A 57,671-nucleotide genomic window follows, 5' to 3' on the forward strand; every position below is an offset into this window, starting at 1 on the left:
GGTCGGGTGACAAAAAACCACCCGGCTTGGTGGCTGAAAAGAGGGACTTGGCGGAGACCATGGCCCGGTGCACAGTCAGGCCGTGAAAATTTGTTCATTTGCGTTTCCGGTCCTATTGGCCACGGCCGCGTGGGCTCAGGATGCTCCGACCGGCCAGGAGTGGCAGCAGGAGCAGAATCTCTCGTTCAACAAGGAGAAGCCGCGGGCGACATTCATGTCTTTCCCCAATGTGGAGTCCGCAAAGGCGGTGCTGCGGGAGAAGTCCCCGTATTTCCAGTCGCTCGATGGAAGCTGGAAATTCAACTGGGTTGGTAATCCGTCGGAACGTCCCGCGGACTTTCACAAGCCGGAATATGATGTCTCCAAGTGGAAGGAAATCGCCGTCCCTTCGAGCTGGCAGTTGGAAGGCTACGACACGCCGATTTATTCCAACCAGGCTTACACGTTCAAACGCGATTGGCCGCGGGTGATGGGGGAGCCGCCGAAGGATTGGCCCGCCTACAAGGATCGCAATCCGGTGGGCAGCTATCGACGCACCTTCACCGTACCAAAGGACTGGGACGGCAAGGAGGTGTTCGTGAACTTCGACGGGGTGGACTCGTTTTTCTACCTGTGGATCAACGGCAAGTACATCGGCTTCAGCAAGGACAGCCGCACGCCCGCCGATTTCAACATCACCAAGGCGCTGAAGCCGGGCGAGAACGTGATCGCCGCGGAGGTCTATCGATATTCGGATGGCAGCTATCTGGAGTGCCAGGACATGTGGCGTCTGAGCGGGATCTTCCGCAGCGTCTATCTGCACGCGACGCCGAAGGTGCAGATCCGCGATGTCTTCGCGCTGCCGGATCTGGATGCGGGCTACAAGGATGGAAGTCTTTCGGTGAAGGCCACCGTTCGCAATCTGGGCGATGCCATCAAGCTGGGGCCTGCCTTGTCTGTGGCGCTCTTTGACGCCGCAGGCAAGCCGGTGGCGGGAGGGGATGCCGAACCGACAGGCGACCTCGCGCCTGGCACGGAGCGAGTCATCTCCTTCAATCTCAAGGTTCCGGATCCAAGGAAATGGACCGCGGAGACTCCCAATCTCTACACGGTTGTCGTGAGCAGCGGTGAGGAGGCGGTTTCCTTCCGCACCGGCTTCCGCAAGGTGGAAATCAAGGATGGTGTCTATCTTATCAACGGCCAGCCGGTGAAGCTGAAGGGCACCAACCGTCACGAGATGAATCCGGACACCGGCCATGCGGTCACCCGTGAGCAGATGCTCCAGGACATCATCCGGCTGAAGGAGGCGAACATCAACCATGTCCGCACCTGCCACTATCCGGATGATCCGTATTGGTACGAGCTCTGCGACATCCACGGGATCTACCTGATGGACGAGGCGAACATCGAGTCGCACGGCTACTACTATGGCGAGCTTTCATTGTCCCATCCGCCGGAATGGAAACCGGCCCACGTGCAGCGCGTGGTGAACATGGTGGAGCGCGACAAGAACCACGCGTCCGTGGTCTTCTGGTCGCTCGGCAATGAAGCCGGTCCGGGCAAGAATTTCCAGGCCGCGCATGAGGCGCTCAAGGCCATCGATACGTCCCGTCCCGATCACTACGAACGCAACAGCTCGATCGCGGACGTGGACAGCACGATGTATCCGGGCGTGGACTGGGTGCAGGGGCTGGCAGCGCAGAAGGGCCGCAAGAAGCCGTTCTACATCTGCGAATATGCGCACACGATGAACAACGCGATGGGCAACCTGGCCGACTACTGGGAGGCCATCGAGTCCAGCGACAACATCATCGGTGCCTCCATTTGGGAATGGCAGGACCAGTCCATCTACGCGAAGGAAGTGGACGGCAAGGTGGTGGTCGATCTGAACCGCGGCAAGCCGGAAGCCGGTGTGAAGAAGGTTGAGGCCTACGGAGGCAACTTTGGCGACAAGCCGAACGACGGTCTCTTCATCCTGAAGGGAGTGGTGTTCGCCAACCGCGATCCGAAGCCTGCCTTCTGGGAAGTGAAGCGCGTCTATCAGGATATTACGGCATCCGCGGTGGAGGGAGATGCGGGCAAGGTGGAGATCTTCAACAAGTACTTCTTCCGCGATCTCTCGGGCTTCGAGGTCCGCTGGTCGCTCAGCGAGGATGGCAAGGTCATCGATGGTGGCACGCTGCCGCCTGTCGAGGCCGGTCCGCGTCAGAAGGTTCGCGTGAATATTCCCTTCAAGAAGATCGAGCGCGTGGCGTGGGCGGATTACCAGCTCCGCGTTTCCTTCCATCTGAAGGAAGACGCAGCCTGGCAGAAGAAGGGTTACGAAGTGGCCGCGAGCCAGATCTCCTCCAAAACACCAGCGAAGCCGGCGCTGCCCCCGCTCAAGGCGGAGGGCAAGGTTTCCGCCGCGGAGAAGGATGGCCGCATCGTTGTGACCGGAGCGGATTTCACGGCGGCTTTCGACAAGGCTACGGGTGGTCTCGCGTCGTTGGTTTACAATGGCAGGGAAGTGCTCGTTGGCGGATCGAAACTGAATGCTTTCCGCGCTTTCACGGACAACGACAAATGGACCGTGAACGCGTGGTTCAGCAACGGTCTGCACACGCTCGCGGACAAGGCGGCGGAGGTGAAAGTCGATGATGGGGTGAAGGACGCCGTCCGCATCACCGCCAGGGTGAACTCCCAAGGGAAGACCTCCGACCGCGTGCCGGAGCAGAACAGCGGCTATCACAAGCTGGTCACGGGCCGTGCGCTCGCAGAGAACGATTTCCATTTTGACAGCGTCTATGCATGGACGGTGTTTGCGGATGGGACGATCGCATTGGATGTCGCGGGCAGCGGCGTGGGGCCGGTGATCGTGTTGCCGCGCATCGGACAGCAGTTCGAAATCTCCCCGTCATTGGGCAGGTTCACCTGGTATGGCCGGGGTGCGGATGAGAACTATCCGGACCGCAAGGCGGGCTCCGACATCGGTCTCTATTCCAAGGCGGTGAAGGATCTGTTCGTGCCCTATCCGAAGCCGATGGACATGGCCAATCACGAGGATGTCCGCTGGTGCTCGCTCACCGATGATGCCGGGAACGGCTTCGTTGCCGTGACCCGCGGAGAACGGATGTCCGCCACCGCTCTGCCATGGACCGCCATGGAGTTGATGACCGCCCATCATCCGCAGGATCTCCCCGAGTCGAAGCGGACGCTGCTCTCGCTTGACGAGCGCGTGCTGGGGCTCGGTGGCGCGAGCTGCGGGCCGCCGCCGATGGAGCGGGACATCGTGCGTTCCGGTCCCTACAGTTTCGGATTTGTTTTCAGACCGCTGAAGGCCGGTCAGGATGCGACCGAAGTTGCCCGCGTGGCAGTGCCGGTCACGGCTCCGGTCACGATCGAGCGCAACCGCCGCGGCATGATCGAACTCAGTTCCGAAACGCCCGACGCCCGCATCCGCTACCGGGTGAATGGTGGCGAATGGCGGAACTGGGCCGCTCCCTTCGCGCTCAAGACCGCGGGCACCGTCGAAGCGGTTGCGACCGCCGAGGGCACGATCGGCTCCGCCACCACGTCCCGCGCGTTTCCTTTCGCGCTTCCCAGGGACACATGGAAGATCGTGCGTGCGGACAGTGCGGAGAAAGGCGAGGGCGAGGCCAGCCAGGCGATCGATGGCAAGCCGGACACCTATTGGCATACACAGTGGCAGGGCAATGCACCGCGCCCGCCTCACGAGCTGGTCGTGGATCTGGGAGTGAAGGCGGAGTTGGCCGGTATCACCGTGCTGCCACGTCAGGAAAACGAGAACGGTCGCATCGGTGAGTTCGAGGTTTACACCAGCCTGGATGGCAAGGAGTGGGGAGAGCCTGCGGCGAAAGGAAAGTTCAGCGGCGGCTCTGCTCTTGAGCGGGTGAACTTCGACAAGCCCCGCGAAGTGCAGTTCATCCGCTTGGTCGCTCTGACGGAGGTGAGGGGCAATCCTTGGTCCGCCATTGCAGAGTTCGATGTGGTGGCGCTCCGTTCGCTGGAGGCTCCCAAGGCGCGTGATGCATGGTCGATCGCCAAAGCCAGCAGCGAGCAGCAGGGCGAAGGAGAAGCCGAGCATCTCATCGATGGCAAGCCGGATACCTTCTGGCACACCCAGTACGGACTCTTCCTCGCGAAGCATCCGCATGAGGTCGTGGTCGATCTCAGCAAGCCGGAGAAACTCGCCGCCATGACCGTGCTGCCGCGCAAGGACAACCGCAACGGTCGCATCAAGGGCTACAGCGTCCAGATGAGTGCCGATGGTCAGACCTGGAGCAAGGCCGTGGCGGAGGGGGAACTGGCCGATGACGAAAAGCTGCACGAGATCCGCTTCGCCACTCCGGTCGAGGGACGTTACGTCAAGTTCACCGCGTTGAGCGCCCACGATGGCGGGGATTTTGCAACCGCCGCTGAGTTCGATTTCATTCCGGCGAAGTAAACCGCCGGAAACAAAAATGGAGGCGGGATCACTTCCCGCCTCCGGTTGTTAAAGTTCAGGCACCGCTTCCGATGCCGGTGTGAGTTGGATTTATTGAAGGCGCTTCTGCAGCCCGGCGATAGCTTTCAACCATTCGTCGAGGGTGCCTGCTTCTTCCCAGAGTTCCTTGAGTTCGGAATCACCCGAGACTTTTTTCACTGCTTTGGTTGCGAGCGCTTTGAGGTCCGCGGAAGGTTCCGTGTCGATTTTTTCCACGTAGGCGGTGACACCGTCGGGAAGTTCTTCATCGGGTTCTCCGTTCAACGCCGCCACGACACCGGCCGCTGCGATCACGATCGAACCATCCGGTGCCTCCAGGTAATCCTTGGACTCGATGCAGCCCGAGAAGATGTCCTTCAGAAGAGTCGTATCGTCCGCGTCGTCCAGATCCCAGATCCAGTCCATCGCGTCGTCATTTTCAAAACAGCCGGTGCCCCATGCGCCCATGCGCGATTTCTAAAACCATGGGGCAGCGCGGTGTCTAGTCCTTAGAGAAAGAAAATTGAAATTCCCGGAAACAGACGGCGGTTCTCGTTATTTCGCGAGGCGTTCTTCGTTGGCCTTTTTCCATTCCTCGCCCAGCTCCTGGAGGCTGGTCCTGGTGCGTTCCTTCCAGAAGTTCTCGGTGTATTTTCCTTCGCGGCAGACTTCGTTCAACTTGGCGAGCAGGTCCTTGTCCTTCGTGCGGATGACCCAGTCGATGAAGTTCGCGGAAATGCGGTAGCTGGCATCGTATTTCGCCGAGCCCAGGTTGCCGCGGGTGATTTCCGCGCCTTTGGTCTGCGGCTCATAGAGGAACCAGCGAATGTAGTCCGGGATACCTTCGGTGATCCAGCCCGGGGTGGGGTTCTTGCCGCGGCCGTAGCCTTGGACGATGTGGACCATCTCGTGGACGACGCAGCCGCGCGCTTCGCCCTTGAGGTTATTGCGGAACCAAGGGGCGTTGAGGGATATTTCCGTGCCCGCCGCCCAGGCGGGTGTCCCCTTCATATCATCCCGGAAGCGGAAGGAGACGGTCGTGGCGGCGTTGTAGCCGTTGCTGGGAAGCATCGTGTTGAGCTTCGGATACCATTCCTTGACGACTGCGGCGAACTCGGTGTTCTGCCACTCCTTGAGATCCGGTGCGGTACCGCTGTCAAAGATGTAGGTGTATTTCCCTTCGTGGATGATGGTCTTGGATTCCGGCTTAGCCGCCGGAGCGGGTGGGTCCGGCTCGGCGTGGAGCGTGGAGGTCGCCAGGACGGACAGCACGGAGGCGAGGGTGATGGATTTGGGTAACATGATGAAATGCAATGATCTAGGGTTGGGGTCTGAGGTGGGAAGCCACCCAGAGCAGGAACGAAACCAGCAGCGGGATGCCTGAAACGATCAGGAACCAGACCAGCGTCGCAATCGGCCAGTAGATCCAGTCGTCCAGTCCCCGGACCAGTGGAATCCGGAGGTGTGCGTGGTGGTGGAATGCCATCCACATCACCACTCCCGCGGCTGCCAGCCCGGGCAGGGAGCTGAGCGCACAGGCCTTCCACAGCGGGAACCGAGGCCGTTTGGGCGGCACGGGGAGGGGAGCCAGCGTTGAATCGGTCTGATCGCTCATCGGCCTTTTACGGGCAAGACCTCCTCCTACGTCGGCCAGGGGCGGCTCATTTCATGGGGGGAGGACTTGATTTTCAAAGGACAAGCGGTCTCTTCCGGAGCGGACCGGCACAGGCTTTGACAAACGCCTGCCCCTCTGGCATCCCCTCCGCCGCCATGTCCGAGTTGCCGAAAGCCTATGAACCCCAAGCGGTGGAAGAAAAATGGTACGCCGCCTGGGTCGACGGGAAATGCTTTGAAGCCGATGCCTCCTCCGAAAAGGACGGCTACTCCATCGTCATTCCCCCGCCGAACGTCACCGGCATCCTCCATCTCGGCCACGTCCTGAACAACACGCTGCAGGACGTGCTGGCCCGCCGTGCCCGCCAGCAGGGGAAGGAAGTGCTGTGGTTGCCCGGCACCGACCACGCCGGCATCGCCACCCAGTCGAAGGTGGAGCGCGAGCTGAAGAAGAACGAAGGCGTGGGCCGCCGCGATCTCGGTCGCGACAAGTTCCTCGAGCGCGTCTGGGACTGGAAGGACCAGTACGGCGGCATCATCATCAAGCAGTTGAAGCGTCTCGGCTGCTCCTGTGACTGGAGCCGCGAGCGCTTCACCATGGACGAGTCCTACACGAAGTGGGTGAGCCATGTGTTCGTGGAGCTCTTCAAGGAAGGCCTCATCTACCGCGGCAAGCGTATCGTGAACTGGTGCCCGGTGTCGCTGACCGCCCTTTCCGATGAAGAGGTGATCATGACCCCGCAGCGCTCGAAGCTCTACTTCATGAAGTATGAGCTGGCGGATGCTCCGGGCGAGTTCCTCGAGATTTCCACCACCCGCCCGGAAACCCTGATGGGTGACGTGGCCGTGGCCGTGAATCCGAAGGATGAGCGCTTCGCGAAATACATCGGCCGCAAGGTGTTCCGTCCGTTCCCGCATGCGGAGATTCCGGTGATCGCGGACGATCACGTGGACATCGAGTTCGGCACCGGCGCGCTGAAAATCACTCCCGCCCACGACAAGGCGGACTTCGAGATCGGCATCCGTCACAACCTGCCGATCATCGACGTGCTCACTCCCGACGCGCACATCAACTGCCCGGAGGTGCCGGACCTCCACGGTCTCGACCGTTTCGTGGCCCGCAAGAAGGCTGCGGTGAAGTTGGAAGAACTTGGCCTCCTCATCAAGGTGGAGGAGTATGAGAACAACGTCGGCTTCTCCGAGCGTGCCGGTGTGCCGATCGAGCCGCGCATCTCGATGCAGTGGTTCCTCAAGTATCCCTGCGTGAAGGAAGCCGCGGATGCCGTGGCCAATGGCGATATCAAGTTCCGTCCGGAGCGCTGGTCGAAGACCTACGCCCACTGGATGGAGAATCTCCAGGACTGGTGCATCAGCCGCCAGCTCTGGTGGGGCCACCAGATTCCGGTGTGGTATCGCAAGGACAAGCTTGAAGCCCTCAAGGGCGCTGAGTCGCTCGACATGGCGGACTTCCAGTCCGGTGACATCCATGTGGGCATCGACGCGCCTGCCGATGCGGAGAACTGGGAGCGCGACGAGGACGTGATGGACACCTGGTTTTCGTCATGGCTGTGGCCCTTCGCGACCATGGCGGACGTGGGCGAACAGACGCCGACCTTGAAGAAGTTCTATCCGACCGACGATCTCGTGACCGGTCCGGACATCATCTTCTTCTGGGTGGCGCGCATGATCATGGCCGGCTTCCGCTTTGCCGGAGAACTGCCGTTCAAGAACGTCTACTTCACCGCGATCATCCGCGACCTGCAGGGCCGCAAGATGTCGAAGTCGCTGGGCAACTCGCCCGATCCCATCGACCTGATGGAGAAATACGGCGCGGACGGCCTGCGCTTCGGCCTGCTGCGCATCGCGCCGGTGGGCAGCGACATCCGTTTCGATGAAGCGCACGTCGAGGAAGGCCGCAACTTCGCCAACAAGCTCTACAACGCCTGCCGCTTCCGCCAGATGGCCGGAGACGACAGCGAGTGGGAGGAACTGGAACTGCGTCCGCACCACGTGGACATCATGGCAAAGCTCGATGAACTCACCGTCGACCTCGAACGTGCCTATGGCGAATACCGCTTCGGTGAAGTGGCGCACCTGCTCTACGAATTCCTCTGGAACGAGTTCTGCGACAAGTTCCTGGAAGCCGTGAAGGGTGACCTGCGCGAGACCGCCACCGCGGACGCCCGCAATGCCACGCTCGCCACCTTCGATGCGGTGATGAGCCGCTATCTTCAGCTCATCCATCCCTACATGCCACACGTGACCGAGGAGCTTTCGCTCCGCATGGGCTTCGTGGAGGAAGGCGAGTTCCTGATGCAGAAGGAACTGCCGGAAGAGCCGTTGCTGGATGGTCTGGAGCAGGAAGGTATCGACAACGCCAAGGCCGTGGCCGGTGCGGTGTACGAAGCCGCCGGTCGCCTCCGCAACCTGAAGGCCGAATACAAGCTCGCATCCCGCAAGGACGTGACTTTCGTGGTGAAGCCTTCGGTTGATTGGCTCGCTGAGGAAACCGACATTCTCGCGCTGCTGGCGGGCTCGAAGGAAGTGCGCATCGATTCCACCTACGAGGCACCGAAGGGCACTCCGGTTGCCCTGACTCCGGTGGGCGAGATCTATCTTCCACTTGAAGGTTTGATCGATGTCGAATCGGAGCGCTTGCGCATTTCCAAGGAAATCGAATCGACGACCAAGGAAGTCGCAAAATGTGAAGGAAAGCTCGGCAATGCCAGCTTCGTGGATCGCGCGCCTCCGGAAGTCGTTGAACAGGAAAAGGCCCGTCTTGCGGAGTGGAAGGCGAAGCTCGCCCAGCTCCAGGAGATGCTCGCCGCTCTTGCCTGATCGCTTGTCACACGCCGTCAGACTGTCAGTCTGGCGGTGCGCTGTTGCTACATGTCGAATCTTCAAACCATCCCGGGCATTGGTAAATCTTCGGTCGAGCTTCTCGAGGCCGCCGGATTTCTCGATGAGGCATCGCTCGCGAAGGCGGGTCTGGATCAACTGGTGGCGGAACTGGAGCGGGCGAACTCGATCCTGAAGATCGCCAAGCGCGCACCGCGCAGGGCCGAGGTGGAGAAATGGCTTTCCGCCGCGCGCGAGCGGGTGGGAATTGAGGAACCGGAGGAAACCGACGAACCTGTCGCGCCATTGGTGGCGGTGAACTACGAGGAGAATCCCGAGGTCGCGGTCATGCTCGCCAAGGCTCCCGCCGCCCAACCGCTGCCACCGAAGCTGCTCATCGAAAGCCAGCTTGCCGTTTCCGATATTCCGCCTGCCGTATTGCTCAACCGCGTGGTGGGTGACTTGGATGTGCGGGTCAGCGAAACCGCCGCCTCCAAACCAACGAAACTGCCGGTTTCCGGGGCCTCCGCCGTGCAACTCGGTGATGCTCCGGCACCCAGGCGTGATATTGATGCCTCGCGCATCCGCTCGATTGCGGACGTGGCCCCGATGGCATCGAAACCGGGCACCTCGTCCGCCACCTCTGGAAATGGCGATGACCGTGTCGCACTAATCCGAGCCCCCCGTGAAGGCACCAACAAGGGCCGTAATCCGGAATCCCGTTTTTATATCCGCGGAGTACTCCACACGCACCCGTTCCAAGTCATGTTCGGTGCCTTCGTCACGCTGGTGATGATGGTGGTGCTGCCGCTGGCCATCGTGGCGGCTGGATTGCTATTGCTCAGTGATATGCGGCCGGAAAGCTTTGGTTGGGTGCCGAAGTGGTTCCTCGCATTCCCCATCGCCCTGCCGGTCACCGGCTTGGCCTACCTGATCTGGGGCGTGGGAGCTGGCAAGCGCCGCATCTGTGGCCAGCGCCTGTTCGTTCCGAAGAACTGCCGGAAGAATGCCAAGGCGCATCATGTGAAGGGCATCGGCTACATCATCCCGACCGCGCTCCACATGCTGGTGTTCCGCTGGTTCCGCTGCACCTATTGCGGCACGCCGGTCCGTTTGAAGGAATAGTCACACAGGCACGGGTTGGGGATTGTTGGGAAATTGCCAGTGTTTTCTGGGCAGATCTGAGAGATCCGGATGGCTGGAGGCGTTGGGAATGAGAGCTATCTTTTGTTCCGATGCTGAAGCGTATTTCCCTTTTCCTGCTCTTCCTGGTTCCGGCTCTCCACGCGGAGCGGCCGAACATCATCCTGATTGAGTCCGATGACCAGAGGCCCGATGCCATCGCCGCCCTCGGCAACCCCACGGTGAAGACCCCGGGACTGGACCGGCTCGTTGGCAGTGGAATGGCCTTCACCAATGCCCGCAATCAAGGCTCCTACAATGCCGCGGTCTGTGTGGCCAGCCGCTCGATGCTCCAATCCGGGCAATCGCTCTGGCACTACGATGACAATCTCCAAGGGCGGGTGACGCTCGGCGAACTGCTTCAGAAGGCCGGGTATCACACCTATGGTACCGGCAAGTGGCACAACGGAAACGAATCACTGAAGCGCTCCTTCACCGCTGCGGACAACATCACTCCCGGCTTCCTGCCGAAAGGGCATGACAGTGCCTTCGCCACCCTCACGGTGCATGATGGCAAGATCGCGAAGGGGGCGAACGTCCCGCCGCGTCTGTCCACCGATCTCATCGGCTCCACGGCGCTCGATTTCCTCAAGGGCTATGATGGCGGCAAGCCGTTCTTCCTCTACGTCGGCTTCAATGCGCCTCACGACCCCTACACCGCGGACAAGGAATACGAGAAGCTCTACCGCGATGCGTCCGGCAAATCGACCGTGCCACCTCCTCCGGCCTTCCGACCGAACCATGGCTTCGATCCCGGTGTGCTGAAGATCCGCGACGAGGTGCTGCTGCCACGTCCGCTCGATCCCGCCGCACTGGCGGATCAGAACGCGATCTATGATGCGATGATCAGCCACCTGGATAGCTGGGTGGGCAAGCTGCAGGATGAACTCAAGACCCGCGGCCTCGACAAGAACACGCTGGTCGTTTTCACCAGCGATCACGGTCTCGCACGCGGCAGCCATGGCTTGCTCGGCAAGCAGAACGTCTATGAACACACGTTGAAGATTCCTTTCGTCATCAGTGGGCCTGGCGTTGCGGCGGGAAAGCGGACCGACAATGCTGTGTATAACTTCGAGCTCTATCGTACTATTGCCGACTACGCGGGTGCGAAGGCTCCGGATCAGGCGGAAGGTTTTTCCATCCGGCCGATCCTGGAAGGCAGGGAGTTCAAGGGGCGTGATGCCACCTATCATGGTTACACCAGCCTCATGCGTGCGGTGGTGGTGGATGGCTGGAAGCTCATCGAGTATCGCGTGAGGGGTGAGAGGCATACGCAGCTCTTCCATATTGCGGAGGATCGAACGGAAGAGAAGGACCTCTCTGCCAATCCCGCGCAGGCGGACCGGCTGAAATCACTGCGTGAACGCATGATCGTGGAGCGTGATCGCTACGGGGATGAGGACGGGGATTTCTGGAATGGCATCGGCTTTGGTAAGCCACTGGCCAAGACCTCCAATCCACACGGCAAACCCAAGCCGAAGGATCATACACAGGAGGAGGAGCGATAGTCGGATTGAGCGATCGTAGTCGAAAGCTCCGCTTTCGATCCGTGGGCGGCTGGAGTGGCAGGATGAAAGTCGAGGGACGGGCGACATCGCCCCCGAAGAGGGAAAGCGGAGCTTCCCCCTACAATGTAGTCGAAAGCTCCGCTTTTGATCCGCGGGCGGCTGGAGTGGCAGGATGAATCGGGGGGCGGACGACACGCCCCCCGGAAGAGCGAAGTGGAGCCCGAGGTCTACTTCGGATTCGCTTTCAGATAGGCGGCCATATCCTTCGTCACGATCAACTGCCCGTGCATGACGGCCCAGTGACCTGGGAAGGTGCAGACGAACTCGTAGGTGCCTTCCTCCGCCGGTGCGGTGAACTGGATCGTCTCCTTCTTGCCGGCTTCGATCAACTTGGTAGCGGCGAGAATCCGCGGATCCTTGTCCGGCACATAGGCGCGGCCTTGGGAATCGAGCTTCCCGGGCGGCTGGGCTTGGACGGATTCCGCGACTTCCTTGTAGGTGCCAGGCTTCACGAACACGATGTTGTGCGGCATGGCATCCGGGTTTTCCAAGGTCAGTGATACCGGTTTGCCCGCTTCCAGTACCAGCTTGGTGACATCGAAGCGCAACTGCTCCGGCACGGTCTTCACAACCACCATCCGGATCGAGAGGTTATCGAGACGAGCGGAGACTTTGGCCGCATCCGCCGCTGACAGCGAGCCTGCGAGGTCGCGTGCGATTTTCAGCGTGGAAATGAACTCCGGAGAGGTGCGGTCGCTTGCCTCCGTGCGTGCCGCCCAGGCAGTCACCGCATCGAGCATTTTCGCGGTCTTGTCCGCGGACCATGCGTTGCGCGGCAGGCGGTTGACGCCCTTGAGGGCCATCGGGATCTCCTCCCCGCGGACAATCATTTCCGCCAGACCATTGAAGACCTGGCCGGGCTCCTTCTTCATGGATACCAGCGCTTCGATGGCGGAGTCACGGATCGATCCCATCGGATCCAGCGGCACTGCGACGCGCAGTGACGGCTTCGGCGCCGGGATGTGGTTCTTCTGGAACAGCGGCTTGCGCTTCGCGTCGAGGATCGTGAGTGTGAACTTGTCGAGTCGATCCTCATAGCCGGTGCGGTTCCACACGGTGACGGCGTTGATCGCCTGAGGGGTTTTCAGGTCAAGCTCCCACCATGGACGTTTCGAGTTTTCCTCGGTGTGGGACTGGGTGCCGGATTCGAAGTCACCATTGGTATTGCCATCGATCGCATGATCGGCGGTGCCGCCGAACGCGGTGGTTGATTGGGTGGCGCTACCGCTGCCCGCGATGTTCTTGTCCCCGGAAAACACCTGCACTTCGGCGAGGGTGAGGGTGCCTTTGGGCAGCTCGATGCGGACGTAGCGTGCGGCTCCGGGGCCGTTCGCATCCAATGCGGCCTTGATCGGCGCCGGCAGCGTTCCCAGCAGCGGCATTACCTTGTCGAAGGCGGAAGCGCGCAGTGTGGCATCCGGCAGCAATTGAAGCGCTCCGAGGAAATCCACCAGCGAGCCAACCGATTTGGTGGCGAGGTTCCACTGCGGTTCGATCGAGCCATCGACGCGGATCAACGCGGCGGTGGCGAAGCGGCGCAGGGTCTCGGCGGATTGTCCGCCTGCGAGTTGCTCCAGTTCGGCGCGTGTGGACTTCAGATCAGCCGGGGATTCCGAGAGCAGCAGGCGGGCAAGTTCCTCCGCAGCTTTGCCGCCGGTTTTCGCCATGGGTATCAAGGTCTCCAAAAGCACCTGGACCGGCTTCTGGCTCTTGAGCTTCGCCAGATCGTCCAGTGCGGTTTTGCGCTGCTCGGAGGAAATCTCCGGCCGGGTGAGCATCGCATTCAGGGCGAAGGTGGACTTCGGCAGCTTGGCGAGTTCCGCGCCGTTCAAGGAACCGACGATATACTCGGAGCCCTCCGGATTGCCGCTGGCGATGGTCTTCCCATCCATGATGGCCTGCTTCCACCATGGCGCGAGCTGGCGCATGGTTTCCTTCAAGCAGTAATCGAGGTAGTAATCCGTGGGCTGCTTCAGCGCGAGCAGGGCGATGTCCGCGGCTTCCCATTCACGGAAGAAACTGGCGACACGGACGGCCTCCAGGCGCACGCGCGGAGCTTCATCCGCCGCGGCTTTTTTCAAGAGGACGAGGGCGTTCGGTACGCGGTCCCGCCAGTAGCCGAGCACGCGCACACCCTGCGCACGGGCGCGTGGTTCCTTGGAAGAGAGGACGCGGTTGAGAAGGCCGAGGTCGACCGTGTCATGCCACTGGTGGACCCAGAGGGCCTCCAGCAGGTTGTGTTCGAACTTCGGATCCTTTTCATCCAGTGTTTCGATCCACTGCTTCACACCGGCGATGACCTGCTTGGAGTCGTGCTTGCCGAGCTCGATCTTCGCACGCTGGCGGACATTGTCTTCCGGCTCCTTCAGCAGCTCGAGCAACGCGGCGACCGGCTGGCCGTCGATCTTCTTGGGCTCCAGCAGCGGGCGGCCTTCGTAGGTGATGCGGTAGAGGCGGCCATGCTGGTGGTCGCGGTTCGGATCGCGGAGGTGGTGCTGGAGATGGCCGATCAGCATCTGCGACCAGTCCATGAAATACAGCGAACCATCCGGTGCCACGGTGATGCCGGAGGGACGGAAATTCGGGTTCTTCTGGATGTCCGTTGAGACGAGGTGTTCAAGTGTCTCGCCTTTGATGCCGGATCCTTCCTCGGTGATCTTCGCACGGAAGATGCCCTGGATGCTGATCACGTTCGTGTTCAGGAACTGTCCCTGCCAGTCATCGGGGAAGTGGCGGCTGCTGAGGATCGTGGTGCCCGGGCAGGGGCGCGACGGACGGTCCCAGAACGGCTGCATCTGCGGATGCGCGCCTTCATCGAGGAAGCCGCTCATCGCGGGCCCGAAGTAGTTCACATTGCCGGTGGCGTCCGTGATGAGGTCGTTGCCCCAGTAGTCGAACACGCGGCCGTGGGGATTCGCGAACCCATAGGGGGCGTGGCGGATGAATTTGCCGGTATTCGGCTCATAGCGGTAGATGCAGCCGTTCTGGTTGCGGACCACTCCATCGCGGGTTTCCACGTTGGTGCGATGGAAGACGCCGTCGCTGAGATAGACGGCACCTCCCGGTTCGAGGCACATCGAGTTGGTTTCGTGGTGGGAATCGGCGGCATCGAGGCCGGTGAGCACGCGTTCCTTCCAATCGGCCTTGCCGTCGCCATCGGTGTCACGGATGTACCAGAGATCCGGCGATTGCATGACCAGCACGCCGTCCTTGTAGAACTGGAAGCCGGTCGGGCAGTTCAGACCGTCCGCGAAGGTGGTCACCTTGGCAGCCTTGCCGGTCTTGGGGTCGAGATCGAAGACCAGCAGCTTGTCGAACTCCTTGGTGGTCGGACTGGTTTCGGGATAATTCTTCCAAGCGGAGATCCACAGGCGACCCTTCGTGTCGAAGGCCATCTGCACCGGGTTGACCAGATCGGGAAAGGTTTTCTCCGAGGCCACCAGCTCGACTTTGCAGCCTGCGGGCAGCTTGAGGTATTTGATGGCTTCCTCCGGATCGGTATAGGGGACGGGTTCCTTGCGGTTCGGCGGGGTGGCTTCCACAGGAGGGAGATTGTCGTCCTTCACCACGAGGTCGCCGCCCTTGGCGACGGCCCATACGCGCTGGTCGCGGTTGGCGGTCTTCACATCGCGCTGCGCCATTTCCTGATTCAGGATGCGGGCGTTGGTGATGCCTTCATAGGAGATCAGCGAGCGGCCGCCGTAGATGTTGTACTGGTCGACGGTGCGGTAGCGGTGGTGCCACTGTTCGTTCTTGTCGACCACGGCTTGACGGATGCGCGCCAGCTTCGGATCGTCCATGGGGCCGGCTTCGCGACCGAACAAGGCCTTGAACTGAATGGGGGCGAGCTGCTTGTCGCCCTCATCGGTGAGATGGATACCGTTGATGGTGAGCGGAGTCTTGGTCTTGGCGTAGAGATCACGCGAGGCGTCGTAAAGGTTCACGAACGGCACCTTGGCGGCCTTTGCCACTTCCGCCATCGCCTGCGTGTAGAGGGCGAGGTTGCGGTTGTTCTTTGCGGGATCGGTTCCGACAATGGCTTCCTGGGCGATCGGGGAAACGAGCACCACCCGGCAATGGCCCTTGCCGTTGTAGTTGGCGGTGAGCTGGGTATCGAGGTAGGACGCCAGCGCGACCTTGAACTTCTGGAGGCCTTCCTCGCCCTTGAAGGACTCGTTGAATCCCCAGTAGGCGATGATCACATCCGCGCCGAAATCAGCACCGGCCTTGTAGGTGACCTTGGTATTGTCGGGCGGTGTGAAGTCGCCCTTTTTCATGGAGAGGAAGAAGCTGGTTGGTGGCACGTCCTCCGAACGCGGGTGGACGTTGATCTCGTCCCCGTTGAAGCCGAGGTTGCGAATCGTCAAGTCCATGTCGGGGTAAGCCCGGTGGATCAGGGCTTCCAACCAAGCCTGGTGCTGCTGGCGATCGGCGAGTCCGCTGCCGACAATGGCGATGTGATCGCCTTTGTGGAGTTGAAGTGGAGCCTCTTGCGCCCTTGCGACCATGCAAATGGATGGGGCGAGGGCGATTCCAAGGAGAGAATGGGATCGAAAGGTCATGACCGGAATAGAAGGAAGGTGCCGGTGGTCAATTTTCGACAAAATGAAACAAACCGGAAACCGATGGATAATACCGGTCTTAACCCGACCATTCTTGCAGGGATTGGGGGAAATCTGTGAATTAGCCCGAATTTGACCGATTATTCCTTCGCCCGGCTGTCCATGACGATCGTGACCGGGCCGTCGTTGACCAACGCCACTTTCATGTCGGCGCCGAAGATGCCCCGTCCCACGGGTTTGCCGATATGCCCTTCCACCAAGGAGCAAAAGCCCTCGTAGAGCGGCTCGGAAATCTCCGGTCGCGCAGCCCGGATGAAGGAAGGGCGGTTGCCCTTCTTCGTGGAGGCGTGGAGGGTGAACTGGCTGACGACGATCAGATTTCCTCCGCAGTCGATCACCGAGCGGTTCATTTTTCCTTCCTCGTCGCCGAAGATCCGCATGGCCGTGATCTTCGCCGCCAGCCACACGGCGTCCTCTTCGCCATCGCCATCCTCGATTCCCAGCAGCACCAGCAGGCCGGGGCCACAGTGGGAAACGAGGTGACCGTCGACGCGGACGGAAGCTTCGAGGACACGTTGGACGACGGCGCGCATGGTCGTTAGATTGCCTCGCGGTCTCGCGGAAGAAAAGCGAAGCCGTGGATCATTTCCCGACCGACCATGACCATGGGCATCCTCTACCCCGAACCTCTTGTCCAAGGCCGTGTGATTGGCGTGACGGCGACCTCCAGCGGAGTGGAGGCGCCGTCCCACATCCAGCGGCTGGAGTTGATCGAAGCTCAACTGCGGGCGGAAGGCTATGAGGTGATCGAGGGAAAGTGTCTGCGCGGCGATCACAAGCATGTCAGCGGATCGGCGGCGGAACGTGCGGCCGACTTCACGGTTCTCTGGAATGATCCGCAGGTCGCCGTGGTGTTTCCACCATGGGGCGGGGAACTTTTGATTCCGATCCTCACGCACCTCGATTTTGAAGCACTCGCCCGGCATCCGAAGTGGGTGATGGGTTATTCGGATACCTCGACATTGTTGTTCGCACTCACGGTCACTGCGGGGATCGCCACCGCGCATGGCTATGGGTTGCTCGACCTTGTGCGCGATCAGGAATGTGGTGCGTGGGATACGGCGTTTGGTGTGCTCGGCACGGGTGGTGGTTTTGAGTTCACCCAGACCAGCTTTGAACGTCATCAGGTCACCTACATCCCCTACGAGGAACGGGTGGATGCGAAGTTCAACCTCACCGAGCCATCCGCGTGGAAGCGGCTTGGTTGTGCGGAGCCATGCGCGTTATCAGGCCGTCTCATCGGCGGCTGCCTCGATACGGTGGTTCACCTGGTAGGAACGCCCTATGGAGACCTGCCTGCATTCATCGAACGTCACGTGGCGGACGGGGTGATCTTGTTTCTTGAGAACTGCGAGCTGACTCCCTGCCAGGTGGCCCGCTCGCTGTGGCAGATGAGACTGGCGGGTTGGTTCGAGGGGCTTTCGGGCATGATGTTCGGAAGGTCCGCAGCGAGGGACGTGAACGATCCGGAGTCGTTGAGCTACGTGGAGGCCGTGGCGTCGGTGGTCGGCGATCTTTCTATTCCCGTGCTATATGATGCGGACTTCGGGCATCGGCCGCCGCAGATGATTCTGGTGAACGGGGCGGTGGCATCGGTGGAGTGGCGGGATGGAAAGGCGGTCGTGACGCAGCGTTTTATCTGACGCGCGCGTTTTCGGACTCCGTGGATTTCCGGGATTGTCCGCGCGTGCGGGTTTCCTAGCGTCGGCTTGTGTCCGACACCGTCCGTGAATCCCGCTCCCGCATGTTGCCGGTGATGTGGACGATGTGCTTTTTCCTCGGGCTCTCGCCGGGTTTCTGGGGATCGGCGCTGACCAATATCCTGAACGCGAAAGGGCTGGGGGATTGGATCACGCTGGCATTTCTGGTCACTCCCTGTGCGGCGCTCGTTTCACCATTGATTGCGGGAGCTCTCGCGGACCAGAGGATCCGGGCGGAACGATTGCTGGGGATCATCGCGTTGCTCGGGGCGGCACTGCTGCTGGCGGCTTTCTGGACGCTGGAGCATGACTGGAACCCGTGGTGGTTCATCGGGTTTCTCGCGTTACATGCTCTTTTCGCCGGGCCCATGTGGGGACTGGGGACGATGATCGCCCTCACGCATCTGCCGAATGGCGAGCGCCAATTTCCACTGGCCCGCATGGGAGGAACGATCGGCTGGATGGCGGCAGGGCTGGCGACGAGCTATTTGCTGAACGGCGACCGCACGGTGGCCTCAGGGTATGCCTCGGTGATTTCACGCGTGGTGCTGGGTTTGCTGGCGTTCACCCTGCCCGCCACCCGTCCGAGCGCTCCGGGTCGCCGGTCATGGACGAGCTTGTTGGGACTGGAGGCCTTCGGGTTGTTGCGGGAGCGAGATCACTTCGTGTTCTTTTTCACGACGGCGCTGCTGTCGGTGCCGATGTCCGCGTTCTACATGTTCGTGCCACGGCATCTGGAGGCTCTTGGAGACCTGCATGCCTCGGCCACGATGACGCTGGGCCAGTGGTCGGAGGTCGGCGCGATGATCCTGGTGGGGGCGGTGATGGCCCGCTGCCGGGTGAAGACGGTGCTGGTGTGGGCGCTGGGGCTGACGCTGGTGCGGTTCGCCTGCTTCACCGTGGCAGGTGGAACGGGGATCCGCGGCTGGCTGATCGCGGGCGTGTCGCTTCACGGCATCGCCTACACGTTTTACTTCATTACCGCGCAGATCTTCCTGGACCGGCGGGTGCCGCCTGGATTGCGGGGGCAGGCGCAGGGATTGCTCACCTTGGTCTCATCCGGGATCGGGACTCTGACCGGGACGATGTTCGTCGGGTATCTCCACCGCCTTACAGTGGTCGGCGGCGCGGGAGGCTGGCAGGCCTTCTGGGCGGTGTTGACCGTGATCCTGCTGCTGTGCCTGATCCTTTTTGCGGTGCTCTACAAGGGAGCTCCGTCATCGCAGGAACGGAAATCGTGAAAGGCGATCCGCCGCCTTCCTATTGCCCGATCGGCTTTTTCTGGAACTCCTCGTCACGCAGCTTGCGGAGGTATTCGAGATACTTGCGCTGGGCGTCGAGAGTCGGATCGGTGGTATCCTGACCGTATTTTTTCCAAGGGCCGTAAGGCACCTGACCGGCTTCCACGAAGCGCCAATGGACCTTCTGACCGGAGGTGATGCCGAGGTAGTCGCGGACGGACGGGGAAATATCGATGCCGGCGGACTGGTTGGAGGTGTTCTTCGGCGGCTTGTTGCCGAAGACGTATTCCCAATCGTCCGTCACCCACGGGCCGCAATCCTCCCACTGGGCGTAGCAACTCCGGTTGTTGTAGTAGATCTGGAGCCAGCGGCCCTTGCAGACGGTCTTGCCCGGTTCCGGGTTGAGCCGGCCGAACCACGGGATCACCCTGCTCGCTTCCGGCTTGTGGAAGGTCGAACTGATGACGTCGTTGTAGGGCAGGGCGATGTAGAAAGGATTGAGCTTCGGCGAGAAGGATTTCGGCCGGAAATCACCGGTTTTGAAATCCGCGACGCGGCTGCCGGGCTCGGGATCATCGAAGCCGCCGAAATTCGAGGTCCACGCTTGGTCCCAGGAAGACTTGGTGTTGGGCGTGGGATTGTTCTGGGAAGGAAGCTCACCGATCCAGAAGACGGTGGCGGTGACGGACATGCGCCACGGATAGAGCACGCGGGCCGTGGGATCGACAGGGCGTGCGGGCGCGGCGGAGAGATTGCTGGTGGGGATCACCACCCGGGGAGCCGCACCGGAAGCCGCAGTGCCGACGCTGGGCTGGGGGCTGGTAGGCACGATCACCCGGGGTACGCCGCTTGCCGTGGCCGCCGTCTGGGCCTGAGAAAACGAACCCGCTGCGAGCAGCAGCGGGAAGGTCACGGCGAGTGTGGCACGGGTCGTGATCATGCGGAGGGAATGTCCGGACGCCCCCCCGGGGGGCGCCGAATGAAACTGCATTCTCCGGATTTCGGAGGCTGGCGCAAGGCAAAAGCCGACCGTTAGAGGAGCGGTCGGCAGGCCTTGGAGGATCAGCGCTTCCGGCGGAGCAGGCCGACGGAGGCAAGTCCGATCAGGAGAACGGAACTCGGTTCCGGAACCACCGCCCAGGTCACGACGTCCTGGCGGGTGTCGTTGGTGAGGTAGGTGAGGGCCACCGGGGTGTAGGTGTTCACGTTCGCCAGATAGTTGTTGGCGGCGGCGACCACTGCCGGGGAGTCCAGAAGGCGGACATTACCGGAGGAAAGGGAGCCATTGTCACCCATCACGATTTCCCAGATCGCGGCCTGGACGCCTGCGGCATCCACATTCGTCTGGCCGGAGGCGAGGTAGCCACCCACCAGACGCGAAATGGTGTCATACTGGGTCAGCGACAGCGGATTCTGGATGTTGTAAACCAGATTTTCGCCATACGAGAGACCTGCAAGAGGTTCCACGCAGAAGGCTGGGCCGAAATCGAAGTTCAACTGGCCGGCGTTCTGGAGTTCGCCGTGGGCCGGATTGCCGTCAAAAGTGACGTTCACCAGCACTTGGGGGTTCGCATCAATCAGATGCGCCTGAAGCGTTTGGGCGTTTACCCGGCCTGAAACCAAGGCCAAGGCGATCGCTGCCACGCCAAGTAGCAGTTTCGTTTTCATGTGGGGGGAGGCTCGTAGTGAAGCGTTAGAGAGCACCCCGCATCAAGCCCAACCGCCGGATCGGGCAATTTGCCCGATTGTGCAATTCTGTAACTATCTCATAATGAGTTATTTAAATTGGGTCAAAAATTGGTGTGTATCCAATCCATCATAACTCGATGATATTTAATGCTTCCTTATCATCATGCAAAACCACGGGTAAAACTCCGTAGATCCTGTCCCAACTATCAGGTTTTTAGAACTTCCGCAGGATCGTATCGCGCTTCAACCGCTCGACCGCCTGGGGGTGATCGAGGGTGAAGTGAAGGCCACGGGATTCCTTGCGGCGAATGGCGCAGTCCACGATCAGAGCGGCGACGGTCACGAGGTTCCGGAGTTCAAGGATATCCGCATTGACGCGGTGGCCCCAGTAGAACTCGCGGACCTCTTTCTTGAGGTTCCGCAAGCGAGTGGCGGCGCGACGGAGGCGGTTCTCGGTGCGGACGATGGAAACGTAGTCCCACATCAGGCGGCGGATCTCGTCCCAGTTGTGGTAGATCACAACCAGTTCGTCCGGCTCGGCCACGTCACCGTGGTGCCACTCGGGGATCGCCGGGGCCTCGTCCTCATGAGGCTTTTCCGGTGAGTAGAACTTCAGCATCTCGTCCAAGGCGCGGCGGGCGGTGACATTGCCCTCCAGCAGCGAGTTCGAGGCGAGGCGGTTCGCTCCGTGGAGGCCGGTGCAGGCGACCTCGCCGATGGCGTAGAGCCCGCGGACGGAGGTCTTGCCATCCACATCCGTGACCACGCCGCCGCATTGGTAGTGGGCGGCGGGGACGACGGGGATCGGCTGCTTCTCGCAGTCGATGCCGTATTTCAGCAGGTTCTGATAGATGAAGGGGAAGTGCTCCTTCATGAAGCCCAGAGGCTTGTGGGTGACGTCCAGATAGACGCAGGGCGCGCCGGTGCGCTTGATCTCGCGGTCGATTGCGCGGGCGACGATGTCGCGGGGGGCGAGCGAGCCACGCGGATCGCTCTTCTTGGTGAAATCCTCACCCTTGGCATTGATGAGGATGCCGCCCTCGCCGCGGACCGCCTCACTGACGAGGAAGGAGCGGGCCTCGGGGCCGGTGGCGGCGGGGTTGTAGAAGCAGGTCGGGTGGAACTGGATGAACTCCATGTTCGCCACATTGGCACCAGCCCGCCAAGCCATCGCCACGCCGTCGCCGGTGGCGGCGTCCGGGTTGGTGGTATAGAGATAGACCTTGCCGCAGCCACCGGTGGCGAGGACCACGCGGTCCGAGCGGAACACCTGGACCGCGCCGGTTTTGCGATCAAGGACGTAGGCTCCCAGTGCGCGGTCATCGATGACCGCGCCGAGCTTGGCGGTGGTGATCAGGTCGATGGCGTAGTGGTGTTCGAGAATCGTGAGATTCGGCGTGTTGCGGGCCTGTTCCACCAATGCGCGGGCGATTTCCCGGCCGGTGGTGTCGCGGGTGTGAAGGATGCGGCGCTGGGAGTGGCCGCCTTCCTTGCCGAGCTGGTAGTGGCCGTTCTCGCGATCGAAGCCTACGCCGTAGCCGGTGAGATCATCAATGGTGGCCACGCCTTCTTCGACGATGATGCGGACGGCGGCTTCGTCGCAAAGGCCGGCACCAGCGTCGAGGGTATCGGCGACGTGCTTTTCAAGGGTATCGCCCTCGTCGCAGAATCCCGGGGGCAGCACGGAGGCGATGCCGCCTTGGGCCCACGCGGTGTTGGATTCAAAGACGCCGCCCTTGGCGAGCACGATGACGGAGCCGTGTTTGGCGGCCCGGATGGCGAAACTCAGTCCGGCGATGCCGGCGCCGATGACAAGGAAGTCGGCGGTCATGGGGTGGCGGGAAGCATTGGAGGCAACTTCCTCGCGGAAAAGGCAAATCTGTCACTCCCCTACAAAGGAACAGGCTCCGGGGAGTGGACCCCGGAGCCTGTGGAGATTTGAAATTTCAAATTTGAGATTCCTACGGTCAACCCAGCAGCCAGAGCACCGGCTGAGGCCACACGCCGAGGAGCAGGACCAGCACCGTCAGGACGGCCACCACCGCGCGGGTGATTGGTGGCAGGACGAGTGCCTTCGCGTTGTCGGCGGAGGGCTGCCACCACATCGCGCGGATGGTCTTGAAATAGTAGTAGAAACCGGCGGCTGCGGCGATGAAGCCGAGGACGACTCCCCACCAAAGCTGATGTTTCACCGCCAGCGAAAAGACAAGAAACTTGCCGATGAAACCGGCGGTGAGCGGCACACCTGCGAGTGCTGCAAGCAGGACGGTGACGGCGAGCGCGAGCAGCGGATTGCGCTGGCCGAGGCCGTTGAAGTCCTCGATGCGCTCGCCCTCGCTCTGGATGCGGACCTGGCCGAGCACGAAGAACGTGCCGAGGGTCATCAGCAGGTAGGTGGCGAGGTAGAAGGACACGGCCTTCACCGAGCCGAGCAGGTTGCCTTCATCGGTGTTCCAAGCGGCGAGGGCCAGCAGCAGGAAACCGGCGTGGGCGATGGAGGAATAGGCGAGCAGGCGCTTGAAGTTCGTCTGCGGGATGGCGGCGAGATTGCCGAAGAGGAGAGTGAAGCAGGCCAGCACCAGCAGCAGCACCAGAACGGAACCGCGGACCGGAGACTCCGGAGCGAGGAAGGGCTGGAGGAAACGGATGAGGAGGACGAAGCCCGCGGCTTTCGATCCGACGGAGAGGAAGGCGGTAGTGGGGGTGGGGGCACCCTGATAGACGTCCGGGATCCAGACCTGCATCGGTGCGGCGCCAACCTTGAAGCCGAGGGACACCATCACCAGCGCGATGCCGAAGAGCAGCGGCAGGTAGCCTTGGCCGGGTTCCTGCACGGACGGCTGGGAAGTGATCCACTCGCTGATACCGGCAAGACTCATGGTGCCGGTGCTGCCGTAAATCCAGGCGATGCCGTAAACGAGGAAGCCGGTGCTGAGAGCGCCGAGGATGAGGTATTTCACGCCTGCCTCCAGCGAACCGACATTGCGGCGCATGTAGGCGACGAGGATGTAGAAGGTGATGGTGACCAGCTCGAGGGCGACAAAGGCACCGGCGAGATCCTTGGCGGAGGCCATCCACATCATGCCCGCGCAGGCGAAGACCGGCAGCGCGTAGTATTCGCCGGTGCCGGATTCGGAACCCGGATGATCGGTGAAACGGGCGAGCACGCTGCGGAAGTCGATGGAAAGCAGGACGACGAGCAGGGTGCTGAGGAGAGCGAAGCCCTTGTAGAATTTCGCGAGGCTGTCGAAGGAGTAGAAGTTCCACAGCGGCCACTTCGCCCATGCTGCATCCGGCTTGGTTTCCGGTCCTACGGCGCAGAACAGGAGGCCGAGGATCACCGCCAGCCCGACCGCGGCCGCGCCGCCGACCCAGGCTTTCGAGCGGTTGGAGGAAAACGCCTCCGCCATCAGCAGGATGATGCCGAGTGCGACGGTCAGGGCTTCGAGGTAGTAAGCGGGCATGGGAGAGGAATGACGAATGACTGAATCTTATCGCAGCAGGTTGAGCAGGAGATTCGGGTAAAGCCCGACGGCCAGCAGTGCCACGATCAGAAGCAACGCCGGGATGCGCTCGGCGAAGGTGAGATCGGTGGTGGATTTCGTGGCGGGCACCGAGGGGCCTTGGAAGATACGGCGATAGGCGCGGAGCATGTAGATGGCGCTGATCACCACGCCCCAGATGGCGAGGATGCAGGCGATCTGGACGGGGCCGAGGCCGGATGCCGCGTTGTAGTTCTGGAAGGCGGAGAGGAAGACCATCACTTCACCGGCGAAGTTGGCGAGGCCGGGGAGGCCGATGGATGCCATGGCTCCGATGCCGAAGAGGAAGGCGAGGCCGGGCGTGGACTTGGCGAGGCCGCCCAAATCATAGAGATCGAGGGAACCGGTGCTGCGCTCGATCTTGTCAGCCAGTGAGAACTGCAGCGCGATGGAGATGCCGTGGGCGAACATCAGGATCACCGCGGCCGGGAGGGCGATGGTGTTCAAGGGCGTGAGGGAAGCGGTCCAACTCGCAGCCACGTGCTCCAAGCCACCAACATCCTCTCTTTGAATCCATTGGCCTTGGCTGGCGGCGAGAGCAGCGATGGCCAGGAAGATGTAGCCCATGTGCATCACCGACGAATTGCCGAGCAGGGTATCGAGGCGCTTCTGGTTGATGGTCACGTAGCCGACCCACAGGATATTGCCGAGCAGCAGGACCAGCAGCGGCGTGACCCAGGCATGCATTCCGACGGGCAGCAGCGGAATGGCGAGGCGGAGCAGGCCGTAGAGGCCGAATTTTTTCAGCACGCCCGCATGGAGCATGGAGGTGGGAGCCGGGGCGCTGGCGTAGGCCGGAGCGGCCCACGAGTGGAAGGGGAAGAGCGAGACCAGCGTGCCGAAGCCGACGAGCAGCAGCGCGGCGATGCCTTTCTGCGCCGCCGGGTCGATGGCGGTCTTTTCGGCGAGCATCTTCTGGATGTCGTAGGTGCCGGTGACATTCGCCAGCCAGACGAGACCGGCGAGGAGGATGATCGAGCCGAGGCCGAGATAGATGGTGATCTTCCAAGCGGCTTCCTTGCGCTCGCCGCGACCGAGCATGCCGATCATCAGGAAGGTGGGGATCAGTGCCAGTTCATGGAAGGCGTAGAAGAAGAACAGGTCGGTGGCGGCGAAGGCTCCGAGTGCACCGGCGGAGATCAGCAGCGAGGAGCCATACCAGAGCTTGTCCTTGCCTTCCGGAGACTTGCCGGTGAGCACGGCGGCCAGCGTGACGATCACGGAGAGCAAGATCATCACCACGCTCATGCCATCGATCAGGCCGAAGGAGAGGTGGAGTTCCGGCTTTTGCAGAACGGTTAACTTGGCGGCCCAACAGGTAGCCTTGGGCGTTATCGCTGCGGCGAGGCCGATCACCAGATTCGCCACTGCGGCGGCGATGGCGGTCAGGCGTGCCGGGGCACCGCAGAGGATGGCGATGAAGCCGAGAATCGGAAGGAGGACGAGAAGCGCGAGCATCGGATGGGATGGCTGGTGTTCAGGGTTCGATTTTCAGCGGCTTCAGTAGAACACGGTGAAGTAGATGACGGCGATCACACCGGCGCCGAAGGCGAAGGCGTAGCCCTGGAGGTTGCCGGATTGCACGCGGCGGAAGGTATTGCCGAAGCTCTCGGCGAGGCGGCTCAGGCCGCCGACTCCGAGACCGTCGATGAAGAAGCGATCGAAGAAGTGGACGATGGCGGCGAAGGCATCGGTGAAGAAGCGGACGACGAAGTTGTCGTAGAAGCTGTCGATGTAGAAGCGGTTGCGGAACAGCGGGATCGAGACCGGGTCCTTGTCCTTGCCGTTGTAAAGGACGAAGCCAGCGATGACTCCGATCGCCACGGCTGCCAGCGAAACCAAGGAGACCACGCTGGTGAAATCGAACAGGTGCTCCGGCTGCGCATAGGCGGGCGCGAGCTTTGAAGCGATGAAGGGATAACCGGCCAGAAGGCCGAGGGTCGCGAGGATGGCGAGTGGTATCCACATCAGCGGGCCGACTTCGTGAGCGTGGTCGGCACCGTGGTCGCGGGACTTGCCGAGGAAGGCGACGACGAACAAACGGGTCATGTAGAACGGCGTCAGCACCGCGACAGCGGCGGCGATCCAGAACAGGGCCGGGTTGTGATGGTGGGCGGCTTCGAGGATCTGCTCCTTCGAGAAGAAACCGGAGGTGCCTGGAATGGCGATCAGGGCGAGGAAACCAATGAGGAAGGTGAAGCCGGTGATCGGCATTTTCTTCAGCAGACCGCCCATCTTCCAGATGTCCTGCTCGTGGTGGCAGGCATAGATAACCGCGCCGGAACCGAGGAAGAGCAGGGCCTTGAACCAGGCGTGGGTGAAGAGGTGGAACATGCCCGCCTCACCGGCAGCCAGACCCACGGCCATCACCATGTAGCCAAGCTGGGAGAGGGTGGAGTAGGCCAGCACGCGCTTGATGTCGTCCTGCTGGGTGGCCATCAGCGCCGCGGCGAGGGCGGTGAGTCCGCCGGTCCAGGCGATGACCTTGCTGGAGAGAAGGGAGTGGAGGAGTTCCTCAGGCAGCTCGAGCGAGAGCTGCACGCGGAAGAGCATGTAGACACCGGCCGCCACCATGGTCGCGGCGTGGATGAGGGCGGAGACCGGAGTCGGGCCTTCCATAGCATCCGGCAGCCAGACGTGGAGCGGAAGCTGGGCGGACTTGCCGACCGCGCCGCAGAAGACACAGAGCAAGGCGGTGGAAAGCACGCCCGCGAAGATTTCCGGGTGGGTCTCCTTGAAGTGAAGAAATCCTTCGTGCATGTCGCCGAACGACAGCGCACCGGTGATGCCCCACAGCATGAGAATGCCGGCCATGAAGCCGAAGTCGCCGATGCGGTTGGTGATGAAAGCTTTCTTCGCGGCATTCGCGGCGGATTCCTTCTGATACCAGTGGCCGATGAGCAGGTAGGAGCTCAGGCCGACCAGTTCCCAGAACATGAAGGTCATGATGAAGTTCGACGACAGCACGATGCCGGTCATCGAGAACATGAAGAGCGAAAGGCCGGTGAAGTAGCGCGCTTTCGACTCATCGTCCTTCATGTAGGCGAGCGAGAAGATGTGAACCAGCAGGCCGACGCCGGTCACCACGATCATCATGCCGGTGGACAGCTTGTCCAAGATGATGCCGAGATCGATTGAGAAGCCGCCTACGGTCGCCCACTTGATTGGATCCGGTGACCCCGTTTTGCCCAGCAGCAGGATGGCGATCACGAACGTGACCGCTGCGGACAACGTCGAAACGAGATGGGCCAGGCCGGTGCGTTTGAGCACAAGCTGGTTCGCCGCCGCGACGATGAGCGGCAGGAAGAGGAGGGTCCAGGCGAGGGTCATGGGCAGGAGAAAGTTTCAGGTGCCGCGTGGGGTTCAGCCGCGCATCGACGTGAGGTCGTCGGTGTGGATCGTCTGGCGGGCGCGGTAGAGGGCGACGATAATGGCGAGGCCGACGGCGACTTCGGCGGCGGCCACGGTGATCACGAAGAACACCAGCATCTGGGCGGCGGGATCGGGCAGGCCGGTCTTCGCGGTGTGGAAGCGGGAGAAGGCGATCAGCGTGAGGTTCGCGGCGCTGAGCATCAGCTCCAGGCACATGAACACGATGATGATGTTCCGGCGCAGCACCACGCCTGCGAGGCCGATGGCGAAGAGGAGGCCTGAAACGAGAAGATACTGATGAAGGCTGGCCATGATGGGAAAGCTCTAAGCACTAAATTTAAAATTCTAAACCAAGAGGGATGCTTCTGATGTTGGACGTTCGATCGGATGCTCTTCGTTTAGGATTTAGTGCTTGGGATTTAGGATTTGAATCTCAGGTCGTTTGGCGCTTGGAGAGAACCACCACGCCGACGGTGGCGACCAGGAGAAGCACGCCGAGGATCTGGAGCGGCAGGTTGTAGCCGGTGAAAAGTGTCTGGCCGACGATGTGGACGTCCGGGAGCTTGGCGGCGGGCAGTGGCTCGCCTTCGCGCGGTTGCGGATCAAGAGCGGCGACGATCTTCTCGCTCTTTTGCTCGCGGTAGTAGGCGGCGCCCTTCGCGAGATCGAGCTTCTGCGCCTGAAGGTCCGGGGTGCTGGAAAGAACGCCCGCGAGCTGGATGACGAAAGCGAGCACCAGCACCAGACCGGCGGCGATCGGAGCGATCTTGGTCTTGCGCTTCACCTCATCCTTGAGGTCCAGCAGCATGATGATGAAGAGAAACAACACCATGATCGCACCCGCATAGACGAGGATCTGGATGATGCCGGTGAAGTAGGTATCCAGTCCGACGAAGAGACCGGCGATGCCGACGAAGGAGGCCACCATCGAGAGCGCGCTAGAGACCGGGTTGCGGAAGCAGATGACGGCAACGCCGCCGATCAACATCAGCAGGGCGAAGATCCAGAAGAGAGGGGAAGGCATGGAAGTGATTGGGAAAAGGATCTCAGCGGTCGTATTTCAAACAAGCCCACCAGCCGGACATGCCGAAGCCAATGATGGCAAAGGATACGGCGGTCATGATCATACCGGGAATACTGAGGAGACCCATGTGGCTTACTGCCGCCGTAAGGGTGTATAACCCGGCCATGACGATGAGCGCTGCTGAAAGGGCTTTCATGGGGAGAACGTCGGATTACTTCAGCTCGTTCCACTTGTTGACGAGGCCCACCCGGACACCGCCGATTTCGTAAAGCTTCTTCTTGGTGTGGACCATGTCCTTCCGGCTCAGGCCGGTGATGGCGTAGTCCTTGCGGAGGAAGATCGCCTGCTCGGGGCAGACTTCCTCGCACATGCCGCAGTAGATGCAGCGGATCATGTCGATATCGAACTCGAGCGGACGCTTCTCCACCTTCGCCCACTGGTCGTCGGCGGGGATTTCGCTCGGGGTGATCTTGATCGCCTTCGGCGGGCAGATGAATTCGCAGAGCTGGCAGGAGACGCAGCGTTCGCGGCCCTGCTCGTCCGTCACCAGCGCGGGGGCGCCGCGGTAGTGCTCCGGCAGGTGCTCGTCCCACTTCTGCTCCGGATACTGCATGGTCACGCCGAGACCGGAGGAGGCGAGCTCCTTCGCGCCGCGGGACTTGCCGCGCATCGAATCGACGGCGTGTTTCATCGTGAGCAGGAAGCCCTTGATGAGCGCGCCGAAGTAGATCTTCTCACCGAAGCTCAGTTTCGGGCGTTTGACTTTGATGACGGCCATTTTTGGACAGAATTGACAGAATTTTCAAAATTTACAGGTCGTGAGGTCACGCCTGTAGAGAAGGTGGGTCTCCTTGATGTTTATAGGTTCGGAATTTTTTCCGATACTGCAGCGAGTCACTCCCCAAGTTGATCAGCAGTCCTTCATCAATTTTGGTGGTGGCCAGATAGTTGACCAGTTGCACCTCATGGCTCTTGGTAATCGTTTCGACGGCTTTGAGTTCGAGAACCAGATTGTTTTCGACAATCATGTCAGCCTCAAAATCTCCAACGGGCCGTTCCTTGTAGTAGACACAGAGTTTGACCTGGTTCTCAAATTGGATTCCGACCGCAGCCAATTCCAAGGACAGCGCGTTTTGATAGACCCGCTCGTTGAACCCCGGGCCGAGAACACGATGAACCGTCATGGCGCAGCCGATCACCCGGCCAGCCAAGTCGTATTCGCGTTCGTCGTTCGTCTTCAAAATGTAAATTCTGCGAATTTTGTTAATTCTGTTCCAAGAGGCCCGAGTTGCGCTTGGCTGGCTCTTCGGAAACCTTCGCGACCCAGATGATGGCGGCGCAGAGGACGACCAGCAGCACGGCACCGAGGGCGATGATGCCCACGGACAGGTAAGGGGCGGCGATGACGAGCGCAGCGAGGAAGACATTCACCAGCGCGGCTTCGAAGAAGATCACCCAGCCCAGCTTCATGAGCTGGTCGTAGCGGAAGCGCGGCACCGTCCAGCGGACGAGAATGAAGAAGAGGATGAAGGCGATCAGCTTGGTGAGGAACACCAGCAGGTGAACCAGTCCGCCGATCTTCGCACCGGCCACGGTAAGGCCGGAGATCCAACCATCGAGGGTGAACCCCGCCGACCAGCCGCCGAAAAACAGGGTGATGATGAGTGCTGAACCCACCACCATCGCCGCGTATTCGCCCATGAAGAACATGGCGAACTTCATCGAGGAGTATTCGGTGTGGTAGCCACCCACGAGTTCGGTTTCGCACTCCGGCAGGTCGAAGGGCATGCGGTTGGTTTCCGCGAAGATCGAGATCGTGAAGATCAGGAAGGAGATGAACGCCGGGATCCAGAACAGCAGCTTGGTGCCCAGAGGATGTGCCGCGTCATTGCCCCAGAAGGGCAGCAGCAGCCAGCCATGCTCGGATTGCTCCTGGACGATCTTGCCGAGGTTCAGGTCTCCGTAATAGAGCAGCACCGGGATGATCGAGAGACCGAGGCAGATTTCGTAGGAGATCATCTGGGCCGTGGAACGCACACCGCCGATGAAGGGGAACTTCGAGTTCGAGGACCAGCCCGCCAGCGTGATGCCGTAGACGGAGAGCGAGGCGATCGAGAAGATGAACAGCGGGCCGACATCGAGGTTCGCGATGGCGAGGTCGATCTTCTGGCCGCCGATGGTGATCGAGGAGCCAAAGGGAATCACCGCCAAGGTGATCAGGGACGGGGCCACGGTCAGCACCGGAGCGAGCCAGTAGAAGGCTTTGCGGACATGGGTCGGCGTGAAATCCTCCTTGAGGAACAGCTTCACACCGTCGGCCATCGGCTGGATCAGACCGGCGAAGGAGAAGTCCTTCTTCAGTCCGAACAAAGTGAGCGGAATGCCGACGCGGTTCGGGCCGACGCGGTCCTGGATGACAGCGGAGAAGCGGCGCTCGAAGTAAACCGAAATCGGCACCAGCGGCAGCACGACCAGGAAGGTCAGGCCGATGATTTTCGCCAGCGTGATGAGAATGGTAAGAAGCAGGGGGTCCATGAAAAACGTTAGACGTTATGGGTTAGAGGTTATTGGGTGTCTCTTTCCCGTGATGCGCGCCGGAGATATGAAATGTAGCCATTTAGGAGCGCGATGGCGGTGGCCGCGAGAGCACGTCCTTGCTCAAGCAATTCACTTGTGATGATTTCCTCGTCATGAGCGGTGATGAGATGGTCGACCATCTCCCAGCAGGAACCGCGGGCGTTGGAGCAAAATTTCGCATTGTCGAGGTAGTGGAAACGACCGTAGCCCTCGGCGATATTGGCCGTGCTGGATCGGGCTGCCCGAAGGATTTGATCGCCCAATCGGAAGCGCTCTTCCTTTGGGAGGGCTTTGCAGATGGTCTTCGCCACGAAAACACGAAGTTCCCGGCATGCTTTCCAGCATTCCAAGTCTTCAAACGTTTTCAGTGATTCTCGATCCATGTATTTTTCCCAATAACTCTTAACTTCTAACCCTTAACCATTAATGATGCCAGCGGCCTTGCGGGCGCGTTCGTTCACGAGGAGCGGGATTTGGTAACCGGTTTCGAGGACCTGTTTGCCCTGGTCGCCGATCTTGGAAAGCGTGAGGCCATTGAAGGCGGGGACGGCATCGGCCATCGCCTTGAAGACGTCCTCGATCATGTGGACCTCGTTCTTCTCACCGCTGAGGGCGAGGATGAGGTCGCGGAGGATTTCCCAATCGTCGCGGGCATGGGCCGGAGGCTCGACGGCGCGGTTGAGGCGCTGGAGGCGGCCGGAGAGATTGACCATCGAGCCGCGCTTTTCGGTAAAACCGGCGGCGGGTAGCACGACGGTGGCGAGATCGGCGGTCGGGTTGGCCAAGGTGGCGACCTGGAGAATGAACGAGGCTTTCTCGAGTTCCTCGCGGGTGAACCCGGCATCGCCGAGCAGGTCCTCACCGAGGGCGATCACCGCCTTGATCGAGCCATTGTCGAGGCCGTAGCGGACATGTGCCAGCGCGGCGGACGGATCGGTGGTGTCCCAGACCAGCTTGGCACCGGTGGTGTTCGGATTGCGGTCGGCGGCGACGAGCAGGCTGTCCGCCTGGCCCTCGCGCGGGACGATGGCCAGCGCGGGCGTGCCGATCTCGGCGGCCAGCGCGCGGGCCATGAAAAGCTCTTCATTGGTCATCCGGCCGGAGGCGATCACGGCCACCTCGCCGGGCTGGAAGGTCTTGATGTTGTTCGCTGCGATTTCCAGCGCGGTCTTCCAGGTGACCGGCGTGTGCGGGCCGCTGACCTTCACCAGCGGTTCGGTCAGGCGCGCATCGGAATCCAGCCCGTGGAAGGAAAGGCGGTGCGAGTCCGGCATCCACGTCGAGTTCACCTCGTCGTTGCGACGCGGGGTGATGCGGTGGACCTTGTTTCCGCGGGTCCAGACGATGATGTTGGAGCCGGTGCCGCAGTTGATGTCGATGGACTTGGTTTCCTTCAGGAACCAAACGCGCATCTGGAAGCGGAAGTCGTTCGAGGTCAGCGCGCCGACGGGGCAGATGTCCACCGTGTTCAGCGAGTAGTTGCTGTCCAGCAAGCGGCCCGGATGGACCGTGAGGGTGGTGTGGGTGCCACGCTGGGTGAAGCCGAGCACCGGATCTCCGGCCACCTCGTCCATGAAGCGGATGCAGCGGCTGCACATGATGCAGCGCTCGTCATCGAGCCGGACGCGCGGGCCGATGTCCACGTTCTTCGGCTTCTTCACCTTCATGTCCACGAACCGCGAGGAGCCGCGGCCGTGCTCGACGGAAAATTCCTGCAGGCGGCACTCGCCGGCCTGGTCGCAGATCGGGCAATCGAGCGGGTGGTTGATCAGGAGGAACTCCATCACGCCCTCGCGGCATTTCTCCACCAGCTCGCCGCTGGTGCGGATGCCCATGTTCTCGCCCACCGTGTTGGCGCAGGCGATCACCGGGCGCGGCATCCAGCCGATGATTTCGTAGCCGTCCTCATCGCGGGTCGGCTCCTGGCCGGGGGCGGGGCGGGGCGGCATGCCCATCTGCACGAGGCACATGCGGCAATTGCCAGGCGCGGAAAGCTTCGGATGATAGCAGTAGCGGGGGACGTTGATGCTGGCCTGGGAGCAGGCCTCGATCATGCGCGTGCCGCGGGGAAACTGGTGCCAAACGCCGTCAATCTGGACGTTGACCATGCCCTTTTCGGCGGCAAGGTCCTTGGGCAGCTTCTTTTCCGCGGTGGCAGAAGGTGTTTCGCTCATGGCTCGATGGGTCCCCGGACGGGCACGGAGCCCGCCAGTTTCGACCCAAACTATGAGTGTCCCGCCCTCGCCCCGGCAAGCCACTTTGTGAAAAGTTTCACAAGGCGCAAGACCTCGCGGTCCAACAGGAATCCAACAAAAAAGCCGGGCCCCGAGAGGAGTCCGGCTTTTGGGAAAAAGTGGGAAATGCGGATCAGGCGCGGCCGAGGTAGCTGTTGTCCTCGGTCTTCACGTTGATCTTCTCACCGACGTTGATGAAGAGCGGCACCTGGACGATCAGGCCGGTTTCCATGGTGGCGGGCTTGTAGACGTTGTTGGCGGAGTCGCCCTTCACGCCTTCCGAGGACTCGGTGACGGTCATCACCATCGAGGCCGGGAGGTCGATCGAGGCCACGGTGCCGTCGGTGAACAGCAGGGTGTAGATGGAGCCCTCCATGAGGTAGTCCTTCACCGGCTCCACGATGTCCTCGAACACGGCGGCATCCTCATAGGTTTCCGGATTGAGGAAGTGGTATCCGCTGCTGTCCTTGTAGGAGTACTCGTGCGGGATGCGCTCGAGCAGAACGCCTTCCATCGAATCGTTCGAGGTCAGGCGGAGGTTGAAGATCTTCTTGGTGCCCACGCTCCGGATCGACATCTGGACGTAGGAGGCCATGCGCGGAGGGGTCTTCAGCTCGTGGCTGACGACGACGCAGACTTCGTTGTTGTGGCGGACGGCGTGTCCCTTGCGGAGGTTGATGACGGGCGTTGAGGCCATGGCTGGCGCGGGGGATAGGCGGCGGGGCGGGTTGAAGCAAGCCGGAAAACTCTCCAACTGCCGGAAATCCAAGCGGGAACGCACGCCGGTACAATCCGGAAGCGGATTTCCAGTTGAACCCGGCGGCCCGGCGGTGCATGGTCATCCCACACAGCAAACGGGGGCGTTCCGGTTTCGACGGGATGTTTGACGCGCTGGTCGCACGTGGAGGTTGATCGGTTGGCCTCTTGAAAAGCCGATCAAAACAAATAAATGCAGACTCTCACGAGCTCGCATTGGCTGCTTAATTGACAGTCACGTCCGAACCCTGATGTCTGTTAAGGGCAAGGACGACACTCAACAGGCTGGGCTGGAAGCCGGGTAACCGGGCGTCCGGTCGAGATCAAACAGGTTTCTAGGAAAGACAACGCTGTCCGCAGGCCCAGTCTCTCCGAAATACCAGACCGCGGACTAAACGTGTAGAAGCCAGAGCTGATGGCGTTTCGGACACGGGTTCGACTCCCGTCGCCTCCACCATCTGACCCTCAACAGGTAACGCTGTTGAGGGTCTCTTTTTTTTGGAGGAAAGCCGCCTCTACTTACTTCCGCTCTGCCGGAGCGAAGAGCTGGAATTCGCAGATCGAGGGTTCGTTGGCCGATTCCCGGATGTTGAGGCGGACGTAGCGGGCGGTGACCGGGGTGAAACTGGCACTGAATCCGGGATCGATGGATTTTCCCTCGTGGAAGGTTTCCCAGACATCGCCCTTCTTGTATTCGAGCGTGAAGCGTTTCCCGGTGCTTGCGGTCACGATGATGGCCGCCCGGTCGAAGGTTTGCTCGCTTCCCAGATCGACTTCCATCCATCCCGTGTGGACTCCCACCTCGGTCGTCCAACGGGTGGTTTCCCTGCCATCGAGCGCGCTGGCCGCCGAGTAACGCTTCACGTTGCCGAAAATGTTGCGGACGCTCGATGCGCTGCCCTTTTTGCCCTCCGTAATCGGCACGTTGTGGCTCTCCACCGGGATCGGAGTCATGTCCGAGGCTGGCTTGTCGATCTCCAGGGCGATGATCGTATCAATCTCCTTGCGATCCGTTTTGGGGATTTGGATCTTCAATCCCCCGTCCGTTTGCTGGAGAGTGACTTCACCGCCGGTGAGCACCCGGCTTGAGAGCACCTTGGCCGGGAGAGGTGGCAGGGTCAGTGTATCTTCCGGCCAATCCAGCACGTGGAGGTAGATCGTTTTCACCTTGCGGGTGGAGACGAGGTGCTTGGCGGGCATATAAGGTCCGCCTTGGGTGCCGTAGATGCTTTCGCCATTCGCTTGCATCCACGCTCCCATTTCCTTGAGACGTTCCACGTGTTCCGGTTCGAGCGTGCCATCGGGTTTCGGGCTCACATTGAAAAGGAAATTGCCGTTTCCGCCCGCAGCTTGGATGAGCGACCGGAGGCATGTCTTCAACGGCTTGGTCTCATCCTTGGAGCGCCACGACCATCCTCTGGAAACCGTCATGCAGGTTTCCCACGGGTCCTTCATATTGAAGCCCCCGACCTTTTGCTCCGGGGTGGAGAAATCCCCGGCACCACCCCCGGCGCGGTTGTTGATGAGGATATCGGGTTGGAGCCTGCGGACGAATTTCACGTTCTCCCAGCCCATCTGCTGGTTGAACTCCTGCGGCACATCGAACCAGATCGATTGCAGAGGGCCGTAGTTTTTAACCAGTTCGGTCAACTGCGCCTCCATATAGCGGCGGTAGGCGGGCTGGTCGGACTTCTCGCGCCTCACGGTGCCCGCCGGGCTGGTGCGCGGGAAATCCGGCTGGTGCCAGTCGCACACCGAATAGTAGATTCCCAGCGGCATGCCTTCGCGGTGGCAGGCTTCGGAGAGAGCCTTCACCACGTCGCGCGCCAATGGCGAATGCATCACGTTGTAGTCGCTTTGTTTCGTATCCCACATCGAGAAGCCGTCGTGATGCTTGGAGGTGAAAACGATGTATTTCATCCCTGCCGCTTTGGCGGTAGCCACCCAGCCGTTCACATCGAGCTTGGGTGCTTCCAGCTTCTTGTAGAGATTGTCGTATTTTTCGATCGTCATCGATTCGGACTCGCCACGTGACCAACTGATCCGTGTATCTCCGACCACGCAGGGCCCCCAGTGGATGAACATGCCGAACCGGCTGTCCTGCCATGCCTTGAGGCTGGCGGGATCGGGCTTGGCCCACGGCTCGTTTGGCTTCGGGGCGAGGCCTTCGCCTGCATGGACGAGGCTCGTCACGGTCAGGAATGTCGAAGAGACTAGAGCGAAAAAGCGGCCATGCTTGGAAGCTGTTGAGGAAAGAGACGGCATCGGGTGGTGATTGCTTGGTTCAGCAAGTGCGGATGTTGATCAGCAGTTGAAACCCGGGAGATGTGTTTTGGTTTCGTTGGAAAAAGTTTGAAATTGTTTGGATCGTTCTGACGCATCGGTGGTTCATCCAGAAGCATGTGGTGCTACATCCAATTCATCTTCACGCTTCTTGTCGTGGTTCCCGGACTCTCTCTGGGAAAGCCCCAGGCTCGCATCGAGGGGGACATCGTCACGATCGAGAACAGCACGCTCAAGCGCACCATCACTACGAAAGGCGGCGTCTCCACGACCTCGATCCTCAACAAGCTGGATGGCAAAACCCTCGCTCCTGAAAGCGCCCGCGAGTTCATTCTTCACTTGAAGGATGGATCGATGCTTTCGCCGTCGGATTTCTCCATCGTGTCGAGGACGTCCGACAATCCGGTGGTGGATGGCAAGGAAGTCGCACGCGTGGAGATCGTGATGAAATCGGCCCGTTCCGCCGTGGAGGCAAAGCTGATTTATCTATTGGGATCGGACGACAGCTTCTCACGAAAGTCACTCGAACTCACGCCCGCCGCGGATCTCGAACTCACCCGGATCGATCTGGAGTCGCTGCAACTGGCGCAAGCCTACCAACCCTATACCATCTCCCAGATCACCGCCCGTGGTCCCGGTAAATGGCGACCCGGTCTCGGCCAACCCCTCTACACCAGGGAGTCGGGAACCTTTTGGGGAATCGAGCATCCGGCCTCCATCAACACGGCCAAGGTTGGAGATCTCACTTGTTCCTACCTTGTCGGAAAGACCCTCAAAGCCGGTCAGCGCTACACGACCTGTTCTTCCGTGCTCGGAGTCGCCGATTCACCGGATTTCGTCAAAGAGGCCTTCTTTGATTACATCGATCAAACCCGCATCCGCCCGCTGCGCCTCCAGGTCCAATACAACTGCTGGTTCGACCAGGGAAAGAACGTCGAGGCCGCCCCATTCATCGCTTCGATCCGGAAGATCCATGATGAGCTCAACGTCGCCCGCGGAGTCCCGCCGCTCTCCGCTTACGTCATCGACGATGGATGGCAGGATACCTCCGATTGGTCGGATTCGGTTTGGAAGGTGAACAAGAAATTCGACCCGGAATTCAAGGATGTGAAAGCCGCGACGAAAGCGGCCGGATCGAGTCTCGGCTTGTGGCTTTCTCCGGGCTGCGTTTTCGGCGGGCAACCGGCGATCCCCGCCATGCGCAAGGCGGGCTTCCGTGCACTCGATCCGTGGATGTCCCTCTCCGATCCGCGCTACATGGACAAGCTCACCGACCGGCTCGGGCAACTCACCCGGATGGGTGTGACCTACTTCAAGCTCGACGGTGTGTTCGGACACCTCAACACGCGCAACTTTGATATCGAAGGCTTCAAGGGATCGGAAGAGAAGCTCAACGACTCCCAATACGATCTTCAGAAGATCCAGTACCTCACCGAGGGCTCGGATCGCTTGATCGACGCGTTCCAGAAGATGCACGCCATCAATCCGAATGTCTACATCGTCATCTCTAACGGTGCGTGGCTTTCCCCCTGGTGGCTCCAGCACGTGGACTCCGTGTGGATGATCAATGCGGGCGATGCGGCCAAAGGGGCTGGTCGCACCGGCGAGCTCGTCTATCGCGACCGCGTGTATCACGACCTCGCGGTTTCCGAGAACACCCAGTTTCCCCTCTGCTCCATCTTCAACCACGAACCGAAGAAGACCACCAGCGAGGAAACCAAGGATGCCTTCCGCAAGTATCTCTACATGCATTTGTCCAGAGGCACCGGATTCGTCGAGCTGTACATCAAGCCGGACATCCTCAAAGCGTATGACTGGGACGTCCTCGCCGAGGGTCTCCTTTGGGCGCGCCAGGTCTTCCCCACCTTCAAGCACTCGAAGATGCACGGCGGCGATCCAGGTAGGAAGGAGGTCTATGGCTACACGGCGTGGCAGGACGAACAGGGCTACGTCTCGCTGCACAACCCGGCGGACAAACCTCAGACCTATGCCTTCACCCTCGACCGGAAATTCGGCCTCACGAAAAATTCCGCTCAAACCACTTACCAGCTCAGTTCTCCGCTCGCGGACTCGCTGAAGGGACTGAAGAACGCCTATCGATATGGTGACACCATCACCGTCACGCTCCAGCCATCTGAGATCCGCATCCTCAACTTTGAGACCAAACGCGCCGATTGGTCGAAGCTGACCGCTCTCCAGAACAGAACCCCGGACGACTTCAAAGGGCCGCGCTGACGGGTCTCCATCTGCTGTTATCCTTCACACTCAATTTCCAAACCAATGTCTTCATTCATCTTCAATCGCCCGTCCGCTCCCACCACCGCACGCTTTCGACACATCGCCGTAGCGGCCTTGATGGCAGGTGCCTTGTCTCTCAGTGCTGGCGCGGAGACGCTCCGCTGGAATGTTCAAAAGCAATACGGCATCACCGCGGATGGCATCCGCAAGGCGATCCAGGCAGCAAAGGAACATTTCAGCAAGGAGCCGAACGACACCATCGTCCTGGAGTTTGACGAAGGCACCTACAAGGTGGAAGGCAAGGACACCGACGATGGATCGATCGATCTCAGTGGGGTCAATCCGGGTCCGGACGGCCGGCTTGTGTTCAAAGGCGCCGGGATGGAGAAGACGGTCCTGGTCTTCAACAACGACATCCATGCGATCTTCGGTCGCAAGGTCTTCCATGTCACCATGGCCGACATGCACATGACGCGGGAGAAGTACACGGTCAGCCAGGGATTGGTGGTCGAAGCGGCGGCAGGCAAGGTGGTGCTCGATATCCAGGAGGGATTTCCCACCCCTGCGGATATCTTCAACCCCACCAGCGACCAAGGCCGCTTCATCCGCCGCTACACCAACAGCAAGGAGGACCCGCAGCTCGTCGTGAAGGACAACGTGCAGCTCGCGTGGCGTGAGGCCAAGCCGCTCGGCGACCGCCTATGGCAGCTCGATCTCGTGAAGAAGAATCTCGTGCCGAACTATCAAAAAGGCGAGTTGATCGGCATCAAGTCGAAGCATGGTGGCAAAGGCCACGGCGGCCAGGCCTATTGGCTCATGGAAGGCTCCGACTTCATTTTCCAATCGGTGAAGTGGACGCAGAAAACCCGTGGGGTCTTCCGCGGTGGGTTCGACAAGATTCAGATCCTCGATTGCGTGACCGATCGCGCCGCTCCCATCGCCGGTCAGACGCCGTGCCTTGCCTCGCCCGACGGGGGACCTCAGATCGGACAGCCATGGGATCCTCCGACCAAGGGGAATATCGTGAAGAACTGCCGCTTCATCGCATCCGGTGATGATGCCGTGGCCTTCTTCCATGGCACGGGGGAAGTCTCCGGCTGCCAGATCCGCGATGCCTTCGCCCGCGGCATTCTGCTATCCGACAGTCCCGATGTTGTGGTGAAGGATAATACTCTCATCCGTTGTGGGGTTCAGAACACCAAGGATTACAAACTTCCCGGTGATCCGGCCGACTTGGTAAAATAGCATTTTAGGATCGGCTGCTTCTCAACGGAGACGAAGCCGGAGAGAATCCTTATCACATCGCGTGGGATGCAATTTTGAAGAAAAGGCGGGTATTGGGCGGATTCGTGCTTTTGGAATAGGAGTTTCCCATTTCACACCGATGTCTTTGAAATCTGTTCCTTCCATTTGTGCCGCGCTGCTCTTTGCCGGTGGTCTTCCGATTTTTGCCCAGGCTCCTGGCGTCCAGATCGAGCCGGGCATGCCGCTTTCAAACAATCCCGGCATCGTCAAACAGGCGGAAGCGCTCAAGGACGCGGGCAAACTGCTCACGAAGGAGAAGCTGGCCGAGCTGGTGGAAAAGCCGCTGGCGGAGCCGGTGGAGCTGGTGCCGGTCCGGACCACGCCGATGGGAGGCCGGGAAGTTGCAACGCTGGCATCGAAGGGATTCGTCCGTATCGGCTGGTTCTATCTCTGCCCGAAGTGCGATCACTGGCATCTCAATCTTGCCGGTGGCTATGTGGTGGATCGCAAGGGCGCGGTGGTGACCTGCCATCACTGCGTGCGTCCGGATCACGAGATGCGGGAGGGGTATCTGATCGCCGTGGATGCGGAGGAGAAGGTGTATCCGGTGACCTCCGTGATCGCCGCGGACAAGGATCTGGATGCGGCGGTGTTGCGGATCGAGGGTTCGAATCTGGAACCGCTGCCGCTCCAGGACCAGGTGGCACCGGGGGATGCAGCCTATCTCTACAGCGAGCCCTTCGGTCACCTCGGCTACTTCAGCGCGGGGGTGGTGAGCCGCTTCTATTGGAAGAGCGGCGAGAACGGTGATCCGATGAAGTTCGAGGACGCCGTGCGCCTGCGCATGAATGCCAGTACCGAATGGGCACCGGGTTCCAGCGGGGCGGCGCTGGTCGATGCCTGCGGAAATGCCATCGGCCACGTGTCCACGATCGCGACGCTCGGCAACGATGCGAAGAAGGCGGGCGGCCAGACGATGATCACGCTTCACGAAGCCGTCCCCGCGCGGGGAGTGATGCTGCTCCTGAAGCGGGATCGGAAGGAAACGCCGTGATGGGCGGACGGCTTGCCCGCGTCCCCACGGGACGGCCCATACCAGCCCGGGGCGGCAACCCCGGGTTGAATGGGAAAAGGATTCCACCCTGAAAGGGTGGCCCATGTTGGGGCGTGCTTGAAGAAACGTTCAAGCGCACGGACGCCTGAAGCGTTCTCTCCACATGGGGCGTGCCTTCAGCATGCGAATATCAATCCAACCATACCCAGGATTTCACCCTGGGTATGGGGTGCTCCGTTGGAACGAAGAGATCCGTGATGGGATCTTTACTTCGGCTGCTCGATCTTGCCCTTCATCGTGATGGTGGAGGGTGCTTGGTTGCGGATGATGCCGAAGGGCGTCTCCGGCTTCGATGGAAGCTTCGCCAAGGCATCCTTGAACGCGGCGAGATTGGACACCGCCTTGCCACCCACGGATTGGATCAGGTCTCCTGTCTTGAAACCCGCGATGTTGGCCGGTGCGGAGGGGTCCAAGTGAACTTCGGCGATCGCCACGCCGCCGGATTCCTTGCTCACGCCATAGGCCGAGAACTCCTCGCCGGAAATGTCGCGCAGGCGGGCACCCATCCAGGTGATTTGGGAGGTATTCGTGGTGGCGGCGGGAGATGAGCCCTTTTTCAGTTCGGGGATCACCGGCGTCTTGGCGATGGCTTTCAGCTTCGGGCTGGTGACGCCGAAGTTGTCCATCGGGAAGTTCTTGAAGCCGATCTTGAATGCGGGCGAACCGTTCTTCACGCGGAAGTCGCCCTTCTCCGGATTGATGAACAACGCATCGCCGACGATGGAGTTCGCGTCGCAACCATTCTTCGCATACTTGGTGCGGTCCGCATCGCTGGTGGTGAAGAGATTCCTGTCCACCGTTTCGCCCCACTTGCCACCGTGGATGGCGGCGGGCTTGTAGGAGTCGGAGACGATGTTGCCCGTGAACATGTCGCCGTTGTCCAGCGGCCAGCAATGCGGGTGGAGGGCGTTGTTCACGATCACGTTGTTGCGGGCGATGCGCTTGTAACCCTCGCGCATCTTTAGACCGCCGTTGAGCAGCAGGTTGTTCTCGATCACGTAGCGGGTCGAGCCGTCATCGAGGTCGATGTCCCAGCCATGGTCGCAACGCCAGCGGTTGTGCCGCAGCGTGATCGGCTCGATCACATCGAGGAACGGCAGGCTCGGGTCCTTGGCGACTTCCGCGGAGAACTTGCCGATGCCCGGATCCCAGAAGCGGTCGCGGCCCCACGAGTTGAAGGAGCCATGGTCGCCGGTTTCGAGCACGGTGTTGAAGATGTCGCAGTCCTCGACAACATGGCCGCCGAAGCAGCCATCGCCGATGTTCAGTCCCGCGCGTGGCACATCATAGAGCGAACAGTGGCGCACGGTGATCCGCGCGGCGATGTCGATCTCCACCGGTGCGGTCTGCTTCTCATCGCGACCGGTGCGGGTGATCAGGCAATCCTCCACCAGGCAATCCGCCGGATAGCGGTCGTTTTTCGGGCCGGGAGTGCGGTCGATCTTCGCATAATCCTGCGGGCCATAGCGGAACAGCGGACTGCGCACGGCTTCCGGGCTTCCGACGAAGGCGATGCCATTCGCGCCGCTGTCGTGGATGTAGCAGCCACGGATGGTGATACGGCGGTTATAGTCGTTCACGAAGATCGTGTTGCCGCCCACCTGGTCGAAGGTGCAGCTTTCCACCGCGCAATTCTCCGCGCCCTGGAGGAACACCGCGCCATCGCGGCAGACGGTCCAGTCAGTGCGCAGGAGCTGCTCCTTGTTCGCCATGAAGGTGCGCGCGGCGTGGCGGAAGGTGAGGCCGCGTAGACCGATGAATTTCACCGGCTTGCCCTGTGCGCCTTCGAAGGAAAGCAGGCGCGGCAATCGAACGACCTCCACGGTGGAGGTCTTCACATCGGTGCCCGTGGGCGGCTGGTAGTAGAGCGTGTTGTTCGCGCGGTCGTGGAACCATTCGCCGGGTGCATCGAGTTCCTCGAAGACGTTCTCCACCATCCGGTAGCGCGGATGCATCTTCGACGGGCGGTTGTTCTGCCAGCCGCCTTCCATGTCGAGCGAGCCATCCGCCTTCTTGCCCTTCACCAGCCAGTGCATGTCGCCCCACAGCGAGATGTGCATGGCATGAAGATAAGCGCCGGTGGGATTCGACCATTTGGCGATGCGTTCCGGCTTGAGCGGATCCTTCTCCGGATCGGGCGTGCTGGTGTGTTCCAGCACCCAGGCATCGAAGAGGTTCTTGCCTTCCTCGCGGTTCGGGAAGCGGGCCATCGGCTCACGGCGGCCGTTGATCCAGAGCTGATCCATTTCCAATCCGGCAGGCGTGACAGCCTTGAAGCGGCCCGCGCCATCCGGTTGCCAATCGAGCTTGAGCAGGCTGCCGCCGCTGATGACCGCGCCTTCCTCGCCTTCATAGATGACCGGCTTGCCCTCCGCTCCGGAATCCTCCGCCGTAAAGCGGACGGTGGCGGGGAGGTAATAGACGCCTTTGGCGAAATGAACGGTGACCTTTTCCTTTCCGGCCAAGGCGCGTGCCTTCAATCGCGCACCATCCAGAGACGCAAGCGGCGCGGCGGAGGTACCGGGATTCTCATCCTTCCCGGAGGGCGAGACGTAGAGATCGGCGGCGAATACCGGCGCACACAGCAGGCCGAGGGCGACGAGGGACTTGTAACGGGACATGGCGATGCAAAAGAGAGCGGTTCACTTCAGGTCGGCACCCAGCTTGAGTGTCTGGCCCTTGGTGGTGGTGATGGCCACGGTGGTGTCGCCATTGCGGAGGGTGGCAGGGCCGCCGAACGCGGAGACGATATTCACGCTCGTCAGCTTCCCGGCCTTCCATTCGAGATTGACGGTGAAGCCACCGCGCGTCTTCAAGCCGGTGGCCTTGCCATCCGACCACGCCGAGGGCAGGGCGGGCAGCAGGTCGATCACCGGTGCGCCCTTGTCGTCGGATTGCTGGCTTTGGATCAGCATCTCCGCGACGGCCGCGGTGCCGCCGAAGTTGCCGTCGATTTGGAAGGGCGGATGCAGGCAGAACAAATTGCCCGCGCCGCGGCCGATCAGCATCGAGAGCAGCTTGCGACTGCGGTCTCCATCGCGGAGGCGTGCCCAGAAGTTCGACTTCCATGCCATCGACCAACCGGTGGAGGCATCGCCGCGGCGTTCCAGCAGCAGGCGCGCGCCTTTGAACAATTCCGGCGTGCCCGCGGTGATCTGGTTGCCCGGATGCAGTCCCCACAACGGCGAGCTGTGGCGGTGGTGTGGATCGGTTTCCTCGTAGTCCTCGATCCATTCCATGATGCGGCCCTCGCTGTTGACGCGGGTTGGTGCGAGTTTGGCCTTCGCCGCCTCGATCTTCTGCACCAGATCGGCATCGGTCTTCAGTACCTTGGCGGCGGCGGCGGTATTGGTGAAGAGATCGCGGATGATCTGCATGTCATATGTCGCACCGTAGGTGAGGGAGGTGTGGGCCTTTTTGTCGCTCTTGTCCTTTCCGGGAATGACGTAGTCGTTCTCCGGAGAGTTCGAGGGGCTGGTCACCAGCCAATGGTTCTTCGGCTCCTCCACCAGGGTGGCGAGGAAGAAGCGGGAGGCCTCGCGCATCACCGGATAGTTCTGTTTCAGGAAGGCTTCGTCGCGGGTGTAGTCGTAGTGGGTCCAGATATGCTGGGCCAGCCACGCGCCGCAGGTGGATCCGGAACCTGCCGAGAGATTGGACGGAGCCGAATAGCCCCAGGGATTCTGGGTGTGGAAGCACAGCCAGCCCGGTGCGTTGTAGTAGGCTTTCGCCGAGTTCACGCCTTGCTTCGCGGTCAGGCGGATCAGGTCGAACAACGGCAGATGGCAGTCGGAAAGATTCGTCACCTCCGCCGGCCAGTAGTTCATCTGGAGGTTGATGTTGCTGTGGAAGTCGCCGTTCCACGGGGCCTTGGTTTCCTCGCACCAGATGCCCTGGAGATTGGTGGGCAGCGTGGAGTCCGGGCGCGAGCCGGAGATGAGCAGATGGCGGCCGTATTGGAAGTAGATCGCCTCAAGTGCCGGATCGGGTGTCTTCTCCGCCTGCTTCACGCGCTCGGGTGTCGGCAGCTTCGCCGCATCGGTGGAGGGAAGCGTGAGCTGGCAGCGCTCGCTATAGGCCTGGTGATCCTTCGCAGCGGCATCGCGCATCGGAGCAAAGTCCGCGGAGAGAGCGGCGGTGAGACGCCTGGCGATCGGTGCGGTGAAGTCCTTCGTCCGCATGTCGGTGCCGGCGGAGACGTAGAGCGTCACCTCGTCCGCGCCGGTGATGCGGATACCATCGTCGCCGGTTTCGGCCTTGCCACCTTTCGTTTTCGCACCGAGCAGTGCCTGGTATCGCACGCCCTGCTTGCCGGGCCAGTCGAAGGTGAGCTGGCCTTCCATCACGAATCGCTGTCCATCCTTGCGGGTCTTGGCCTGCGCGGGGCGGGCGAGCGTGGCCAGGAAGCTGAGAGCGCCCGGCTTGTCCGCCTTCAGATGGATCGCGATCACCTCCTCTTTCTTGGGAACCACCAACTCGCGGGTGAAGGTCACGCCGCCACGCGTGTAGGTCGTGGTCACCACGCCGGTGAGCAGGTTCAAGTCACGGCGGTAACCGGTGGCCGCTTCCTCGCTGTCCGGAAACTTCAGCAGCAGATCGCCGACTGTCTGGTAGCTGCCGAACTGCGTCGGATCGAAGCGTTTGCCCACCCAGCCGAAGTTTTTATTGAGCACGTCCTCCGCTCCGGCGATGTCACCGGCGAAGAGCTTCTGGCGGATCTCCGCCAAACTCTTATAAGCATCGTACTTGTTGCCATCGTAGTCTCCGCCGGACCACACGCTGGACTCGTTGAGGATCACCCGTTCCAAATCGACGCCGCCGCAATCCATCGCGCCGAGACGACCGTTGCCCACGGGTAGGGATTCCCAGAAGTCATACTTCCGCGCCTCCTTCGCGATCTCGGTCTGCGTGCCATCCGCGGCAATGTCCACGCGCGGTTTGCCCATCACCCGGGCCGGAGCGGTGAACCACACGCTGGCCGGTTGTGCGGGAGGCGTGCGGTCCCCGGTGATCGACGGTTCCTTGGCATACAGGCTCGTGACGGAGCCCAACAGGAGTAGGGAGAGATGGCGGCGCATGGGTTTGGGAAATTCGGCTATCGCAGAAACATCCAGAAATACGCAGAATTTCCAACACTATTTCACATTCTCAGTATTTTTGCGCCCAACAAAAAGGCAATCCTTTTAAACACGGATATGCCGGGTCATTGGGCTGCTGGGCTTTCGCTGGCTTTTGCGCGCAGGAAGCTCTTTTGGAGATTCCCGAGCGTGCGGAAGCAGCGGTAGCTCCAGCCGTTGTCCAAGGTTGGCATGTTTGCCTTGTAGGGATCCGCAGCGGTTCCGGTCAGTTCCGCGATGCCGAGGTTCCATATGGCGAAATCCGTGCTGCCCTCGATCTGATAGATGACTCCATCCACCGGAGCGGAAATCTGCGCCCCCGTGCCACTGAACTGGGCTCCGTTCCGGACCGGCAGCGTGAGGACGACGCATTTCTCGCCCCCGATTACAGAGGCCTTCGTCACGATCTTGCCCGTGTTGGTTCCGGAGAGGGCGTTGCTGGCGAAGGCGAATTCACCGAGATTGTTCAGTCCGTCGCGATCGGGATCCTGGTCCTTGGCGTCATTGACTCCCGGTGTGAGATTCGAGGCCCAGGCATTGTAGGCCACGGTGGCGGAGGAGACCACGGTGATCGAGCCGGTGCTGGCCAGAGCGCTGGTATCCCATGCAAGGCCGGAGGCAAGCGCCGGCAGGCTGAGCGTGGCGAAGGAACCGGCGCGGCTGGTGGCGCTGAATAGCTGGAACGTATCGCCCGCCGCCAAGGCATCCGGCCCCAGTGAGGCGACCTGCAGCGTGCCGCCGTAGGTCACGGTGGTGAGGCCGGTGAGCTTGTCCGCCGTGAGAGTGGTTCCGGTTTTGGCGATCTCCATGCGGGTGGTGCCGGCCAAGGTGAGCGCGTTGTTCACCGTCAGGGTACCGATGGCATTCGTGCCCGGCGCGATCGAGCCGCCGCCTTGCACCGTGGTCGCACCGCCAAGATTACCGGTGCCGGTAAGGGTGCCACCGCTTTGCACCGTCACCGCGCCTGCGGCAATCGAACCGGTGAGGTTCAAGGTGCCGTTGGCAACCGTCGTGGTGCCCGCGTAGCTATTCGTGCCGCCGAGCCGCAGGACTCCGGCTCCGGTTTTCACGATCCCACTGTTGGTGGCGTTCTCCGTCATGGCGGCGGAAACATCGAGATCCACCGCGGCGGTGCCATCTTCTACGGAAAACGTGGTAGAAGACTGGCGCATGGTGAGGCGGCCGGCGACGACCGATGTGGTGGCGCTGGCGAAGCTGTTGATGGTTGTGCCGTTGCCGATCGAGAAGAGCTGGGTGGCGGTGCCGCTGCTGGTGCCGCCATTGGAGCGCATCGTGCCGCCGGTCAGGTTGAAGGCCTGGCCCCAGCCGTTGTCACCCGCCGCCACGTTGTCGATCAGGCCGCCGTTCACGTTGAGCGCCGTGACCTGGGTGCCGTTGTAGCCGAGCGCGTTCGCACTGGAGAGTTTCAGCGTGCCTGTGGCGGAGATGCCGATCACGCCGGTGATTTTGCCCGAGGCATCATTGGAGCCGTTAAGTTCCAGGATGCCATTGGCGATGGTCGTTCCGCCGCTGTAGCTGCTGTTGCTGGTGCCGAGCCGCAGAGTGCCGCCACTGACCGTCACGGAAGCGGTGCCGGTGATGGCGTCATTGATCTGGAGGCTGCCCGTGCCGGTCTTGGTGAGCGGATCGGTGATCGCTCCACCGGTGCCGGTGAAGCTCAGGCTGCCCGGGGAGGTCACGTCGATGATGCCACTGGTGCCCGTGTTGATCCAGAGGTTGCGGGCGGTGGTCTGGGCGGTCGTGCCGGTCAATTTGAAGACCGCGCCATTTGAGATCGTCAGCGCGCCGGGAGTGCCGGAGGTGTATTTGCCGATCGCGCCGCCGGCATCCGTCACCGAGGAGGCGGCCAAGATTCCGCCATTTACGATGGTGCCACCGGTATAGGTGTTGGCATTGGTCAGGGACAGGGTGCCTGCTCCGCTTTTCACCACGCCGGTGTCGCCGGAACCGGTGACATGGGCCAGCAGCACGGGGACATCGAGCGTGTCTCCGGTGCCGACATTGAAGACGGTGCCGCCGGTTTGGGTCAGAGCGGCATTGCCGCCGGTGATGGTGGAAGTGGTGCCATTGCCAAGGGTGGAGATCCCGCGGTCGAAGTTCCAGTTGCCATAGGTCGTATTGGCGGTGGTTGCGGAAAGCGTGCCACCGTTCATCACGATCGCGTTCAGATGGTTGGTGGTGCTGCCGGTATTGGTGAGCAGGCCGCCGGTGTTGATTTGCACGGTTTTCGCCGCGGAGTTCGAAGAGCCCGTGAAACCGTTGTCACTGGTGCCGACCGAGATCGTGCCGCCATTGTTGATGGTGATGGAGGAGGCGGAACCGAGGGATCCCAAGGTGTTGTTGCCACCGTTCGCACGGAGGGTCCCGGCATTCACCGTCACGGTCCCGGTGAAGGTGTTCTGAGCGGTGAGGGTGGATGTCCCGGTGCCGTTCTTGATGAGATCACCCGCACCGGAAATGACGCCGGAAAGGGTGATGGCCCCCGCGCCATCGAGCGTGAGGTCCTTGCCGCTGGTGTTCACCGTGCCGCTCACGGTCAGCGTGCCGGCGTTGCTCAGGAAGGTTTGGTCGGCCAGCAGGGTCGTCGGGATCGCCCAGGTGTTCGTGCCGGTCTGGTTGATGAGGCCGCCCTGGAGCGTGACCGCGTTTCCGGAAAGGCTGAATCCGCTGCTGGCGAAGGTGACCTGGCCGATCGCGGTGAGGAGGTTGTTGGTGGAGGTCAATTTCGTGCTGCCCTGGAAGGTCAGCAACTGGCCGTTCACCGGCAGCACTCCGTTCCAGTTGCCCGCCGTGCTCCAGGAGGTGTCCGCACCGCCGCCGTTCCAGAAACAGGTGCCCGGATCGGCGACCTTGATCGTGCCATCGGTGGCAATCGTGCTGGTGTCCCAGATCAGGCCGAGCGGGAGCTGTGGCAGGCTGATGGAGGTAAACGAGCCGCCGTAGGTGGACGCACTGAAAAGCTGGAAGCTGTCTCCTACGGCAAACGCAGTAGCTCCAATCGAGTTGACCGAGAGCGTTCCGCCGTAGGTCAGCGTGCCGGTGGTGAGAGTGAGCTTGCTATTGGCAGGGGAGGCTCCCTTGTTGAGTGTCATCTGCAGCGAGCCCGCCAGCGAGGAGCTGGCTGTGGTCAGCGTGCCGGTGCCTCCGAATGTGAGCGTGGCTCCGGAAACGGTGCTGATGGACGCAACCGTCTGCGAGAAGCCGTTCAACGCCACCGTGGCTCCCGAGGAGATCGGAACGGTGGCGGCCGAGCCCAGGCAGTTCGTGATGCCGCAGATCACGGTGCCTCCTTCCGCTTTGACGCCGAGGTTGGAAGCCGTGGCGGTGCCATTGAGCCGGACCGATCCCGTGCCGCGTTTGTAGAAGCCCAGGCTGCCGGCGCTGAGCGGGCCATTGATGACCAGGTCGCCGGTGGCGGTTGCCGCACCGGCATCCGTCTGCACGGACATGCCGTAGCCGGAGCTGACCATCTGGATATTGGCATCGATGATGGAGCCGGAGGCATCGCCTGTACACCAGAGCCCGGTACCATTGATGTCGTACATGCCGATCTTGGCGGCTCCGCTGCCGTATTGGCGGATGGTCGTCGGCGCGGATTGGAGGACGATCTGGCCGCTGGAATTGTAGGTGGTGCCGCCTGCGAGATAGAGACCGGTGGTGGCCGCGGTGCCATTGCCGCGGAGGGTGAGGTTGGTATTCGCATAGCCGCCGCCGGTGCTGTAGCCGATCTTGAGCGTGGCTCCCTGGGCGATGGTGTAGGGGACATCGCCGGATTTCTTCTGAACCTCCAGCGTGCCTGCATTGACCTGGGCGGTGCCGGTGAAGGTGCTGGTGCCGCTGAGTGTGAGGTAACCGCTGCCGGTCTTATCGAGGCCCTGGTTGCCCGCGATCACCGCGCTGATGATGGTGGGAGTCTTGACCGCGATGTCCGGCGTGCCGCTGCTGGTGGCGAGGGTGATGGGTCCGGCGCTGCCGGTTGCGAGCGTCCATGTGTGCTTGGTCGCGTTCAGATCATCGAAGACGAGGACACCGACAGTCCGCGCGCCATTGAGTGAGACAGTGCGGTCCGCGGTCAGGCTCAGTGTGCTGAAATCCGCAGCGGCATCGGTGCCGCTGGCGATGGTGCTGCCACTCCAGTTGGTCGTCGTGACCCACGAACCGCCGGCGGTGTTGGTCCACACGCCGGAGCCCGCCGGATAGCTGATGGTGAGTGTGGCCGCGGCGCTGGTGACGCCATTGGCCACCACCGTGTAGCTGCCCGCATTGGCCGCGCTCACGCTGGAGATGGCGTAGGTGGAGCTGGTAGCGCCCGGGATGTCGACCCCGTTGAACTGCCACTGGTAGCTGGCAGGCACCGCACCAATGACGGACGAGGTGAAGGTGGCGGGCAGACCGTTGACCACGGCATTCGTCGAGGGGCTGACCGAAACACTGGCCGGGCCGCTGACATTAGGCCCCATGATGCTGATGCTGTCGAAGCTGGCGGTGTGGACGTTCGGGTTCTCCGATTGGACGGCGTGGATGAAAGGTCCGGCGTAGACGGTCGAGCCGAACCCTGAGAGCGTGATCGTGTTGACCACGCTCCAGTTGGCTCCATCCGAGGAAACCGAGCTCGTGAACACATCGCCGACGCGCTGGATCTTATACCAGCGGTTGGCGCCACCGAGATTGCTCGACCAGCGGTTGGCGTCGCCATTGCCGTTGGTCATGGTGTGATCCTCGAAATAGGTGCCGCCGCCGACATTGCTGAACATCGCGGCGAAGCGGGTGCTGCTGCCATTGCCGAGCGGCTCGCCCACGGTTGCGTTGCGGGTGCTGCGAAGGATGAACCCCGCGCGCCAGTCCGAATCCGGGGCGACACCGTCCGGCCCAGCGGTGTTGGCAGGCAGGCTGGCGAGGTGGCCGATGATCGTGCAGTCACCGGTGGCCTGGCGGGTCATCATGTTCATGCCATCACCGATGAGCGAAACCTTGTCCCCTTGGACGCTGGCTCCGGTCGAGTAGTTGTGAACCTCGAGCGGGTCCCAGGTCCAGGAGCCGAGTGCGGTATTGGTCGTGGTGATGGTGATGGGCTCCGAATCGATCGTGCGGTTGCCATTGTAGACCAGACGCGCGCGCACCTGGTTCGTGCCCGCCGTCCAGACCTGCGAGTTGAATTCGTAGGGAGCGGTGGTGTCCTGGCCGATGAAATAGCCCGCCGAGTTGTCGACCCTGGGGTAGTAGGGCTTGTCTCCGGTCATGTAGAACTGGACGCTGTTGATCGTCGCGCCATTGGCCGTCACAGCCGCGCTCAAGCCCGGGCTGGAGTTCACCACCGTCGCTCCGTTGGCCGGGGCGCTCATGGTGATGACCGGTTCGCTCGCGCCCGGTGTGCGGGAGAAGGCGGAGGCCGGAACGTCCGCCAGAGTGATACCAGGACCCTCGTAGCTCAGTCCGACGCCATCATTGTAGGCGGTGGTGTGGACCGGATTGACCGCACCGCGGAAGTATTTCAGTTGCAGCGTGTGCTTGCCCGCGGCGAGCGCGATGGCGCCGCTTTTGAACTGGGTGGAATCGTGCAGGCCATCGAAGTCAATGACGGTGGTACCATCGATCACCAGCGTGCTGCCGTCACCGGAGCGGAGGGTGAACGCATACAATCCATCGGATGCGGCATTGAAGTAGCCGCTGTAGTTGAAGCCATAGTCGTTGCGACGCAGACGTGGAGTGGCGTCCGGGATCGCGACCGCACCCTGGCGTGCCGCAGTGAGCGTGGTGAAATCCGGCAGGGCCGTCCAAGTGCCGGAGGTCGCCTGATAGTATTGGTAGTTCAGACCCGCGACGGTGCCCGATGGCGAAGTCGCCGAGGCCAACGCGGCGGCGGTCGGCGTGATGAGGATCGGTGTGCCGCTGTTATAGAAAATATCCGAGATCGTCAGCCGGACGTAAGGCGTGGCGATGCCGGAGACATCCAGCATCTTCTGCCGTCGTTCTGGTTCGTTCTCGGTGAAGGTCAGCGAGGCGGTGCCCGTGTAGCTGGCATTGTTGAAGACCTCGATCTTGTAGCTGAGCTGCGGCGAGCTGGTCGGCGGCATGTCCCACTTCACCAGCAACTGCGTGCCATAGGTCGTGGCGCTCGAACTGCTGACCACGATCGGATCGAAGGTCGGCGCGGCCGGCTGTCCGGAGAGAGTGAGGGTGATGGGATTGTTATAGGACGCGGTGTAGGTCGGCCCCACTTGCGAACGCGCCACCGTGTTGGTGCCGGGATCAAAGATGCTCGAGTATCCGTTCGAAGTGAAACGGACCTGGTTGGCCCGGTTCCAGACACCGCTTTTGTGATAGTAGCCGTTGGCGTGATCCACGACATAGTCGCCGGTATAGCCGGTGAAGTTTTCCTGCCAGCCGCTCATGCCGTTCACGCCGGTGACGGCGAAGGGGTATTGGAAGGTGCCGAGATGGTACCAGTTTCCGCTCACCGGTTCCTTCATCCACATCCCTTGGAAACCGACATGCGCCGTGCCGTCCGCGGGTTGCCAGTAGCGCACCACCGAACGGTACCACTGGCTCGATGAGAACTGCGGCCAATATCCCTTGATCGAGCAACTGCTGCCCTCGCCGATCTGGATGTTGCCGACCATGTTCGCTCCGGCGAATACCGGGATCTGTTGCGCATAGGACGGAGTGCCGCCACTCGCCGGCCAGCAGACATACTGCACCAGCGTCTTGGTGCCTCCTTGGTTCTGGTGGGTATAGCCGCCGTAGAAATATCCGGAGCCGCCATCGGAGCTGCTCACATTCTCCTGGTGGATCGCATCATAGATGCCGCCCGGCACGTTCGGCGAGCGGTAGTCCTGCATGATGCAGTCCGAGTTGCTCTGCACGCCGGTGAAGGCGTGGTATTGGGCGAAAGCTGCCGGAGCAGAGCCAAGAAGGATGAGCGGCAGGTATCGCGACAAGCGCGCCGCTCCGCCGGTAAAACACGGAATCTGGGTTTCCATAAACGGGGAATGATGCAATAAGGAACAAAGACAATTTAACCTAAAAATCAGTTACTTACATCTACAAGGGGTCCTCCGGCGGCAAGGTCTAAATTCGGAGATCTGCCGGAATCCACCTGCCAGCCGGGGACTTTCCCTTGAGATCTCCGACATTCGCGAAAATCGGACGAGATTCGCAAAATATTCGCGCGAGCCATCAGCGATGGCCGCAAAGCAAAAAAGCCACGCCGGATGGCGTGGCTCTTGGAAGTCAAAGTAGCGTTTCCAGCCGGAATCAGCGGCGGCCGTACAGCGGGCCGTAGGTCTGGCAGGCGCGGAAGTCCGCTCCCTCCAGATCCGCGGTGCCGAAGGCGCGCCAGGAGGCCGGGCGGAAGATACGGTGGTCCTCCACGTTGTGCATGTAAACCGGGATGCGCAGCATCGAGGCCAGCGTGATGTAGAGGTGGCCCACATGGCCGGCGGTCATCACGCAGTGGTTCGCGCCCCAGTTGTTCATCACATCGTAGGCGCTGGTGAAGGCACCCTCGCCGGTGAGGATCGGGGAGAACCAGGTGGTCGGCCAGGTCGGGTTGGTGCGTTGGTCGAGGGAATTGTGGACGTCCTCCGGGAGCTCGACGGTGAAGCCTTCCGCGATCTGGAGCGCCGGGCCGAGGCCATCGACGAGGTTCAGGCGGATCATCGTGGCGGGCATGCCACCGCGGGTCTTGTAGCGGGTGCTCATGCCACCGCCGGGGAAGTATTCAGTGATGGACGGGTGCCAGGTGGTGGCCTCCAAGCACTTCGTCATTTCTTCCGCAGTGATGTCCCAGTGGGCCTTCATCGCCGGTTCGCCGTGCTCATCGGTGCACTGGCCGGTGCCGTCGAGAGCGGCCGGGCCGGAGTTGATGAGGTGGAGGATGCCATCCTCGATCAGTTCGTGGTCCAGCTCCACGCCGGAGGCGGTCTTGATCGCATCGAGGCTCCAGTAGGTGCGGAGGTCGGCGAAGATCTGGGCGGTGTTGGTCAGCAGCCAGCCGAAGAGCATGCCCGCGCCGTTGAGCGCATCGTTCTCGGTCGCCACGATGTAGGGAGCGCGCGCGCCATTCCAGTCGAAGGAGGAATTGAGGATCGCCTCGAGGAAGTCGCCGTTCGGGAAGTGGTCGGTCCACTGGCGCTGGCCTTGGAAACCGGCGGCGATGGCGTGGCGGCCGCGCGCCTGCTCGTGCAGGCCTTTCTCGGCGAGCTTCGGATTGCCCACCATCAGGTCGCGGGCGATGAGCGCCATCTTGACGTTGGTTTCCCACTCGGCGTCGAGCTGTTCGCGGCTGCGCTTGGTGGTTTCGGAATTGTAGTCGTCGCCCTCCTTGCAGTGCTCTTTTACCCAGGCGAGCGCTTTTTCATACTCGGCCTGGTCGAACTGGCCCTTGTTGATGCGGCCGATGAACTCGCTCATGTCGATGTCCTCCACGCGCATGCCGAAGTATTTTTCCCACATCGCGTAGTCGACCATCGAGCCGGCGATGCCCATCGAGGTGCCGCCCATCGAGAGGTAGGCTTTGCCCTTCATGTTGGCCACGGCGAGGCCGCAGCGGGCGAAATTGAGAATTTTTTCCGAGACATCCTCGGGGATCGAGGTGTCGGTGGCGGCCTGCACGTCCTGGCCGTAGATGCCGAAGGCGGGGATGCCCTTTTGGGTGTGACCGGCGAGCACGGCGGCGAGATAGACCGCGCCCGGGCGCTCGGTGCCATTGAAGCCCCACACCGCCTTCGGATGCAGCGGGTCCATGTCCATGGTCTCGGAACCGTAACACCAGCAGGGAGTCACGGTCAGGGTGAGGCCCACATCCTCTCGGCGGAACTTGTCCGCAGCGGCGGCAGCCTCGGCCACGCCACCAATGCAGGTGTCCGCGATCACGCACGCGACCGGGGAGCCGTCCGGGTTTCGCAGGGTGGAGGAAATCAGATTGGCGGCGGACTTCGCCATTTCCATGGTGCGGTCTTCGAGAGACTCGCGGACGCCGCCGTAGCGGCCATCGATGGTGGGACGGATCCCGACTTTCGGGAAGGAGCTGAAAACGGTGGGGCTCGCGGACTTCATTCGGCGGCCAGCATGGCGCATCCCAATAGTCGGGCAAGCGGAGATTTTTGCAGAAAAAGCCAAATTTCTGCCCAAATCCTCAGGGCTTGCACGCCGGGGAACCGCCCCCTACATCCTCCGCCCACATGATGCACGACCCGGACCTGCACACCTCCCTGGGGGGGATGTACTCGGACTATTTCCTCGATTACGCCAGCTACGTGATCCTGGAACGCGCGGTTCCGCACGTGAATGACGGCTTGAAGCCGGTTCAGCGCCGCATCCTCCACTCGATGGATGAGCTGGATGACGGCCGCTACAACAAGGTGGCGAACGTGGTGGGCAACACCATGAAATACCACCCGCACGGCGACACCGCCATCGGCGATGCCATGGTGCAGCTCGGCCAGAAGGATCTGCTCATCGACACCCAGGGTAACTGGGGCAACACTCTCACCGGCGACGGCGCGGCGGCTTCCCGATACATTGAGGCCCGCCTGACCAAGTTCGCGGTCGATGTCGTCTTCAATCCGAAGACCACCGAGTGGACGCCGAGCTACGATGGCCGCAACAAGGAACCGGTCGCGCTGCCGATGAAGTTCCCGGTGCTGCTCGCCCAGGGCGTGGAAGGCATCGCCGTCGGTCTCGCCTGCAAGATCCTGCCGCACAATTTCCAGGAACTCATCGACGCCTGCATCGCCGCGTTGCGCAATGAGCCGTTCACGCTGGTGCCTGATTTCCCGACCGGCGGCATCATGGATGCCACCGACTACCGAGATGGATTGCGTGGCGGCAAGGTCCGCGTCCGCGCCCGCATTTCCGCGGAAAAAAAGGGCATGCTGCGGATCGTGGAGATCCCTTTCGGCACCACCACCGGCGCGCTGATGGATTCCATCGTGGCGGCCGCGGACAAGGGCAAGATCAAGATCGCGCGTATCGAGGACAACACCGCCGAGCACGCGGACATCCTCGTCCACCTGCCCGCCGGTGCTGATCCGGACACGACGCGCGACGCGCTGTTCGCCTTCACCGACTGCGAGATGTCGATCTCGCCGAACGCCTGCGTGATTGCGGATGGCAAGCCGCAGTTTTTGGGAGTCTCGGACATCCTCAAGCGCAACGCCGAGCATACCCGCGAGCTGCTGAAGCTGGAGCTGGAGATCCGCCTCGGTGAACTGGCCGAGAAGTGGCACTTCAGTTCGCTGGAGAAGATCTTCATCGAGAATCGCATCTACCGCGACATCGAAGAGTGCGAGACGTGGGAAGCGGTTCTCAAGGCCATCGACGACGGCCTCAAGCCGTTCAAGAAGCTGCTCAAGCGCGAGGTGACGCAGGACGACCTCGTCCGCCTCACCGAGATCAAGATCAAGCGCATCTCCAAGTTCGACGCCTTCAAGGCGGACGAGGAGATCAAGTCGCTGGAGAAGGACATCGAGGAAACCGAGAAGAACCTCCGCAACCTCACCAAGTTCACCATCCGCTGGTTCGAGGAGATCCGGAAAAAATACGGCAAGGAGCGCGAGCGCCGCACTGAGATCTCATCGTTCGAGAAAGTCGACCGCACGCAGGTCGTCGCCGCCACCGAGACGCTCTATCTGGACCGCAAGAACGGCTTCGCGGGCTGGGGCCTCAAGAAAGAGGAACCGCTGGAGAAGTGCTCGAAGCTCGATGACCTCGTCACCTTCACCCAGGACGGCAAGATGCGCGTCGTGAAGGTCGCGGAGAAGGTCTTCGTCGGCCAGAAGCCGATCCACGTCGCCATCCTCCGCAAGGACGAGGACCTCGTGTATTCGATGATCTATCGCGACGGCAAGGACGGCGCGATCCTGGCGAAGCGCTTCAAGCTCGGCGGCATCACCCGCGACAAGGAATACGATCTCACCAAGGGCACTCCCGGCACCCGAGTGCTCTACTTCGCGCTGCACAAGAGCGAGGCGGAGAGCGAGGCCCAGATGCTGCTCGTTCATCTCAAGCCCGCGCTGCGGATGCGGAACCTGATCCGTCCGCTGCTGTTCTCCGAGTTCGCGGTCAAGGGCCGCTCCTCCGGCGGGAATCTCGTCACCAAGCACGCGATTGAGAAGATCGTGCGCGCGCCGAAGGACTACGATCCGACGGTGGAGTCCTGAACTCCGCTCAAGCGGATTCCATGGCGATGGCGCGTTCGATGATATCGAGCGCCTCATCAAGCTGGTCGCGCGTGATGATGAGAGGTGG

Annotated in this window: 38 protein-coding genes and 1 other RNA gene (2 of these 39 only partly in view); 13 read left to right on the forward strand and 26 right to left on the reverse strand. The window is 61.4% G+C overall.

Annotation, left to right across the window (positions count from 1 at the left end):
- Both KBB96_RS01810 and KBB96_RS01815 read left to right on the forward strand, forming a co-directional pair.
- A protein-coding gene (locus tag KBB96_RS01810; RefSeq protein WP_211631780.1) for an MBL fold metallo-hydrolase crosses the window boundary here: on the forward strand, window positions 1–10 show its 3' portion. Its footprint begins 932 nt before the window's first position; 10 of the gene's 942 nt are visible here — the last part of the coding sequence; its start codon lies beyond the left edge, outside the window; its stop codon occupies window positions 8–10.
- A gap of 105 nt (window positions 11–115) precedes the next feature.
- Window positions 116–4,426 (forward strand): glycoside hydrolase family 2 TIM barrel-domain containing protein, encoded by a 4,311-nt coding sequence (locus KBB96_RS01815; protein ID WP_211631781.1) that lies wholly within the window; start codon window positions 116–118, stop codon window positions 4,424–4,426.
- A gap of 90 nt (window positions 4,427–4,516) precedes the next feature.
- Here KBB96_RS01815 and KBB96_RS01820 read toward each other — a convergent pair whose 3' ends face one another.
- The 3 genes from KBB96_RS01820 to KBB96_RS01830 all read right to left on the reverse strand — a co-directional run bounded on the left by KBB96_RS01820 (window position 4,517) and on the right by KBB96_RS01830 (window position 6,059).
- Entirely contained in the window at window positions 4,517–4,912 is a 396-nt protein-coding gene (locus tag KBB96_RS01820) for a DUF4259 domain-containing protein (RefSeq protein ID WP_211631782.1), read from the reverse strand.
- 87 nt (window positions 4,913–4,999) lie between these two features.
- Entirely contained in the window at window positions 5,000–5,746 is a 747-nt protein-coding gene (locus tag KBB96_RS01825) for a basic secretory protein-like protein (RefSeq protein ID WP_211631783.1), read from the reverse strand.
- 16 nt (window positions 5,747–5,762) lie between these two features.
- Window positions 5,763–6,059, reverse strand: coding sequence for a hypothetical protein (locus KBB96_RS01830; protein ID WP_211631784.1), 297 nt, complete (start codon window positions 6,057–6,059; stop codon window positions 5,763–5,765).
- Window positions 6,060–6,214: 155 nt separating this feature from the next.
- Here KBB96_RS01830 and KBB96_RS01835 point away from each other — a divergent pair, with 155 nt between their 5' ends.
- From KBB96_RS01835 to KBB96_RS01845, 3 genes are all read left to right on the forward strand, one after another.
- Window positions 6,215–8,896, forward strand: a complete 2,682-nt coding sequence (locus KBB96_RS01835; RefSeq protein ID WP_211631785.1) for a valine--tRNA ligase — start codon at window positions 6,215–6,217, stop codon at window positions 8,894–8,896.
- A 51-nt stretch (window positions 8,897–8,947) separates the two neighbouring features.
- Complete coding sequence (locus tag KBB96_RS01840; RefSeq protein ID WP_211631786.1) at window positions 8,948–10,021, forward strand: DUF4332 domain-containing protein; 1,074 nt, start codon at window positions 8,948–8,950, stop codon at window positions 10,019–10,021.
- Window positions 10,022–10,131: 110 nt separating this feature from the next.
- Window positions 10,132–11,586 carry a sulfatase-like hydrolase/transferase gene (locus KBB96_RS01845; protein WP_211631787.1) on the forward strand — a complete coding sequence of 485 codons (1,455 nt, stop codon included), beginning with the start codon at window positions 10,132–10,134 and terminating at the stop codon, window positions 11,584–11,586.
- Between the two features lie 227 nt (window positions 11,587–11,813).
- On the opposite strand, the gene KBB96_RS01850 is transcribed toward KBB96_RS01845, so the two are convergent.
- Entirely contained in the window at window positions 11,814–16,154 is a 4,341-nt protein-coding gene (locus tag KBB96_RS01850) for a DUF7133 domain-containing protein (protein WP_226373690.1), read from the reverse strand.
- Between KBB96_RS01850 and KBB96_RS20910 the strand changes: the two genes are divergently transcribed.
- On the forward strand, window positions 16,035–16,328 hold the full coding sequence (locus tag KBB96_RS20910; protein WP_226373726.1) for a hypothetical protein: 294 nt from the start codon (window positions 16,035–16,037) through the stop codon (window positions 16,326–16,328). The two genes, KBB96_RS01850 and KBB96_RS20910, sit on opposite strands and share 120 nt — an antisense overlap.
- A gap of 20 nt (window positions 16,329–16,348) precedes the next feature.
- On the opposite strand, the gene dtd is transcribed toward KBB96_RS20910, so the two are convergent.
- Window positions 16,349–16,801, reverse strand: coding sequence for a D-aminoacyl-tRNA deacylase (gene dtd, locus KBB96_RS01855; RefSeq protein ID WP_211631789.1), 453 nt, complete (start codon window positions 16,799–16,801; stop codon window positions 16,349–16,351).
- Between the two features lie 66 nt (window positions 16,802–16,867).
- Between dtd and KBB96_RS01860 the strand changes: the two genes are divergently transcribed.
- Window positions 16,868–17,911: a S66 family peptidase gene (locus KBB96_RS01860; protein WP_211631790.1), complete on the forward strand. Its 1,044-nt coding sequence runs from the start codon at window positions 16,868–16,870 to the stop codon at window positions 17,909–17,911.
- Between the two features lie 68 nt (window positions 17,912–17,979).
- Entirely contained in the window at window positions 17,980–19,209 is a 1,230-nt protein-coding gene (locus KBB96_RS01865; RefSeq protein ID WP_211631791.1) for an MFS transporter, read from the forward strand.
- Between the two features lie 19 nt (window positions 19,210–19,228).
- Here the strand turns inward: KBB96_RS01865 and KBB96_RS01870 are convergent, their stop codons facing one another.
- From KBB96_RS01870 to KBB96_RS01940, 15 genes are all read right to left on the reverse strand, one after another.
- Complete coding sequence (locus KBB96_RS01870; protein ID WP_226373621.1) at window positions 19,229–20,149, reverse strand: hypothetical protein; 921 nt, start codon at window positions 20,147–20,149, stop codon at window positions 19,229–19,231.
- 122 nt (window positions 20,150–20,271) lie between these two features.
- Complete coding sequence (locus KBB96_RS01875) at window positions 20,272–20,877, reverse strand: PEP-CTERM sorting domain-containing protein (RefSeq protein WP_211631792.1); 606 nt, start codon at window positions 20,875–20,877, stop codon at window positions 20,272–20,274.
- A gap of 235 nt (window positions 20,878–21,112) precedes the next feature.
- Window positions 21,113–22,729, reverse strand: a complete 1,617-nt coding sequence (gene nadB / locus KBB96_RS01880) for an L-aspartate oxidase (protein WP_211631793.1) — start codon at window positions 22,727–22,729, stop codon at window positions 21,113–21,115.
- Window positions 22,730–22,865: 136 nt separating this feature from the next.
- Window positions 22,866–24,362, reverse strand: coding sequence for an NADH-quinone oxidoreductase subunit N (locus KBB96_RS01885; RefSeq protein ID WP_211631794.1), 1,497 nt, complete (start codon window positions 24,360–24,362; stop codon window positions 22,866–22,868).
- A gap of 27 nt (window positions 24,363–24,389) precedes the next feature.
- A complete protein-coding gene (locus KBB96_RS01890; protein WP_211631795.1) occupies window positions 24,390–25,898 on the reverse strand; it encodes a complex I subunit 4 family protein in 1,509 nt (502 codons plus the stop codon).
- Between the two features lie 42 nt (window positions 25,899–25,940).
- A complete protein-coding gene (nuoL, locus tag KBB96_RS01895) occupies window positions 25,941–27,770 on the reverse strand; it encodes an NADH-quinone oxidoreductase subunit L (RefSeq protein ID WP_211631796.1) in 1,830 nt (609 codons plus the stop codon).
- A gap of 33 nt (window positions 27,771–27,803) precedes the next feature.
- Window positions 27,804–28,124 (reverse strand): NADH-quinone oxidoreductase subunit NuoK, encoded by a 321-nt coding sequence (gene nuoK, locus KBB96_RS01900; protein ID WP_211631797.1) that lies wholly within the window; start codon window positions 28,122–28,124, stop codon window positions 27,804–27,806.
- Window positions 28,125–28,245: 121 nt separating this feature from the next.
- Window positions 28,246–28,836, reverse strand: a complete 591-nt coding sequence (locus KBB96_RS01905; RefSeq protein WP_211631798.1) for an NADH-quinone oxidoreductase subunit J family protein — start codon at window positions 28,834–28,836, stop codon at window positions 28,246–28,248.
- Between the two features lie 22 nt (window positions 28,837–28,858).
- A complete protein-coding gene (locus tag KBB96_RS01910; RefSeq protein ID WP_211631799.1) occupies window positions 28,859–29,032 on the reverse strand; it encodes a hypothetical protein in 174 nt (57 codons plus the stop codon).
- A gap of 15 nt (window positions 29,033–29,047) precedes the next feature.
- Window positions 29,048–29,614 (reverse strand): NuoI/complex I 23 kDa subunit family protein, encoded by a 567-nt coding sequence (locus KBB96_RS01915; RefSeq protein ID WP_211631800.1) that lies wholly within the window; start codon window positions 29,612–29,614, stop codon window positions 29,048–29,050.
- Between the two features lie 46 nt (window positions 29,615–29,660).
- Window positions 29,661–30,077 (reverse strand): GxxExxY protein, encoded by a 417-nt coding sequence (locus tag KBB96_RS01920; protein ID WP_211634696.1) that lies wholly within the window; start codon window positions 30,075–30,077, stop codon window positions 29,661–29,663.
- Between the two features lie 22 nt (window positions 30,078–30,099).
- Entirely contained in the window at window positions 30,100–31,371 is a 1,272-nt protein-coding gene (locus KBB96_RS01925; protein ID WP_211631801.1) for a complex I subunit 1/NuoH family protein, read from the reverse strand.
- Window positions 31,372–31,400: 29 nt separating this feature from the next.
- On the reverse strand, window positions 31,401–31,796 hold the full coding sequence (locus tag KBB96_RS01930) for a four helix bundle protein (RefSeq protein ID WP_226373622.1): 396 nt from the start codon (window positions 31,794–31,796) through the stop codon (window positions 31,401–31,403).
- A gap of 33 nt (window positions 31,797–31,829) precedes the next feature.
- Window positions 31,830–33,587 carry an NADH-quinone oxidoreductase subunit G gene (locus KBB96_RS01935; RefSeq protein WP_211631803.1) on the reverse strand — a complete coding sequence of 586 codons (1,758 nt, stop codon included), beginning with the start codon at window positions 33,585–33,587 and terminating at the stop codon, window positions 31,830–31,832.
- 193 nt (window positions 33,588–33,780) lie between these two features.
- Complete coding sequence (locus KBB96_RS01940; protein WP_211631804.1) at window positions 33,781–34,344, reverse strand: elongation factor P; 564 nt, start codon at window positions 34,342–34,344, stop codon at window positions 33,781–33,783.
- Window positions 34,345–34,503: 159 nt separating this feature from the next.
- On the opposite strand from KBB96_RS01940, the gene ssrA reads away from it, so the two are divergent.
- Window positions 34,504–34,860: a transfer-messenger RNA gene (gene ssrA / locus KBB96_RS01945) on the forward strand.
- A gap of 62 nt (window positions 34,861–34,922) precedes the next feature.
- On the opposite strand, the gene KBB96_RS01950 is transcribed toward ssrA, so the two are convergent.
- Entirely contained in the window at window positions 34,923–36,596 is a 1,674-nt protein-coding gene (locus KBB96_RS01950; protein WP_211631805.1) for an alpha-L-fucosidase, read from the reverse strand.
- Between the two features lie 207 nt (window positions 36,597–36,803).
- Between KBB96_RS01950 and KBB96_RS01955 the strand changes: the two genes are divergently transcribed.
- The 3 genes from KBB96_RS01955 to KBB96_RS01965 all read left to right on the forward strand — a co-directional run bounded on the left by KBB96_RS01955 (window position 36,804) and on the right by KBB96_RS01965 (window position 41,223).
- On the forward strand, window positions 36,804–38,921 hold the full coding sequence (locus KBB96_RS01955) for an alpha-galactosidase (RefSeq protein WP_211631806.1): 2,118 nt from the start codon (window positions 36,804–36,806) through the stop codon (window positions 38,919–38,921).
- Between the two features lie 45 nt (window positions 38,922–38,966).
- A complete protein-coding gene (locus tag KBB96_RS01960) occupies window positions 38,967–40,169 on the forward strand; it encodes a right-handed parallel beta-helix repeat-containing protein (protein WP_211631807.1) in 1,203 nt (400 codons plus the stop codon).
- 139 nt (window positions 40,170–40,308) lie between these two features.
- Window positions 40,309–41,223 (forward strand): S1 family peptidase, encoded by a 915-nt coding sequence (locus tag KBB96_RS01965; RefSeq protein ID WP_211631808.1) that lies wholly within the window; start codon window positions 40,309–40,311, stop codon window positions 41,221–41,223.
- Between the two features lie 266 nt (window positions 41,224–41,489).
- Here KBB96_RS01965 and KBB96_RS01970 read toward each other — a convergent pair whose 3' ends face one another.
- The 4 genes from KBB96_RS01970 to KBB96_RS01985 form a co-directional block, all read right to left on the reverse strand.
- On the reverse strand, window positions 41,490–43,904 hold the full coding sequence (locus KBB96_RS01970) for a PDZ domain-containing protein (protein ID WP_211631809.1): 2,415 nt from the start codon (window positions 43,902–43,904) through the stop codon (window positions 41,490–41,492).
- Window positions 43,905–43,925: 21 nt separating this feature from the next.
- The gene (locus KBB96_RS01975) at window positions 43,926–46,361 is read right to left on the reverse strand and encodes a glycoside hydrolase family 95 protein (protein ID WP_211631810.1); all 2,436 of its coding nucleotides are present in this window, start codon (window positions 46,359–46,361) and stop codon (window positions 43,926–43,928) included.
- Window positions 46,362–46,486: 125 nt separating this feature from the next.
- Window positions 46,487–53,401, reverse strand: a complete 6,915-nt coding sequence (locus KBB96_RS01980; RefSeq protein WP_211631811.1) for an autotransporter-associated beta strand repeat-containing protein — start codon at window positions 53,399–53,401, stop codon at window positions 46,487–46,489.
- A gap of 274 nt (window positions 53,402–53,675) precedes the next feature.
- Window positions 53,676–55,478, reverse strand: coding sequence for an L-fucose isomerase (locus KBB96_RS01985; protein ID WP_211631812.1), 1,803 nt, complete (start codon window positions 55,476–55,478; stop codon window positions 53,676–53,678).
- A 125-nt stretch (window positions 55,479–55,603) separates the two neighbouring features.
- On the opposite strand from KBB96_RS01985, the gene KBB96_RS01990 reads away from it, so the two are divergent.
- Complete coding sequence (locus tag KBB96_RS01990; protein ID WP_211631813.1) at window positions 55,604–57,583, forward strand: DNA gyrase/topoisomerase IV subunit A; 1,980 nt, start codon at window positions 55,604–55,606, stop codon at window positions 57,581–57,583.
- A gap of 7 nt (window positions 57,584–57,590) precedes the next feature.
- Here the strand turns inward: KBB96_RS01990 and KBB96_RS01995 are convergent, their stop codons facing one another.
- A protein-coding gene (locus tag KBB96_RS01995; protein WP_211631814.1) for an aspartate aminotransferase family protein crosses the window boundary here: on the reverse strand, window positions 57,591–57,671 show its final stretch. Its footprint extends 1,275 nt past the window's final position; only the last 81 of its 1,356 coding nucleotides appear in the window; its start codon lies beyond the right edge, outside the window; the stop codon is at window positions 57,591–57,593.

Origin of the sequence: Luteolibacter ambystomatis (assembly GCF_018137965.1) — a bacterium.
Classification (GTDB): domain Bacteria; phylum Verrucomicrobiota; class Verrucomicrobiia; order Verrucomicrobiales; family Akkermansiaceae; genus Luteolibacter; species Luteolibacter ambystomatis.

What these genes read in the sequence shown, in the direction of transcription:
- KBB96_RS01820 (WP_211631782.1), bottom strand. Translation starts at nt 4,912, where the DNA reads ATGGGCGCATGGGGCACCGGCTGTTTTGAAAATGACGACGCGATGGAC.
- KBB96_RS01825 (WP_211631783.1), bottom strand. Translation starts at nt 5,746, where the DNA reads ATGTTACCCAAATCCATCACCCTCGCCTCCGTGCTGTCCGTCCTGGCG.
- KBB96_RS01830 (WP_211631784.1), bottom strand. Translation starts at nt 6,059, where the DNA reads ATGAGCGATCAGACCGATTCAACGCTGGCTCCCCTCCCCGTGCCGCCC.
- KBB96_RS01835 (WP_211631785.1), top strand. Translation starts at nt 6,215, where the DNA reads ATGTCCGAGTTGCCGAAAGCCTATGAACCCCAAGCGGTGGAAGAAAAA.
- KBB96_RS01840 (WP_211631786.1), top strand. Translation starts at nt 8,948, where the DNA reads ATGTCGAATCTTCAAACCATCCCGGGCATTGGTAAATCTTCGGTCGAG.
- KBB96_RS01845 (WP_211631787.1), top strand. Translation starts at nt 10,132, where the DNA reads ATGCTGAAGCGTATTTCCCTTTTCCTGCTCTTCCTGGTTCCGGCTCTC.
- KBB96_RS01850 (WP_226373690.1), bottom strand. Translation starts at nt 16,154, where the DNA reads ATGGTCGCAAGGGCGCAAGAGGCTCCACTTCAACTCCACAAAGGCGAT.
- dtd (WP_211631789.1), bottom strand. Translation starts at nt 16,801, where the DNA reads ATGCGCGCCGTCGTCCAACGTGTCCTCGAAGCTTCCGTCCGCGTCGAC.
- KBB96_RS01860 (WP_211631790.1), top strand. Translation starts at nt 16,868, where the DNA reads ATGACCATGGGCATCCTCTACCCCGAACCTCTTGTCCAAGGCCGTGTG.
- KBB96_RS01870 (WP_226373621.1), bottom strand. Translation starts at nt 20,149, where the DNA reads ATGATCACGACCCGTGCCACACTCGCCGTGACCTTCCCGCTGCTGCTC.
- KBB96_RS01875 (WP_211631792.1), bottom strand. Translation starts at nt 20,877, where the DNA reads ATGAAAACGAAACTGCTACTTGGCGTGGCAGCGATCGCCTTGGCCTTG.
- nadB (WP_211631793.1), bottom strand. Translation starts at nt 22,729, where the DNA reads ATGACCGCCGACTTCCTTGTCATCGGCGCCGGCATCGCCGGACTGAGT.
- KBB96_RS01885 (WP_211631794.1), bottom strand. Translation starts at nt 24,362, where the DNA reads ATGCCCGCTTACTACCTCGAAGCCCTGACCGTCGCACTCGGCATCATC.
- KBB96_RS01890 (WP_211631795.1), bottom strand. Translation starts at nt 25,898, where the DNA reads ATGCTCGCGCTTCTCGTCCTCCTTCCGATTCTCGGCTTCATCGCCATC.
- nuoL (WP_211631796.1), bottom strand. Translation starts at nt 27,770, where the DNA reads ATGACCCTCGCCTGGACCCTCCTCTTCCTGCCGCTCATCGTCGCGGCG.
- nuoK (WP_211631797.1), bottom strand. Translation starts at nt 28,124, where the DNA reads ATGGCCAGCCTTCATCAGTATCTTCTCGTTTCAGGCCTCCTCTTCGCC.
- KBB96_RS01905 (WP_211631798.1), bottom strand. Translation starts at nt 28,836, where the DNA reads ATGCCTTCCCCTCTCTTCTGGATCTTCGCCCTGCTGATGTTGATCGGC.
- KBB96_RS01910 (WP_211631799.1), bottom strand. Translation starts at nt 29,032, where the DNA reads ATGAAAGCCCTTTCAGCAGCGCTCATCGTCATGGCCGGGTTATACACC.
- KBB96_RS01915 (WP_211631800.1), bottom strand. Translation starts at nt 29,614, where the DNA reads ATGGCCGTCATCAAAGTCAAACGCCCGAAACTGAGCTTCGGTGAGAAG.
- KBB96_RS01925 (WP_211631801.1), bottom strand. Translation starts at nt 31,371, where the DNA reads ATGGACCCCCTGCTTCTTACCATTCTCATCACGCTGGCGAAAATCATC.
- KBB96_RS01930 (WP_226373622.1), bottom strand. Translation starts at nt 31,796, where the DNA reads ATGGATCGAGAATCACTGAAAACGTTTGAAGACTTGGAATGCTGGAAA.
- KBB96_RS01935 (WP_211631803.1), bottom strand. Translation starts at nt 33,587, where the DNA reads ATGAGCGAAACACCTTCTGCCACCGCGGAAAAGAAGCTGCCCAAGGAC.
- KBB96_RS01940 (WP_211631804.1), bottom strand. Translation starts at nt 34,344, where the DNA reads ATGGCCTCAACGCCCGTCATCAACCTCCGCAAGGGACACGCCGTCCGC.
- KBB96_RS01955 (WP_211631806.1), top strand. Translation starts at nt 36,804, where the DNA reads ATGTGGTGCTACATCCAATTCATCTTCACGCTTCTTGTCGTGGTTCCC.
- KBB96_RS01960 (WP_211631807.1), top strand. Translation starts at nt 38,967, where the DNA reads ATGTCTTCATTCATCTTCAATCGCCCGTCCGCTCCCACCACCGCACGC.
- KBB96_RS01965 (WP_211631808.1), top strand. Translation starts at nt 40,309, where the DNA reads ATGTCTTTGAAATCTGTTCCTTCCATTTGTGCCGCGCTGCTCTTTGCC.
- KBB96_RS01970 (WP_211631809.1), bottom strand. Translation starts at nt 43,904, where the DNA reads ATGTCCCGTTACAAGTCCCTCGTCGCCCTCGGCCTGCTGTGTGCGCCG.
- KBB96_RS01975 (WP_211631810.1), bottom strand. Translation starts at nt 46,361, where the DNA reads ATGCGCCGCCATCTCTCCCTACTCCTGTTGGGCTCCGTCACGAGCCTG.
- KBB96_RS01980 (WP_211631811.1), bottom strand. Translation starts at nt 53,401, where the DNA reads ATGGAAACCCAGATTCCGTGTTTTACCGGCGGAGCGGCGCGCTTGTCG.
- KBB96_RS01985 (WP_211631812.1), bottom strand. Translation starts at nt 55,478, where the DNA reads ATGAAGTCCGCGAGCCCCACCGTTTTCAGCTCCTTCCCGAAAGTCGGG.
- KBB96_RS01990 (WP_211631813.1), top strand. Translation starts at nt 55,604, where the DNA reads ATGATGCACGACCCGGACCTGCACACCTCCCTGGGGGGGATGTACTCG.